Origin of the sequence: Microbacterium oxydans (assembly GCF_006540085.1) — a bacterium.
In the GTDB taxonomy this organism is placed as follows: Bacteria; Actinomycetota; Actinomycetes; order Actinomycetales; family Microbacteriaceae; genus Microbacterium; species Microbacterium oxydans.
Map to the genome: position 1 here is coordinate 1 of NZ_BJOG01000005.1, position 54,210 is coordinate 54,210.

A 54,210-nucleotide genomic window follows, 5' to 3' on the forward strand; every position below is an offset into this window, starting at 1 on the left:
TCGTCTTCGGACTCGTCTTCGGACTCGTCTTCGGACTCGTCTTCGGACTCGTCTTCGGACTCGTCTTCGGACTCGTCTTCGGACTCGTCTTCGTCGCCTGCCGGCGCCTCAGACTCTCCCGATGCGGTGAGCGTGTGCTCGCCGAGCTGCGGGAGTGCCCACTTCGGAGGGGTCGACCCTGCTTCGAGCAGCAGGGCCTCCCCCTCCTCGGTGAGGACGTACACGTTGCACGCCATGGAGGTCATGGTCAGGCAGCGACCGTCGCGACGAACAGGCGCTTCGCGTCCGAGAGGACGGGGAACGCGACCGCGTCCACGAACGTGAACTCGCGGTACGGCGGTCCGACCTTCTCGACGACACCGGCGATGCCGGGTGCCTCCTGGAACGACATCTCCGCGAGGTTGCTGTTGACCAGCTCGAGCGCGGTCGCCGTGACGCCCCACTCGGTGCGTCCCAGGTCCCCGAGCTCTGCCGGGGTGAACAGGACGCGGTTCGCGGGGATCACGCGGGCGAGCTGGTCGGTGGTGACCGACTCGACCTGGGTGTCGTACGGAGCGACGAACGGCGGGAGACCGTACGAGGCGAGGAGCGTGTTGACGTCCTCGAAGCTCGCGTAGGTGCGACCAGCGGATGCACCGTAGATCGCGTCGATGACCTCCTTGTTCCGCTGTGCGAGACGGAGGACCGTCTGCGACGTGCGGATCGCTCCGGCGGGGGCACCGTTGGTCGCGACGTAGACGTCGTGCCAGGTGATCAGGTCGGTGAGGACCTTCGCCGTTGCGAGGTTGCTCCACAGGATGCCCGCGGTGACCAGGTGCGAACCGGGGACACCGAAGTCGGCCTCGAAGCCGCCGTTGATCTCGGACACGGTGAGCTTGCCGTCCGTGAGGACGTCACCCCACGCGAGCTCGAGGCGTCGGAAGATGTTCCCGACGAGGTCCTCGGCGTCGTTGTAGATCGCGTCGGCGAGGGCGGCGGTGTTGGTGCCGTTCACGCGAGCGAACTCCAGCTGCAGCCGCTCGTACTCGCCCTTGTTGCGCGAGTCCGAGAGGGGGATCATGCCGACCGAGCCGGTGGAGCCGGTGTCGCGGTCGGACACGTGGATGCGTCCGTCGTAGGTGCGGTACCGGGCCGTGCGGTTGCGCTTCACGATCTCCGCGAAGTTGACCGTGTTGGTCAGGTTGTTCCGCGTCGGGAACGCGTTGAGCAGGGCCAGGTCACTGGGGACCGGAACTGCGCGGACGAACGCCGAGAGGGCGTCGGGGCTGACGGGGGCGTCGAAGACGATAGCCATCTAGCTCACGCTCCTTCCGAGAAGTTGACGAGCTTGAGGTCCGTGCGGGCGTCGGCGTCGAGAGCGCCCTTACCCGTCTGGAACGGAAGCTTGGACGGGATGACCTCGCCCTTGTGGAGTCCGGCACCGCCGACGCGGGTTGCGCCGTTGACAGTCACGGACGAGAACAGGATCTCCGCGGCCGTCTCGGCGCCGTTGGTGGCAGCCGGATCGTACGGTGCGTACAGCCCCGAGGCGATGATCTTGCCGAGCACCGTTCCGGACGGGATGAACCCGTTCGGGTAGTGGGTGCCGGCAGTGAATGCACTCACGTCCAGGACGATGCTCGGGTTGTCACCCGGCAGCGTTCCGTCGGGGCCACGAAGCCACGAACGGTTCTCCGACTGGAACGAGGAGCGGCGAACAGTGATGTCAGACATCGGTGTTTCCTCTCTACTTCTTGGGACCGAAGCGGCGTTCCGCCTCGGCTTCGCCGGTTGCCCGGCCTGTGGTTTCGATCTGCTCGTGCTGGCCCTGGAACCGGGCGAGGTTCGCCCCGCCGGGCTTCGGCTTCTCCTTGGTGTTCTCGGTCACCCAGGCGGTGATCTTGGCCGTGTCGGCCTTGTCTCCGTCGATGAACTGAGAACGGTCCAGGGTGAGGAGCTTCGCCGCGTCGACGTCGCGGCCCTGGAGGGCCCGCTCGATCGCCGTGGTGACGCGCTCGTTCGCAAGGATGCTGAGCACCTCGCTGCGACCGGCCTGCTTCGCCTCGTCGATCGCCTTCTCCTCGGCGGTCTGGGATGCGGCGCGGGCAGCGTCGAGATCGGCCTGAAGCTGCGCGATCTCTTCCGGGGTCTTGCCCCCGAACGCCTTCACACGGTCTTCGTGCTTGCGGGCCTTGTCCTGCCAGTAGGCCACCTGCTGTTCCGGCGTCATGTCCTTGACAGGAGTGTTGGCCGGGAAGCCGGGGTCGACCGGGTCGTTGCCCTCGTTGTCCGTGAGGAAGCGGAGCCCGAGAAGGTCGAACCGGGACGGTCCGATCTGCGCGAGGCCGTCGCATCCACGGCGAACGAAAGCGGGCTTGCTGATGAGCATGATCTATCTCCCATGTCGGGTGTGGTGGTGGCCCCATGTCGGGGTGACCGTGCGTGCGCACGGGGTCTAGGAGGCGTCGATCTCGCGCTTCGTCGTGAAGTGTTGGTCGCGCCAGGTGAGCACGGGACCGAGCTCGCCGTGCTCGCGCACAGCGATCAGGTCGAGGTAGTCGGAGATCTCGTTACGGCCGTCGAGGTATCGGGCGCCGCGGTCGGTGGAACCGAACTCGCTTTCGACGGCGGTGTGGATCGCGTCGAGGCGATCGGGGTGGATGATCTGCACTGCCGGGTCGCTGTTCAGCGGCCGACTTTGGCAGTCACACCCTGGGTGAATCGGTGCGAGGTCTTCCACCCAGTAGCGCTGAGTGGATGCGATCACGCACAGGGCGCAGTTTTCGCGCCCTGTGAGTACGCGCTCGAACGCTCGCACTCCCCCGGATCGCATCGCGCGGCGGCTCGAGTGGGTCTTCGCGAGCTGCAGGTTCGTCGTGACGATCGACTGCAACCGACCCTTGCCAGCGGCGACGGCCGCAGTGACTGATTGCCCTTTCGAGAGGGAGTCGTGCATCGTTGCGAACGGTCGGGCGTAGAGGGTCTCATCGGAGATCCCGCGCAGGTTCCTCGTGGTGGCTTCGAAGGTGCGCCCGGAGACGGTGAAGCCCTGCTCCGCAGCGACGCGAGCCATGTACGCGTCGGTGATGTCCGAGATCCGCTGCTGGCCTGCCTGCACCCTGGGGGCGACCGCGGCGAGAAGACGCTTGATATCGTCGTCCCGCCACGACCCCATGCTGTTCCAGTACCTCATCGCGAAGTTCTGAATAGTCAGACGCAGTTGGTGGACCTGCACGTCGTATGCCCTGTCCAGCCGAGTGACCATCAGCGATCCTCCACAACCTGCGCATCCTGTTCAGGGAGGCGCAACGACACGGGCACCGCGCCGGTGAACTCGATACCTTCGAGACCGACCCGGATGGCAGCGTCCTTCGGATTGACACCCGCTCGGATGAGAACGCCGAGAGCATCAGCGCGCGACTTCGCTTCCTCGGGGGAAAGCGGAGCCCGGGTCTGCTGCCCGTCGGCCGCTGGTTCGGGGGCCATCGACGCGAGCATGAGTGCCTGGTCTGCTTGTTCGGCCATGACCTGGTTGATCTCGTCCGGTGTCATCTGCCAGACCTTCCGCAGAATGGTCTTCAGCGGCATGGTGGTCGAAACCTGCGAGGTGGCCGAGCCCATGTCGGCGAGCGAGAACCGTTCGGTGGGCTTCCACCCGACGGTGATTTTCGACTTCACCGCCCGCGCTTCGTCACCCGCCGTGAGGAAGATCAGGTTGTAGAGGTCGACGATCCCCTGCGTGGCGCGGGTGATCTTGTCCTCCACGGCGAAGGTCAGGCCTTCGCGGGTGAACTTCGCACCCTCGGCCGCCTGGTTGTCGGGCGCGAAGATCGACATCGGCCGGCGCGTCACGGCTGCGAGGCGCATGACCTCGTCCTTGATCGCGTTGAGGATGCCGCTGATGTCCGCCTGAGTGGACTCCCAAACCTTCGCGCCGGAAGGCAAGAGGAACCACTGTCCAGGGTCGGACGTGAGGATGTCGTCGAGGTCATCGACGCCGATTGACGTCTTGAACTCGTTCTGGACGTCGACCTCTTCCTCTTCGGCGTTCATCTGAATCGCGCGCTGCCGGAACGCCTGGTACATGACGATGACGGTCATCTGGAAGACGAGGCGATCGATGCGGCGCAGCAGCCGCAGGTGAGGTTCGAACTCGCCCTTGCCGTTCCGGTTCCTGAATCGGACGACCGGCACGAGGTGGTGCTCGAGTTCCATCCCGTCCTTGCCGCCCTGGGTGTTGTCCCAGGACCACGACTTCGGGTCGAACCCGCCCTCACCACTCACCGGGCGCTTCGCGACGAAGGAGCGTGCGCGTGTGCCCGCGGCGACAGAGCCCGGGAGCATGACTACTGCGTAGTCGAACCCGTCGAACTGATCTCGAAGGAACTTCACCGCGCACACGATCCGGGACTGACGTGCCGGATCGTGGAACGTGACCACATCGCGCGGATCTTCGGCGGTGACCGTGATCTCGTTGGTGTCCGCATCGGTACCGACGATCCCGAATGAGTCCCCTGCCCAGAGCATCGTCTCAATGATCGACGCGAGCTCCACATCGAGGTTGTTGTCTCGCCAGTGCTCCCAGGCCTTCTCGTCAAGCACATCACCGGACACGGCGGTGCGGATGTCGCGAACCGACATCCGCTCCCGCAGCGACCCCGTGATCAGCTCGGCGAAGTTCGTCGTGGACTCTTCCTCGAACTCCTTGAATGCTTCGCGCGCGTTCTTCACCGCAGTCGGCGCCGGCGGGTTCCCGTCGTGCCATGCCGCAAGCTCGATCAGGCGCGGACGTTGTGCGTCACGCTTCTCGAACGCTCGCTCGAGCCACCAGCCCGGCGTGTAGGGAGTCTTCGTAGCGACAGCCATGCGACCCCCTCATGTGTCATCGAGACCCGATACGCCGGATCACTGCTCGCTTCTTCTGGACTGGTTTCGCACCGCCCTTGAGGGCATCGAGGCGCGCCTTCCACGACAGGACGGCCGCCATACCGGCGTCGAACTTGAGGCCCATCTGACCGTCCTGCTTCTGCATGACGTACAGCGGCTCTCCGTGGTCGTCGCGGAGCCGGAGTTCCTTCTTCCCGGCGTTGCCGAGATGTCGGATCAGGTCGTCGTGGGGTGACAGCACCCGCCCGATGACGAAGTCGGGATTGACGCGACCACCGAATCGAATAGACCCGGCGTCGATCGCTTCCTGATATTCGCGAAGCGCATAAGCCATCTGACTGTGGCGCTTCGTGTACCACTCCTCGACCTGCCCGGGGTACTTCGCGTACCAAGATCCGATCGTTTCGGTCCAGTGAGGCGGGTCCGCGTACAGCTTGAACACGCGGTACCGCTGCATGGCGTCCTCGAACGCGTCCGTAACCTCGTCCTCTGGGACTTCCCACTCGTCAGCATCGTCCGGGCGCTCCCAGAGCCCGATGAGCTCCTGCAGACCCGTCTTGATATCCGTGGCGACGATGGCCGTCGCGTCACGGAACCGTGCACCGTCGAAGCCGAGCGCCACGAACGCACCGCGGGGGATCTGCTCCCCCGGGCTCAGCAAGTCATCGATCTGTTTGCGGTCGAAGAACGTCGAACCGGACTGGCGCCAACGGTTCAGCCACACGCGCTCGAGGTAGGCCTTGTCCGCCTTGGGTCGTTCCCAGTTCTTGGCGATGTTCTCGAACTGGCCAGGGCCGAACTCGCCGACTGGGCCGGTCGCCTCGGAGATCGCGGCTACACGCTTCTCGCGCGTGCTCAGATCCGAGTGCTTGGACTCATCCGCCCACCGGGCGAAGAAGAACAGCGCCGGATCGTCGATCTCACCACGGTCGATCGCTTCGGCCTCGGCCCGCAGGTCCTCCTCCACCGAGTTCTCACCCGGCGCACCGGCCGTCGACGTGTGAAGCGCCCAGGGATCTTCGAGCGGACGCTTCGACAGGTTCGCCATCATCGTCTCATACGCGGCCTTGTGTGTCGGCAGCTTGAGCCGATGAGGCTCATCGAAGTGCATGCACGTCGTCAGGGCGCCATCACGCGAACCAGGTGCACCGGCGACAGGCACTGCCTTGCCGTCGTCCTGCCCGAACCTTCCGAGACGCATCACACGCTCGTCGGTGATGTCGAACAGGTCAGCGTCGGGACCCTCACCAATCACGTACTTCAGCACACCGAATGCGAGCTCTTCGACCTGCTCCTTGGACGCCGCCATCATCGGGATGTACGGAAACTCGACGGGTTTGCCCTTGAGGACGTCGCCGTCGAAGTACCCACGCACTGGTGCGTCCGGGTGCAGTTCGCATCCCATGACCCAAGCGGCCATCTCGGTCTTCGCCATGCCCTTGCGCCACTCGATGCCGCCGCGTTGAAAGCGTCGACGCCCCTCGAACGGGTGACCCTTCGGATACACCTCGTACAAGCGGCACAGCGCAGCGAACTTCTCATCGTCGAGCACGGCGGGACGGCCGGACAGCGAACCGGGGCCGAACACAAACCGCTCCTCGATGAATTCCTTGAGTGCGGGGCCGAGGGTTGGGAAGGAAAGATCGAGGGGCGGAACGATCAGGACCGCCACGGCGCCCCCTAGTTCACGAGCGTCAGCCGCGGGTCATCGCCGGGCTTCGGCTGCGTCGAAGTTCCACCAGTGCGTCGTCGCTGCTGACCTCGATCCTTCGCGGCCTCGGCGCCTTCGATCGTCCACTCGAGGGAGCGACGAGACAGCGGGTCGAGGCCGAGCATCTTGCGCTGCAGCCGCAGCTCTCCCGCCGCGTCCTTGCGGCCAGTAGCTGACTCAGCGGTCACGAAGTCGTTGTACAGCGATGCACAGATACGGACGTTCTCGTAATCCGAGTCTAGCCACTCCTCCGACATCTCGGAGATCCACATGCGCTCCCAGTACTCGACCGTCTCCAAAGCCCACTCGACACCAGCCGGCGGGTTCGGGATGTGGCGCTCTTCCCCGTCAGCGAGGACACGGAGCGTTGTCGCTCCCGCGGCCTTGTTGCGACGAGCTCGGGCTGAGGCGTGCTTCTTCGGAGCGGGCATGATGGCCTCCCATGTCGGGAATGATGAGCGCCCATGACGGGCTGAGGCGGCGCCGCGCGCGACCCTGGGGAACCGTATGGACTTAAAGTCACAGCATCTCCCCGGCGGTCAGGAGAGGGGTGGGGAGGGGGTGGGGGCCTACCCTCGTCGTCGTGAGCGGCCTCGTGCTGCTTCTTGTTGCGTCTTGGTCTTGTGGCATGGTGTGCATGCTGCTTGGCCGTTGTCGGGGTCGTAGCGTGCGCCGCCTTCGGCTACGGGGACTCGGTGGTCTGCCTCTGTGGCGCGGTGTGTGCAGCCTGGGCCGCGGATCTCGCACATGCCCTTGGCTCGGGAGAGGACGGTCTTCCGCCATTGGGTGTGTCCGGCTCCTGTTGCGTGTGAGCGTCCTGTCCAGTGGTGAACGGTGTGCTCGTCGCAGTAGCGGGTGGTGGTGATGCGGTGGTCGCACCCAGGGGTCGGGCATTGGCGAGGAGCCCTGGGCATCGTGTGCACACCCCCTGGGGTTTGTGGTCTACCCCTGGGGTAGGAACTCGGCCTTGAACTCGAAGCAGTGGCGCCATGGGTCAGCGAGGATGAACTCGGCGTTGAGTTCGGGGAGCATGAAGCCGCGGTGCCCGTGCTGGGCGGTGAGTGCCTTGAGCTGGTCGATCGCGAACTGTGCGGCTTCTTCGAGGTTGTCGGCCGTCACTGTGAACGTGATGTCCGGATCCTGGTCGGGCATCAGTCGTCTTCCCAGACGGCGGCGGGTCGCATGACCGCGCGGACTGGCCGGCGGGCGTCCTTCTCTTCGGCGAGGCACCTGTCTTCGCAGAGGATGGCGGCACGGGCGGAGGGGTATTCGTCGCCGCAGATCTCGCAGGCGTATGACGGGACGCTCATGGTTCGTCTCCGTACGCGTGGTCGATGCGTTCGGTGAGGTGTCCGATCCCAGTCTCGAGCTGTCGGATGATGTCGATGAGCTCGGGCTTGGTCTTCCCGGCGAGTTCGCGGCGGCGCTGCAGGTCGGTCTTCACTGCGGCGGTCGCATCCTGGTGGGCGCGGTTGACTTCTCTGACGTCGCTCACGCCTGGGCCTCACCTTCGTTGAATACGGGAACGCCGCACCAGATGAGCGACGTGAGGTTGCCGATCATCACGGCGAGCTCTTCGGGGTGCTCTCGCGCCCACTTACGCGCCCCGATGCGCCCATCGATCTGGCGTCCGTGGTGGAACAGGGCGATGTGTGCAGCTTCGTGAGCGATGATGCTGACCCACAGTTCGGTCTTCACCAGAAAGACGAGGGCGCCGACATTGTCGGCATCCGGCTCGTTGAAGGTCTGGGACCATCCATTCGCGTCCGGGTGTCCGCACGCTGCCGACAACTGCGCGTGAGTGTGGAAGATGAACACCTGTGTGCGGAAGGGGACTCCATGCCCAGCATCGACGATCCCGTGCCACGCGACGTCGGACTCTGACCAGTGAAGGGTCCGAGCGCTCATGAGTCTCCCCTGCTGAGCGCCCATCCGAGGGCGGGCTTCCAGATGATGTGGGCGACGATCGAGAGGGTGATGCCGGCTGCGATGCCGAGACAGATCTTCATGCCCGCTCCCTGCATATCCGTGAGCTATAGCCGTATTGGCTATTCGTGTACGCCGATCAGCGTTCCCCGTTGGGGTGGAGTCGAAGGAAAGGAAGGGTGGTGGAGTAGGCGTGTAGCGACGCCTCGTTCTTAATTTCCAAGCAAGCGAACGTCTGTCCGGGGATGCCTCCCTGACCGGTGACCATTCGACGTACCTAGTCGCGCAACAGGACATGCCCTTGTACCGACTCGGAACCTCCACGCTCGCTCCGGGGGCAGGATTCGAACCTGCGGCCGATCGATTAACAGTCGATTGCTCTGCCGCTGAGCTACCCCGGAATGCGCGAGATGTGGATGCGGGCGCGCCTCTACACTCCAACATCTCGCGACTCCGCCCGGAGCTGCCCGGGTCTTCTGCGGTCGCGACCCGCATTGCGCCTCCGAGGAGTTTCGAAATCCCGGCCTCCCGCTCGACAGGCGGGCGCTCTTCCTCTGAGCTACGAAGGCATTGACCGTATGCGGCTCCGGTCTACGAGCACGTGTCCAGTTGGTGAGCTCCCGTCATGAGGTGCTCTATGTGCCGCGTGTCATTGCGGCGTCCTGCGACCGAGCTAACCGCGACGCTGGGTCAACGATCTGCCGGGAGGAACAAGAAAGCCGCCCTGGGAAGAGATCCCGAGCGGCTTGCGGCTGGTCGAACATAGTTCTTGAGCCTCGCGGCTACTGTAGCAGGTTTTGCAGATTACTTTCGTGGGCGTCCCGGTGTTTTCTTGGATGCGTTTCTGAGGTCTCGGATGTTGTACCAGATCACGTCACCCGGTCTGACGGTTCGGACGGTTCCTTCTCTGGCCCACCGGTAGATGGTGTGCGTCGATCTGCCGGTGATCTTGGTGGCTTCGTCAAGCTGCACCCAGTCGTCTAGTGCCCCCAATGGCTTTCTCCGTTCGTGTGATCTCGGCGGTCACGAGAGTGACCAGTGTCTTGAATTCGTCTTCCGTGTAGGCGTGGGCGCATTCGGTGCACGCGATGCGCACGGTGTCGCCGTCGAACTGGGGTGGTGTGTACCGGATGGTTTCGCCGGCGCACACCTGGCATCGGATGTGACGCACCTTGTGGGGCTTGTCTTCGATGGGCCACCGGGCGAGGGCTGTCTCGACTTCGCGGGTGAACAGGCGGGCGGTGTCGGCGCCGTACGGGTCATTGGCGACGTCTTCGAGGTCTGGCCAGTAGCGCAGCTCTTGCGACAGGCGGGTGATCTCTTCGGCGGCCAGCCATGTCGGTGGGAGCCCAAGCGGGTGGTTCGACGAGGGCGCGCGCACTTCTTCGACCCCGCCCTTGATGTACCCAGCGACTTGGAACCACGGGACGACCTGGACGGACTTGTGCACGGCCCTGCGGAACCGGTCGAACTCTTCCCACGTCAGGTAGCCGACGTCCTGGTGGTCAGACATGTTTGATCCCTTCGTGAGTGCGGTAGTTGTGCATGGCTTTGGCGTCGCCCGTACAGGCGGCGCACTTTCCGTCCCTGCAGTCGAGGCTGAGGATGTCGTAGATCAGCGTTCCGTTTGGCCCGCCCTTGAACGCTGGACCGATGGGTTGCTCAACTGGCATGCGTCGCTCCTTCCTGCTTCACCGGCACCCACGGACCAGCCTCGCGGCGCCGGTACATCGGGTAGAGCCACGCCTGCGACTTGGCCGTGAGCTCGTCGCCGGCGGCAACGATGGTGGTCCCGGTGTGGAGTGGCATCTCGAGGCCGTACTCCCATTCCGGTTCCTCGGCTACGACACCAGACAGAGCCGGAATGATGCCGGGATACGCATCCACGATGAGCTGCGCAGCCTTCGCATACGTCCCGGTCACATCGGGACGGTACTGGTGCAGGAGGACGCCGAGAGTGAACGCTGCGGTTTGCTCCGGGGTGTCACCCGTCCTCGACACATCCGGTCGCGTTGTCGCTTCATATCGCAGTTCGAGCTTCACGGCCTCGATGATCTGGTGCTTCATGTAGCTCATCGCGACGTCGGGTGACCCGTGGTGACCTTGACAGCGGGGTTTGTGGCATTCCGGCCACTCGCCCTCAACAGCGGCACGACTCACGCCGGCCTCGTCGACGGCCGCGATGATCCGATCCATCAGCGCTTCATCGACCTTGCGCTCGCTCATCGCACACCCCCAGCAGCACGCAGAGCGGCGAGAACCGCATCCGCCGCCTGCTCGATCACACCCATGTCGGTCCCGGCGAAGTCGCTTAGGCGCGTCATCACGAGAGCATCGATGACCTTCGCACGCGCGTCAGACGGTTCGCCCTGTGGCTCCGCGGTGCGCAGAGCAGCGGTCGGATCAACCCAGATGAGCAAAGCGCACCCGAACGGCGGCCTGTCGCCCTTTGGCCCGATGACCGCATTGGGTCGGATGAATCTCATGCGACCGGGTAGGAACTCGACCGTGAGCGGTGAGCCGGGGCGGTCGCGGATCGGCTCGATGCCCTCCTGCCACCACTTCTGTTCGACGCGGTTCGCGGGGACCAGCATCACGATGCCACGAGTGGTCTCGTACTCATCCCACGCCTTCTGGACCCATCGTCCGAGGTCGCTATACGGCGGATTGCACCATACGCGTTCACCTGCCCAGGACTGAGTGAGACCGTCATCCTCGCGGGTGAAGTACCGCTCGCATTTGGTGTTGTGTGGCGACGCTGCCACGTCGAGCGTGAAACCGCCGAAGCGCTCGTTCCACGGATCGAAGTAGTCGGGGTGCGTGCCCCGGTCATCCACCTCATCCAGCGCACCGCGTGCGCCGGTCTGCTGCGGGTGATTCTGCGCTTTGAACCCTGTGAGTGTCATGCGCTGATTCCTTCCTGTGGGGCGATGGCGTGGACCGCGGCCCTCGCTTGCTTGCGGAACGCCTCGCGGTCTTCGTAGGCCATTGCGGGGTAGTTGTCGGGGTGCGCTTCTCGTTCCCACGCCTCCGCCCCCTCCCATGCCGCAATCTCGTCCGTCCAGTAGTCGGCGTCTGCGGCCTGCGCAATTGCGGCGGCGACCGCATCGACCTGTTGGGGGAGGTCGACGGTGACGACCTCCGAGCGGCCGATCCCGCATGAGCACTCGAAGGCCAGCACGGCACCGGTCTGCACGAATGCATGGTCCACGTGCACCTGCGCGTCGGACGGTTCGCCCTGCGGCTCATGGGAGAGCCGCGAAGTGACGATCGACGCGAGGTGCGTTCCCCAGTCCTCGCGGCCCTTCACGAACACGCGGTCGAGGCACTGGCACCCGGCGATCGACCCATCCGCCATTGAGAGCACCGGCTGATGCCGGAACATCTCCTGCTCCCAGTTCTCAAACTCGGCATATCCCTCGGCGCTCGGCTCCGGTACCTCGGAACGACGGAAACCAGCAGCGCTATCCCAGAGCTCGTTGAGTGCGTCGAGCGTCTTGTCCGGGTTCCATGTCTCGTCGTCCTGGCCCGTCACGGCATTGTACGCCCGGCTGACCGCCGTCTCCCGCTCGTCGTCGGTAGGGGTGAGAGCCTTCTCGAACACGGCCAGCAATCGTCGGATCATTTCCCAGGGCAGTCCGTATGCAGCATCCACCGGCCCGCCGTTGCCCCAGTATTCGTCGAACGCGGCCAGACCAGTCTTGGCTTCCTCGATCAGCTTCTTGTTATCGGTCTGCTCGGTCACTGTTCGTCCTCCTGGTCTTCTTCGTGGATGCCGAACCGGGTGACCTTGGCAAACTCGGACGGGGTGAGGTGGGGCGCGTCGCCCTTCTCGTAGTAGATGCCGGCCTCTTTCGCAGCCTGCGCGATCAGGCCGAACGGGCGGTCCTCGAATCCCTCGCGCGCACCTGCGGATGGGGTGACGCTGATCGTGATGCCCAAGTCCTTGAGCTTCTGAATGTGCTTGTTCAGCTCGGTGCTCATGTGAGTCTTTCCTTCGTGAGTAGGTCGACCCTTTCGGGCCGGTGGGTGATGTCGGTGACGATCAGTTCGAAGTGGGCTGCGCCGGTGTCGCGTTTCTCGATACGGGGTGCGATCTTCACGCACCATTCGGGGCTGTCATCCGGGACAAGATGTGCGGACACTCCCCTGTCGGATGCGAGACCATCAGCGGCGGCTTTCAGGAGTGGGAACACGTTGTCGGCGTCCCGTTTCCGGTTGTCCGTGACCACCCACACCAGTTCGACCTGCATGCGGCCCATGGTCGGGATGCGTGCGTTACGGACGAGGGCGACAACCAGCGCACGCACCTCCGCCGTCGACTTCGCTTTCGGCGCCCAGTGACCCCGGTAGTTCGCTGACAGCCCCTTCGGTGGGCGCTCGAACGGAAGCTCCAGCGCCCAGCTCATGCCGCCACTCCCAATGCTTCTGCCACGTCGTCGCCGATCCAGTGCGCGACGTTCACCGCGACCGCGTTACCCGCGCCCTGCGTCGTCTCGCTCTTGTTCGCCGCCGACGTGTCATAGTCCTCCCAGAAGCGCTGCGCGCGCAGGTGCTCGACCGGTCCGAGCATCCGGAACCTGACGTCGTCGAGGTCGAACGGCAGATCGCCCTCGAACATCTCCTTCGGCCGTGTGCGCTCCGGTACGACAAGCGACACGTTCGGGCGTGCGACCATCGCTGGCAGCGGCTCGCCGAGCCCCTTGTTCATGTGCTCGATCCGCGTGTAGTCGAGTCCGCCGTGATGCTTCGACAGGAACGCCCCGGGCGGGATGGTCAGGCCGTGGTGACTTCCTCCGGCGGTGATGGCTGACAGGGCCGTGTCTTCTACGCCACGGACTGTACCCGTGCCATAGAGCTCCGCAATGTACGGCGGTACGACCAGATTGTGGTGCGCGCCGCCCGCGGTGATCGCGCCCAGCGGAGCGACAGCGGGGTCGCTGTTGCGCCGCTCAGATCCGGCCTGCTCGCCGTACTGGTGCGACAGGATCGGCGCGAACACGAGACCGTCGCCGATCTTCGTGGAACGCGTCGGCAGCGGACCCGATCGGAGTTCGCGTGCGCGGGCGTCGCCCTCGTGGTTGACGGCGATCATGTAAGGCGGGACCGCGATTCCGTCGCCCGTCCCGCCGGCCTGGCGCGCCATCAGCGGGGCGAGCGTGTCCCACGCGCGGTAGTACGAATCCGGATCGCCGAAGCGCGGATGCCGCGGGTTCGCCGCGTCCCACGTCTGCCCCGACTTCGCGACAACGGTCGGTCGAGCGAACATCCGAAGGCCCACCTCGATGCGGCGCAATGTCGCCTTGGACAGATCGCGCATCCCGAGCGAGGTTCGGTCCCCGATCCGGATGCCGAGATCCGACCAGTCGATCACCGACGCCGCAGGCAGCACGAACGGTTCAACGATCTGCTGCGCGTGCACACCGGCATCGCAGACGTACACGTACTGGGTGCCGTACTTCCCGAATCGTGGGGCACCCTCCGGCGCTGGCTTCTTCCAGTGCTGCCGCGTCGAGACGACCGTGTCGCACTGCGCGCACCACGCGGGCGGTGACGGCTCAAGTCGTGGCTGCGGGACACCCTTCCGGGTCAGCGCAATGTAGATCCGGTCGCGCCACTGTCCAGCGGGGGCGTTGGTGTCGCTGTAGATGTGCGCAGCGTTGACGTTGACGATCTTCCACCGGTAGTCGAGCGCTTCCCACATGCGCAGCCACGGTTCGAACAGCGGCCAGGATGCGACCTCGACGACGTTCTCGATCAGGATCACGTCGAAGCCGCGCGCCTCAGCGGCGCGGATCGGGTCGTACATGGTCGCCCGCGAGCGCTCGCCCGCTTCCGGCGGCAACGGGTCGTCACCGAACAAGGTCGGCGCGGTCGCCTTCACCCTCTTGCGACCGCCGGCCGGCGAGTGCCAGGTGCACTCTGGTGACGCCCACAGCATCGGAGCGTGAGGAAGTCGGCGCATGTCGTAGCCGCTCAGGTCCCCCTGCACGTGATCAGCCTCACGATGATTCGCCGAGTGCACCTGGATCGCCTTGTCCCAGTGGTTATATGCCGAGACGAGGGTGAAACCGGCCTCCACGAGTCCACTGCTGGCACCGCCGAATCCGGCGAAGAAGTCAAGAAATGGCAGACTCACGCTGCGCTCCCTTCGATGTCGAGCAGATCGAAGAGCGACGGAGTCGCCTGCTCTCGATCAAGCTCCTGCTGATACATGACGGCGTCGCGGAACGACGTCGGGTTGAGTTCGGACGACCGCCCTTCCCGGCCGAGCTTCCGCGCGCGCAGTGGGACGGTGCCGAGTCCCCCGAACGGGTCGTAGACCAGGTCGCCCTTGTTCGAGTAGCGCTCGATGAGGCGGTCGACGATGTCGAACTGCAGCGGGCAGATGTGGAACTCGAGCGCTCTTCGTGACTGCTCACCGTTCAGGGTGAGCATGCGGTTCACGTCGTCCCACACGTCCGGACGCCACGACCCGGGGTCGAGGCTCTTGAACGTCGACGGCAGCGCGTTCTTCGCCGCGAGGGCCTCCCCCGTGGCGACGTGGGCGTGGAAGTCGTAGACGCTCGATCGAGACTGTCCCTTGAACAGCCGAGACCGATGCTTCGGTTCGACGGCCGCGAGCTCCTCAGGTGTGAGAAGGCGGTCGCCGGACGATCGCCAGTCCGCGGCGGCGTCGATCTGCCAGCGTGCGAGCGAGTAGTCGGGGATCTCCTTCGCCACCCGGTCGTCGGCGTACCCCTTGGAGCGGTCGGACTGCGGCTTGTGGAAGATCAGGATGTACTCCGGCGAGCCGACGCCCATCTTCGTGCCGTCCTTCCGCATCTCCGTGTAGCCGAGGCGATACGTCTGGTTGTTCTCCCTGACGACGTCGGTCGTGACGGTGATCATGCCCATGTAGTCGAAGCCGTGCTTGAGCCCGTGGGCGAGCGCTTCGGCGTGGAACGGCGAGACGGTCGGGATGCCGGCGCCTGTGACGTTTCCGAACTGGATGCGGTCCTTCACGTGGCAGGCGTAGATCCGTCCTGGGCGAAGCACGCGCAGGAGTTCCGGGGTGAGGTAGTCCATCTGCTGCCAGAAGTGCAGGTTGTCGTCCGTGTGCCCGAAGTCGTTGTAGCTCGGCGTGTACTCGTAGTGGTTCGAGAACGGGATCGACGTGACGATCAGGTCGACGGAGTTGTCGTCCATGTGGTCGCGTGTCTCGACGATGCAGTCGTTCAGCGCGAGCGTCCATCCGGGCCCGGACTTCTCGACGCGCTCAACGCCCATGGCTCTGGTGAGCTCGGCGGAGATCGCGGCCGGGTTCAGGCCGAACTCGCGGATCACGTCCGACATGGTGTCGGTGAGTCGGTCGTGTTCCTCCCATTTGGTGAGCAGGCTGTCGCGCACTTCCGATTCGGTCTCCGCGTATATCAGCGTCACCGAGCATGCGCGCTTTTGCCCGAACCGCTGGATGCGGTGCACCGACTGGATGGTGTCGTTGAACTTGTGCGTGACGCCGACGTAGATCGCCCGGTTCGACTGCTGCAGGTTCATCCCCTGCCCCAGCTGCACGGGCTTTCCGATCAACGCGAACGTCTCCCGGTTGCGCCATGCGTCGAGACGACGCTCGCCCTCTTCATCGTCAAGGCCACCGTGGACCGATGAGAACGTGAGACCCTCAGCGGTGAGCATCTTCTCGATGAGCTCCTGCTCCGCGTTGAGGTCACACCAGAGGATGATCTGGTCGCCGACGCCGTGGTTCTGCACGTGCTCCCGCACGAGAGTCAGCATCCGCGCCACTCGAGGCGCGATCGTCTCGCGCTTCTCCCGCGCGGTGTCGATCAGCGACTTCGCGCCGGCCCGGACGAGAACGCCCTGACCATCACGGTCGATCTGATCCGAGCGGATCTCCACCTCCACCGAGTCCCACTCAACGGAAAGCGCCGGAAGGTCATACCCAGCGTCGGAGTGGCCGAGGTCGGACGGCCGCTGCACGAAGCACGCCCAGGTGTTCAGCCACAGCCAGAACTCGCGCTCCTTGTGCGGATACAGCTTGAGGTTGCCGGCCTTCGCGCTGTCGCGCTGGAAGAACCGCGTCAGCGCCTGCCCGGTGTCCATGATGCCGAGGAACCCGGCGTAGTGGATCAGCTCCTTGTGCCGGTTCGGCGACGGAGTGGCGGTCGCGACGAACCGGTACGGGATCGCATCGAACAGCCCCAGGAACTCCTGATACGTCTTCGATCCGAACGAGCGCAGCACGGATGCCTCGTCGAGGCTGACAGCGTCGAACCCATCGACCGAGAGACGGCCGTCACGCACGCTCTCGTAGTTCGTGACGTAGATCCCCGACCATGCCGGATCGATCTCTTCCGTGCGGCGGATGAAGCGGACCTCGAGCCCGAGCAAGTCACGGCCGTCACGGATGAACTCGCCGCGCACACCGAGCGGTGCAATAATCAGCGCCCGGCCGTCGACGACGGGCGATGCCGGGTGGGTGAGGATCTGCCGCAGTGTCTCCATCTGCATGATCGACTTGCCCAGACCGAACTTGGCGAAGATCGCACGCCGGCCGCCGAGGATCGCCCATCGGACGATGTCGCGCTGGTGCGGGAGCAGGACCTGGTGGAGATCGTCGCTGTGAACGGGGAAGCCGAACGAGCGATCGAATGCGACCTTCTCGCGCAGGAACTCTTCGTGGGACACCTTCGGCATGCGGAAGAAATCGGGGGTCAGCACTGCAGAAGTCATGTGGTCTCCTGGAACGAAGAAGCCCCCGCAGTTGCGGGGGCTGGGTTGGGGTTGAGTCCGAGGCGTTTGCGTACACCCCAGATGGTGCGCCGGTTGATCTTCCTGACCCGGGTCTGGTTGATGCGGTCGGCGATCTGCCGGTCCGTTAGTCCATCCGTGTGGAGGCGGAGCACATGGTCGGGGTCGACGCCGTGGTGTGGTGCGAGGCCGAGGTTGTCGCGGATGTTGGTGACGGTTCGGCGGCCGATGCCGATCTGCTCGGCGATCTCCTTGTCCAACATGCCCTTGCCATGGAGCTCACGAACCTGGGCGGCATGGGCGGATCCGCTCGCGCGCTGTGACGCCTTCGGTTTCCGGGTGGGGGTCTTGGGTGCCGGGGCGGGCTTGCGGACGCGTGCGGGCGGTTCAGGCGTCTCAGCGGCGACGATCTGTGCGGGGGTCATCCCTGCGTTGATCTGTCTCCTGAACGCCCAGTCGCCGTTGAACCTCGTGTGGACGTCACGGCAGGCCATCGGTGCGGGGCAGTGTGACCCGTGGCATCCCTTCGTGAAACCCTCCGTTGTGCCGTGTGGATAGGTGGGGTCATGGATGATGTTGGCGTTCATGCGACGCTCTTCTCTCGTTCGCCGGCGAGGTATCGCCGCAGCTGTTCGGTCTTGTCGGTGAATGCGCGGGCTTCTTGCTCGGGGACGGGGATCGATACCTTCTCTCGCGATAGCCGGATCGTTCTCGGCTGTGACTTCTGAAGGCGCTCGATGTAGTCGGCGAACCAGTAGTCCGCGCTCGTCCAGTCAGGGAGCGCCGTCATCGACTGTTCATGCATGGTCGATTCCTTCCTCCGTCAATGGGAAAGGCCACTACCCGAGTGGGGTGGTGGCCTTGTGAATAGGTCAGCGGTCAGACGAGCGCTGATTCGTGGATGTACTGCTGCACCTCTGCGGGTGACTTGTCGATCGACCCGATGATGTACCGGGTGGGTGCTCGCGGTGGTTGCGGAATCTTGTTCAGAATCCACATCGACACGTTGACCACGTCGGGAGGCTCGAGCATCAGTCCGAGCTTGTCGTCCAGATGTCTTCGGACCTTCTCGACGTCGATCCCGTGCTGAGAGGCGAGGACGCTCTTGTATGGCTCAACAGATTGCTCGTCAGTCGAATCGCTCGCACGGGTATCTAGTGACTGACTCTCTGAAACGTAAGTAGTAGTCATCTGACTCTGACTCTGACTCTGCTTTGCTCCGGGTTCGGCTGGGTTACCCCTGGGTTCTTTCGAAACCTGGCTGGGTTTCTGCTGGGTTTCGCTCTTTCGAGGTCTGCCACCCTTCGCACCGTTCGTTCTGCTCACCTCTGCGAGCCTCGCCCGTTCTGCGTTCGTGAGCTGGTGCTCGTCGAAGTCGCGGATCACGTAGAAGTCACCGTCGCGGACGATGAGCGGTCTGGAAGGGTGGCTGCTGAGGAGCGCGTCGAGGTGTTCGACGGGCCACATGAACTCGGCGTCTGCCGATGCGAACCGCCCATCGTTGCGGGCGAGGCACGCCTCCCCATTCATCTCAAAGAACGTCCACCGCACGTCAACAGGCAGTCTCATCACCTTGGGGTGACGGTGCATGTCGATCGGGAACGTCATGAATGATCGTGGATCACGGGGCATTCCCCATCACCTCCTCGGTGGGTCTCAGTCGAGGCATCGGCATGGCCTAATGCAGAAGCAGTCCGGGCAGACGACCTCACGGGGTCCGATATCGAACTTCGACGGCTTCGGCGTGCACGCATCGTGACGCAGCTGGTCGTCATCGTCGTACCTCACCGCGTCGCCGGGATGGATGCGAGATCCGCACTCCGCGGCACAGGTGCCGTCGTAGCGGGCTGGGAACACATGACCGGGAGTCATGACTTCGCCACCAGTCGAGTGACCGGCTCGTACCCGCAGAGGTCTTCATGCGGCTCTCCCCATCCGCCGCCTGCACAGTTGTGCTTGTCGGTGAGTTCGGCGAGCCAGTCTCCGATGATCTCGAAGTTCGTCCGTCGGAGGCCGAGCGCACCGCGGTACGAGATCGGCTCCCCGAGTGCGCGCGGGTTCTCCAACACGAGGTGCTGGAACCATCCATCGGGCGCCGGACCCTGTGCCCACGGTGAGCAGTGATCGCGGCATGTCCCGTGGTCGGGGCAGTCGTGGCGGATGTGCCCGCATCCGTCGAGGACGCTCGCGCTGTGCACGTCGACGAGATCGACGACGCCGATAATCGAGCCATAGACAAAGCGTGGGTCTTCCGGATCGACGTCGTCTGCGACCTCCCACAGCTGATCGTCGGTCGGCGTGTACCCCTCTTCCTCATTCCATATGGCGCGCTGCACCTCGACGTACGCGCCTCCCTCTTCCTCGAAGATGGCTTTGCCAGCGTGGATGAGCACAGGGCCGCGGTAGTCGCCGGCGATGTTGCGCACCCGGTTCTCGACGGTCTTCCCGCCGTGGATGATCGCCCAAGCCCAGGGCTGGCGAACGGTGAGGATTCTCATCGTTGCCCCTCTCTCCGAGCGTCAGCTCGGGTCTGTGCGAGTGCCCAGCACTCGGGTCTGTTACATCGCCCTGCGACGTAGCACATGGAGAACGAGCGGTGACGGAGTCGGTCTCCGGGGCAGGAGGTGTTCGTACACTCGCGGTCGCCGTTCGAGTGCTGCGTGACGTGCCCACCGCATGAAAGCCGAGGTTCGGTGTCGTTCTTCTTCGCGAGCGCCTCGTCGTACGCGATCGCGCCACCGACGCACGCCTGCCTCCCGTGGAAGACCACCGGCGGTCCCAGCGGCACGTAGAGGTTCTCGTCGAACCGGTGAGATTCCTGACGGTGCGTGACCGGCTTCTGGCACGACGGGCAGAAGCCCTCGACCTCGTAACGGGCGTTGCGCTCGGCGTCCGCCGTCGAGATCTTCTCCGTCCACACCTCGGAGCACGGAGGCAACTGCCCGCACAAGTGGCACAGAGCGTAGTGATCCGGGAGTCGATAGACCGACGCGTGTTTCCGGACCGTCGCGGGGCGGTTGTGCTCCGCGAGGTCGTATAGATCGCCCGGTGGGCGGAAGTAGATCCGGCGTCCGTCCTCACGTTCGCGGATCTCGTGGACCCTCCACGGGTGATGCCGCCAGTCGGAATGATCGACCGCCAGGATCATCCCGACCTCGATTCGGTCCACTGCAATGTAGCGGCCTTCGGTGGGCCGCCAGCGCGCGTCCATGCGGTCCCCCTTCTCCGGGGCAACCCCGGTTAGTCCTTCAGGTAGATGAGTCCCCAGTGGTGCAGGAACAGTTCTTCGGCGGGGTCGTCCCACGAGTGGACGGCCCAGCCCTGTGGTGGTTCGGCGGAGTGAGCGATCGCGTGGCACCAGAGACACAGGTGCACGAGGTTCGCGGGCGTGTCTTTCCCGCCCCGTGAACGAAACTGCCGGTGGTGCATCTGTGTGGCTGCGCGTTCTCCGCAGCCTTCACAGCGCCCACCGGCACGCTCCGCAACAGCCTCATAGGCTCTACGTGACGCCGCGTTCACGCTTCGACGCTCCCCTCTTGCGACGCTGGAGCTCCTTGTAGTGCTTCAAGCAGATCGTCCGCTCGAGGCACTGTGCCGCATTGGTGCATCCGTCCTGCCCACACCGCGGATAGCTCGAAAGCGGTTGCCGCTTCGGGCGCCGAGAGAGCGCACGATGCATCCATTCGGGATCAGCAGCGTGGAGCTTCTGGTGTTCAGATGCGGTCAGCACGACGAGGTTCTCGCGACGGTTGTCGAGCTTGTCGCCGTTGACGTGGTGTACGTGCATGTGACGCGGCGGAAAACCCATGACCAAGCGGTGCTCGTAAGCCTCCGCGTAGGTCTGGGGTCCGATGAGCCATCGAAGACGCACGTAGCCGCGGTGGTTCAGGTATCGTCGCGGCTCACCGACAGGCACATCAGCCATCGATCTGATGGCTACCGTCCTGGCGCTCACGTCCGGAACCTGATGAGCTCGGCCAGGTGGTCGGCTTCGCTGAGCCGCACCGGGCGTTCGCCCTTCTCGATCTGGGAGACGGTGGCCTGCGACCATTTGAACCCTCGATCGGTCATCGATGCCGCCAACTCCTTCTGGGACAGCCCTGCACGTTCGCGTGCGGTGACGAGGTCGGCCCCGATCTGCTCCTCGGTCTGAGGTTCACGGATCTTGGCCGGCTTGGCGCCGTCGAGGATGCCGAGGTTGCGGAGTGCCCGTGACCGGGCGATGGTGTCAGCGGATTCGAGGGGTGACCCGGCGATGACCGGGCTCTCCGAGTTCGTGGAGCCTTGCGCCCAGGCGTCAGCGTCGGCACCCTCCGCGACGGGGATGCCCTTCGGGCGCTCCCTGTAGGCGAATCCGATCATGACGTAGGTCACGTTCCCGTCCGGGTGCTTGATGGTGTCGTGAATCCTCGAACCCACATACCCGTCCGGGTGCAGCTCGCGGAATGCCGCGAACCGTTCCGCTGCGGTCACAAACTCTTCATCCATGACCTGGGTGTGAGGTTTCGGAAGACGGGATCTCCTCGTGTCCTCAGGGATGGCAATGTCGTCAGTCATCGTCGATGCCAATCGCTTCGTCGAGCTTCTTCTGGATCGCGTCGATTCGCTTCTGCCAGCCGTCCGCATCCGCGCGAAGCCGGGCCTCTCGCTCTCGGCATGCACGAATGGTGGAGGCGCTCGGCACACAGTTGCCCAGGTCGTTGTCCTGCTTTCGGATCAGCACATAGCAGTGGTTCCGCTTCTCGGTGTACTCGCGCTGCAGGTCCCGCAGTTCCGCAATCTCGCTCATGCTGCTGCCTCGACGTCTTCCTCGATCGCCTCGGCGATAGCGCGGAGTAGGACGGCGAGCGAGCGCGGATTCCCGAGCGTCTTCGCTGCGAAGTTTCCCGAACTGTCGATCATCACGCCCGCGTGCTCATCGAGGAGATATACACCGCCACGGAGTACGTACAGCGGCTCGGTCATTTCGCGCACTAGAGGCTCGACCATAGGCTCAGTCATGCTGTTGCTCCTTCGAATTCGTCGATGTAGGCGTTGACGTTCCAGACGGGTGCCTGGAGGATGCCGATCGGCCCACCACTGCGGGTCTTGTACCCGGGCCACTCCCCCGTCTCAATCGCCCGGGCGTACCGTTCCCGGGCCTCACGGGCGCGTCTCCTCGCCATGAGGAGTTCGTCGTTGCCGAGCATGTGCACGGCTGTGAGGTAGGGCGCGTGTGCTTCCACGACGACGAACAGGTACGGGAGGTTGTCCCCGGTGATGAGGTTGTACGTGTGCTCGTACATGGCTTGCTGGATGTCGTACCCGAACCGGAACGCGTGGATCGCGAACTCCGATTCGGACGCGTCCCCTGCCGTGGTTTTCAGGTCCACGATCCGCGGCCCCAGCCAATCCAGGCGACCCCGCAGCGCCACCCCTGCGTCCGGGTCCGTGGCGAACATCGACACCTCCGGGTCACCTGATGCGAGCAGCGCTTTCGCGGTCGGATTCGACAGCACTGATTCGGCCATGATGTCCACCACCCGTGCAGTGACTCGCTTCACGGGGATCAGTCCACGGTCGCGGGCGTCCACCTCGAACGCCTTCGCTGCCTTGGTGGAGATCGCCCCGTTGGAGGCGAGCACGTTGTCGAGCTCCTTGCCGTCGTGCTCGAACCGTTCGGGGCCGTTCCCGTCCGGGTAGACCGCGATCTGCGCCCCCACACCGAGCACCTTCGAGTGGACTGCAGAGCCAAGGTCGAACTCGGCCTTCGACTCCTGCGGCTTCTCGAGGTAGTGCTTCAGGTGGGCGGGCGACTGGAGGATCTTCTTCGCCCCTGTCGAACTCAGACCCGGCTGGCGGTGATAGACCTGCTCGTCGAGTCCGTAGACCAAGCCGTTGTAGTCCGTCACGATGCGTCCTCCGGCCAGATACGACGACCAGCGGTGATGTGCAGAGAAGCCATTCGGACACCTGATGTGTTGCGGAGGTGCCCCAGCGAGTCGACGGTGAAAGCCCGCGTCTGCCGCGGCTCCCCCAGTTGCTCGTACTGCAGTTCCCAGACCTCGCCGGGTTCCGCGTCTTCCCAGGGCTTCCGCTCGGGGTGAGATTCGAAGTAGGCGGAGGCGGCGTTGTAGATCGTGCCATGCCCACTGTCTGAGAACCCATCCGCACGATGCGCCCGTAGCGTGTCGCCGGTCAGTTCGTTCAGGACGAGGATCGGACGGCGACTCGCGTACACCACGTACTCGCGATGCTCGGGCCAGCGCCACCGTCCGAGTTCTTCGTCACGCTCATGCTGGAAGAACTCACGAAGAGCGACGATGCCTTCCGGTCCGCCTGTGGCGTGAGTGTCGAGATACTGTCCCTCGTCTCCGCGTGCTCGTCGGCCGACGAGATAGACCTTGCCTTCGCGGTCAGGATCCACCGTGACCTCGATCCCGTTGCTCGCGGTGAATGTGTCGGTCATGTCTGGTCCTTCCAGTACGTGTGGGGGCAGTCCATCCACACGGTCGGGTTGTGAGTGATGACCACCTCGTCGCGGTCAAGGCAGAGCGGGCACGTCATGAGTCGCTGCCCTTCGAAACGCGGTGATCGAACGTCCAGACCGCGCCGGGAACACCGAGAAGCGGCGGGACGTGACGACGCCACACGAACCGAAACCAGCGCCACCCGCGGTCACGCGTCCACACCGGATGCCATGCGAACCACCGGAACCACCCGTTGCGGCTCATGAGCAGATCTCGAGACTGACGATGCTGAGGCTGTCGTAGACGGCTTCCTGGCGGGCGTACTGGACGGCTCGACGCCACGACGAGAACACGGTGATGAGTTCCTCACCCCGGTACACACGCCACGACCCGTAGGAGCCGTGCTTGACTCTCCAACGGTCGGCGATCATGGCTTCTCCTTCACCTCGAAGGAGAGCGATCCGGCTGACGCTTCACCGAAAGCACCTGCGTCGGTAATGAGCGCGACATCCTCGCCGCGCCGATAGAGGACGACCTCGGCGAAAAGCGGATGATCGCCGACCTGTTCGCGGTTGAACTTCTCGACGACGGTGGCGAGGCCCGCGATGTCGACGAGCTCACGGGGTCGGAATGTGTCAATGGTCATGTCTGGTTCCTTTCACCCAAAGCAGGCCGTGCAGGCGCAATGGGGGACGATGATGGGCCGACGTGTGCACGCCGGCAAGGGGTCGTGTGGTGGCTGCCCTGGTGTCGGGTCAGCACACTTCGGGCAGTCGGTCATTTCGCGAGCCGCGCGTACTTCGTGGCGTCGTGGAACTCAAACCCGGCATGGACGAGGCAGGCGGTGACGGTGACGACCAGCGCACCGGACCAGAACCCGTGTCCGAGGGTGAAAAGCAGAACGGCGATCGCAATCGCGACCGCCGCACCGGTGAGGAACCCGAGACCTACGAGGCGTCTCCTCGCCGCCCACCTACACCACATGCCGGTCATGATGTGGCCCTCAAGCTGAACTTGCCTTCTGAGCAGTAGACGCGCGGTGGGTGAGTGATCCGCTGGAACCGTGCCACCCACTCAACGGCGCCGAAACAGATGGTGCATAGCCAGCGGTCGCGCCGGTTGATAGTGATGGTCTTGAAGCCAGGCGGCTTCTCGTCTGGGCGAACAGTCGCCGTAGCCCCGCACCCGTCACATGTGTAGACGGTCATGTCACGCTTGCCCATCGTCGCTCTCCTTCGCTCGAATTCCTGAACCCGAGCATTCGAGGCATTCGATTTCGTCCTGGTAGTCGGTCCCTTTGCGGACCGTGGTGCTGCCCCACCCGAAACAGGGACGGCAGTAGTCATGGATGGCCGGGTTTGGTCTGCGATTCACGTCCGCGGCCCCAGCTCGGGGTAGCCCGCCATCGTTGCCCCGACATAGCAAGTCCCGTCGTCGTCGTGGCAGTAGAATGCTTCGCCCCGACTCGATGTCCAAACGGACGCGTACAGGTCGGTCAGCGTCTTTCCGCATCGAGCGCACTGCTTCTTCTTCGGCATGTTCGATCTCCTTCGTCGTCGAATGGGTGAGGGCCGGGCTGATCCCCAGATCGCCCGGCCCTGCACTGGTCCGGCATCCCACATGCCGGGTTCCCACACCCCCAGGAGTGGGAAGAGAAAGGGGCTGGTGTGTGATGCACCAGCCCCTGGGGGTCTCTCGGGAGTCGCACACGGATTCCAGCCCGCGTGACCACTCAGAACCGATCCCCCGAGTGCCCTGCCCGACCATGACGCCGGCACCGCCTCGCGCGGCCACAGGGCAGAAGGGTCAGATCACGGCGTCCCAGCTGTTGAAGGCGGCGACCTGCGTCGACCCCGACAGGAACTTGAGCACGCCTTCGTCCAGCGTGAACCGATCAGCCTTGACGCTGAACTCGGCCTCACGCAGAAAGACCGTGAACTCCTTCTCAGCGTCCGCCTTCACGCGCCGACCCCCTTGAACGTGCGGCCGAGAATGACGGACGCCATGTGCGCCGCTGCCTTCCCGCCACGGTCGAGCACGGATCGGCGCCATGCGATCTTCTCGCCGGCTTCCTGCGTGTCGATCCCGTGCTTGCGTGCGACTCTCGTCAACCGCACCGGGTCAACGTCGAGTGCGGCGCGGGCTTCTTCGATGACAGACATGAGCATCTCCTTCTTTTCGGTGTGATGTGCTCGTGCCCCCGTCCGGTTTTTCGCCGGTCAACCGATCTCAGGCTCGGGGACGGCACCGATAACGCTCGACGCCAGCGATGTACTCACGCTCTGACGACGGGCCACCCAAACAGCGGGCACCACTTACACGTCCTCGGCGCTACGTCGTTGTCTTTTCCTTCGACTCCACCCGGTTGCGTTCCTGAGGGGCCTGGGCTGCCTGCCCTACGGTCCATTCGTCCTCGTGCACCACAGGTTCACCGGTCCCCCACACGTCTTGTCGTGGGTTCTCCCTGATCCCGTAGCCCCCATCTGGGGGTGTCCGACCCCGTTGGCGTGGGGCCGGCATATCTTCACCGGTTGTGTTTGTTGAGTTGTCAGCGCGCACCTGTTTCCGGGTACGACGAGTAGCGCTACCCCCAGCGACGGGAGTAGAGCCGGATCAGATGACGGGGATCAGCCGGAGAAAGCCGCCAGACGAGTCAGCACACGACGCGCATGATGACGCTGTGAAGTCGATGCGGACTCAACGACGAACAGACTTCGCCAGTTGACGAGAAACGCATTTGCCACGACGCCGACAGGAAGCATCCGAGCTTCGTAGTAGTCGCGCATGTCCAGGAGGATCGGGTTCGTCGGGTTGGTCTGTGGGTACAGGGAGGAAGAGAACTGAGCCATCACTGCACCTCCACGCTCTTGCATGCGTACGGACGACTATCGCGACGACGACCAGAACCAGTCACCACGACCGGATCGGCCGCGTCATGTTCATCCCAGTACCGGGCAGACGCACGGAACTCGAGGACGAGCCAGCCGAACAGTGCGAACACGGCGCCACCGATCGCGAACCAGAGAGGCAGGGTGTCGTTCACGACGCACCCCCTACGATCGGGTTATGGACACCCTCAGAGCGCGAATCCTCGCCATCTACAACGCCAACGTCGACGTTCGCAACGCTGACCCCTCCCTCGAGTTCGTCCAGATGGTCAGAGACGAAATGGATGCCGTCTGGGACGCCATCACCGCCATCGCCGACCACATCGATGCGTCGTCCGCGAAAGACTGACGACTGAGAGGCAGAGGCCGCCGCGATCTCTTCACGCACGATCTCCCGGATCCTGTCCTCAGAGGCGCTCATGACGCCACCGTCTCAGCTACATCGACGCCAGCCTTCGCGAGAACCTTCGTCAGCGCATCAGGAAGAACGCTCGGCGTATACGAGATGTGATTGCCGTGGTTGGTCTCGATCGGATGCGTTGTGACGCGGAACCAGTGCATGTACTTCTGATACGGGCGCTGAGAGCCAGCCTGGATCACACCGGCCTGGCGCAAGCGCTTGTACAAGGTGCTGCGGCCGATCTGTCCGATATTCGCCACCGCCCCCATCGGGTACGTACCGTCCGAGTCCATCAGAGCGTCGTAGGCGGCGACCTTCGGGGCATCCGCGATTGCCTTCGCCTCGAGCACCTCGATCTCACGCACCTTCGACGCCGCGAGCTCGAGCGCGTCCGCGAACGACGCTGGCAGCTGCGAACCGAACTGACCTGTGCGGCGGATCGACGGGATGACCTCGTGGGTGAGCCAGCGCTGAAAGTCACGAACCTGCGGCGACCGGCTGATGAGCATTAGGGCGTAGATGCCAGGCTCGTTGACGATGGTCATCGTCTGCGACCCACCAAGGGTGTCCACGGCGGCGGACGCCCTTTCGTCGGCATCCAGCTGCGCGACGGCATCCCGGTACTTGCTGATGCCGAGGACGTCGCACGCGTCCTTCGCGACGAACCACGGTTCGCCGTTGACGATGACCGTGCGGACCTGCTGGCCGGCGTACCGGAAGATGTCAAGTGCAGTCATGATGCCCTCCTTGCCCGAGAGCGGGAAGGCTGAGCCCATGCGTCCTGCTGAGGCGGAGAAACTCTCGACGCCTCGGGGTCATGTGTGCTGTCCGCGAATCTGTCGCCGAGTTCAGCGGAGCTCATGAGGTTGTATGTGGTGATGCCGAGGAACTGGGCAACCTGCCCCAGCTCCTTGGTGGTGAACGGAGTGTCTCCGCGGAGTCTGCTGTACGCGGTCGGACGGCTGACGCCGATCACTGCGGCGAGGGCCGTCTTGGGCTTATCCTGGCGGCTGAACTCCGCTCTCACCGCGGATGCGACACTCATGGTCGTCGGGTCGTTGCCCGTATTCGTGGTCATGTCTCCAGTATGGCCATATTTATGGTCATGTCAAGGCTGGTGACCATATTTGTGGAGATCAGCGCTACCCTGGACGCATGGGAAAGAAGCCAATCGGCAACGATCCGGACCCGTTCGCGTCCGATCTGAACGCCTACTTCCAGCACGTCGTTTCGCAGCACACGAAGGCGCGCGACGGTAGGTGGCTTGCGACGGTCACGGGCGGAACTCGGGGCAAGGGGTACTGGGCCGGCCTGCTTAGCGGAACGCGCGCGATGAACACGAACGACATCGACGTGATCGCTCGCACGTTCAATGTCTCGCCTTTCGACTTCGTCCGGTATGCCCAGATGCACGCAGCCGGCGAACAGACGCCGGATCTGAATGTCGGCGACGACATGGATGATATGCCTGTGCTCTCTCGCGAGGAGGAGCAGGCGCTCCGCAAGAGCGACCACGACATCGCCGCGTACCGCGGCCGCAACGAAGCGGACGTACCGCACGCCGAGTAGGAGAACGATGTTCCGAGATCTCATCCATCATGCGGCGACACTCGGAGCAGAAGTTCACTTCGCTCATATCGACGACGATCCCAACCTTCTCGGATACTTCCTGCCGAAGTACAAGAGAATCGGCGTGCGTCTCGGGATGACCTACGTGCAATCTCGATGGGTGCTCGGCCACGAGTGCGGCCATGCCTATTACAACCACAGGTGCAGCGGACCTTACGTTCGCGATGCTGCTGAGCGCCAGGCGGACGCATACGCCGCACGCTTGCTCATCGATCCCATCGAATACGCGAGGCTTGAGCGCATCAACCCCGACCAGCACTGGTTGGCTGAGGAGTTCTCCGTCTCGGTCGACGGCATCTTCGCGTACGAGGAGTACTGCCTCACTCGCCTACGTGGCATCACCTACAGTCGCGCCCGTGAGGGTGCCGGGCAGTGGGCTTTCCGAGGGATACCCGCGTAGGCGTGCCTACATTCGCGGGTCAAAACCGTTGATTCTGCGGTAACCTATATTTACGGGCACACCGCACGGTGGGCTCAAGAAATCCGCGTGATTCTGCGGCAAAACAGGCATTCGGTGGGTGTGGGCGTATCAGGTTCGAGTCCCGTTACTCACCCTCCAGAAGAAGGCCCGAATCGCAAGGTTCGGGCCTTCTTCGCATCTGTGCCTCAAATGACGCGCCCCCGCGAAGCCCTAGACTGACGACGTGTCGCTCGCGGTCTGGTTCTCGTTGCTGACCGCTTCCGTCGTCATCAGCTTCACGCCGGGGGCCGGCGCGATCAACACGATGTCGAATGCGATGAATCAGGGATGGCGTCGTTCCATCTGGGGCATCGTCGGGCAGCAGATCGCCCTGATCGTCCATGTGGCGGTCGTCGCCGCGGGAGTCGGGCTCCTCGTGTCCCGTTCGGAGCTTCTCTTCAACGGGATCCGCTACGCCGGAGCGGCCTACCTCGTGTTTCTCGGCGTCCGGCTGATCCTGACGAAGCCGACCGTGGCGGTCGAGGACGCACCCGTTCCGGTCGACTCCCGTGAGAGCCCGTGGTCGATGATCCGCCGCGGCTTCTGGGTGAACCTGCTCAATCCCAAAGCGATCGTGTTCTTCCTGGCGTTCATCCCCCAATTCGTCAGACTGGATCAGCCCCCGCTCCCCCAGTACCTCACGCTCATCGCGACCGTGATCGTGGTGGACGTGATCGTGATGTGGGGGTTCTTCGCAGCAGCCGCGCGTCCGTTCCGTCGCCTCACGCGAACCGCGCGCGGACAGCGAGTGCTCAACACGGTCTTCGGCACGCTCTTCATAGCGGTCGCCGCGATTCTCGTTCTCCTCCACTGAGGGCTGTCGCCCCTAGGCTGGAGGGGATGGACATGGATGCGGCCGCCTTCGAAGAGCTCGTGATCGACGAGCTCGATCTGCTCCCCGACGACATGGTCGAAGGGCTCGACAACGTGGTGTTCGTGGTGGAGGACCGCCCGGAGGACGGCAGCCTCGATCTGCTCGGTCTCTATGACGGACTGGCGCTGACGGAGCGGACGCAGTACGGGATGGGCGAACTCCCCGATCGCATCGTCGTCTACCGCGAACCGCATCTTGCGCAGTGCGAGACGGAGCAAGAACTCCGCGACGAGATCCACACGACGTTGGTGCATGAGATCGCGCACTTCTACGGGATCGATGATGCGCAGCTGCACGAGTTGGGCTGGGCATGACGATGCCCACGGCAGTCCCCGATCTCGAGGAGACGATCGAACTCAGTGCCGCACCTCTGGAGCCGTGGCAGGTCGTCGTCTGGAATGATCCGGTGAACCTCATGAGCTACGTCGTCCGCGTCTTCCGGAAGTACTTCGGCTACTCGCTCGACCACGCGACAGCGCTCATGCTCGCGGTGCACAACGACGGGCACGCGATCGTGGCCACGGGTCCCCGGGAGACCATGGAGGTCCACGCGCAGGCGATGCACGACTACGGCCTCTGGGCGACGGTCAGAAGGGCCTCCCCATGACCTCAGACCGCATCACCGTCACGATCAGCGCCATCGAGGAGCATCACCTGGCGATGCTGCTCGACGACTTCATCGAGCTCATCGGTGAATCGCGGAACGGCGAGGACCCGGCCGTCGACCGCCTGACGCCCAACCCGTATCCCGATGACCCCGACGCCGCTGCCGATTTCGCCGGGAGCACGCGGAAGGATCTGCTCGATCGGCGCCTCGCGGACGCGCGTCGCATGCGTGCTGCGCTTGAAGAGGTCTCTGCCCCCACTGCGGGCCTCACGGATGCAGAAGCGGTTCGCACTCGTGACCTCTCCATCACCCTGGGCGATCTGGAATCGTGGCTCCGCACCGTGACGGCCCTGCGCCTCGTGATCGCTGATCGTCTGGGGATCACGACGGACCAGCACGCGATGTCGGAGAGACGTCACGACGTGTACGACTGGCTGGGCTATCGCCTGGAGCTTCTCATCCAGGCAGCAGACGAAGCCGAGTCGGGCGCGTAGTCAGGGAACCTCGACGATACGCGTCGCCAGGGAGCGAGGATCATCCCGCTCGATGTGACGGCGTTCCTGCGCGGCCCAGCGGTCCCAGTGCGGGCGATAGGTGTCCCCGTCGCGAGCGAGGGCGCGCGCCTTCCGCGAGGCTTCGCCCGACTCCACCCAGACTCTGACATCGGCGAGACCCGCCGTGGAGGGGCGAAGGATGCCGCTCCCCTCGATGATCATTCCGAGGGAGGGGTCGACGGCATGACTCTCCGCCTCGGACTGCTCTTCCCAATCCCAGCGGCGCCAGATGCCGATGTAGCCGCGTCCGTGCGGACCGAGGATCCACTCGCGGGCGCGCTCCGCGCCGCCGTCGAGTCCGTCCCACCCCGGATAGAGGGAATCCAGGGCGATGAGCTGCACGTGCCCGACCACGGGCCAACGTCTCACCAGCAATGCCGCGAGAGAGGACTTGCCGGCCCCGCTGCCGCCGTCGATGAGGACGACCGGGTTCGCCGCGGCCACGGCACGGACGTCCTGCTCGATCAGTGCCGCGGCGTGCTCCAGTGCAGCCGCGACCGGATCGTCACTTCTTGAGGGCACGGATGATGCGAGTGAGCGCCCGTCCGGCGACCCAGACGAAGGGGACAGCGACCACGAGCAGCGTGATGATGTTGGGCTCGAAGCGCAGACCCTCCTCGCGACGCACGTACACGCCGACCGGAACGGAGACGCCACCGCCGCCGCCACCCTCGCCGCCGTCGCCGCTGCCGCCACCGAAACCGGAGTACGTGAACGCCACCGGGGTGATACTCACTCCACCGACGTCCTGTGGTTCTCCGTATGCGCTCTTCACGCCGAAGGACGCAGCCTGCTTTCCGAGTTCCAGTGCAATGTTCGGCATACCCCCACGCTAGTCCAGGAACCGCGCCGGTGCGGGATCAATTCACGCCATGGGCCTTCGGATGCTGAGCGGCTCCCCGACCGTCTCCGCGACCTATGTGCCGCGCGCGACTGATCGTCGCCGTGCCGAACCGAGCGACGGCCTCGTCGACGGCCCCCTCGACTTTGCGCCAGTCCTCGTCTTCGTCCCAGAGAGCCAGGCCCCCGCCGCCGGCAGGACGCAGGTTCTCGGCGCGAACACCGACGAGCCGGACGGGGTCTCGCCGATCGATCAGCTCGAACAGCGACTGCGCGGCCTCGCCGATGCGTTGCCCCACCGCGGTGGGTTCGCTCAAGGTCTGGGAGCGGTTCACCGTGCGGAAGTCGTCGAAGCGGATCTTGACGGCGACGGTCGTGGTCTCCCACTCCGCGCGCCGGAGCCGAGCCGCGACCCGGTCGGCCAGCCGCAGCAGTTCGGCTCGCAGGAACGGACGGTCGAGGATGTCGTGGTCGAACGTCTCCTCGTGGCCGATGCTCTTCTCCACCCGCTCCGTGTGCACCGCTCGCGGGTCTTCCCCCCTCGCGAGTTCTCCGAGACGCATGCTGAGGGCCGTGCCCACGGCGCGTTCGACCATACCGGGGCGCGCATCGCGGACGTCCTGCACCGTGCGGATACCACGCGCCTCCAGAGCCTCCGCGGCTTTCGGACCGACGCCCCACATGGCCCGGACCGATCTCGGCGCCAGGAAGTCGAGGGTGTCCCTCGCTGCGACCACGAGCATCCCGTCGGGCTTGGCGATCGTCGAGGCCATCTTCGCGACGTGCTTGGTCGCCGCCACTCCCACGCTGCAGGTGATTCCCACCTCGTCGAGGACTCGTTGTCGGATGAGCTCGGCGATGCGTGCAGGGCTCCCCCAGAGTCGACGCACACCCTGCACATCGAGGAACGCCTCATCGACGGACAGCGGCTCGACCAGCGGGGTGAACGACTCGAAGATCGCCATGACCTGCCGGGAGACCTCCTGGTAGCGGTGGAAGTGCGGCGGGACGATGCGCGCGGTCGGGCACAGTCGAAGGGCCTGCGACACCGGCATCGCCGCCCGGACGCCGTAGCGTCTCGCCTCGTACGATGCGCTCGACACCACGGAACGCCCATCGGGAGCTCCGATGATCAGAGGCAGTCCGCGGAGGGAAGGATCGTCGAGCACCTCCACGGCGGCGTAGAACGCGTCCATGTCGACATGGAGAATCCGCGTGCCGGAGTCGTCGGCGTCGGGGGCGGATACGATCCGCCCCCGCCCGTCACCGTGTCCCATACGACCATTCTCCCCCGGGCCTCCGACACGAGGCCCGGGACGGCGCGCTACTGCGCAGCGCGCTCGAGAATGAGCTCACGGACACGGGCGGCGTCCGCCTGGCCCTTCATCGCCTTCATGACGGCCCCGATCACGGCGCCGGCGGCCTGCACCTTACCGTCCTTGATCTTGGCCATCACATCGGGCTGCGCTGCGAGGGCCTCATCGATGGCGGCGATCAGCGCTCCGTCGTCGGAGACGACCGCGAGCCCACGCGAGTCGACCACTTCCTGCGGCGAACCCTCCCCGGCGATGACGCCCTCGAGCACCTGACGCGCGAGCTTGTCGGTCAGGGTTCCCGCATCGACGAGCTGCTGCAGAGCAGCCACGCTCTCCGGGCTGATCAGCTCGGTCGCGTCCTTCTCCTGGGAGTTCGCGATACGGGTGATCTCACCGGTCCACCACTTGCGCGCGGTCGCGGGGGTCGCCCCGGCGGCGATGGTCGCCTCGACGACCTCGAGCAGACCGCCGTTGCGGACGTCCTGGAACTCCAGGTCGGTGAATCCCCATTCGGTCATGAGGCGGCGGCGGCGAGCCACCGGCTGCTCCGGAAGCGCCTCGCGCAGTTCCTCGACCAGCTCGGCTGCCGGCTCCACGGGCAGCAGATCCGGTTCGGGGAAGTAGCGGTAATCGTCGGCATCCGACTTGGGCCGTCCCGGCGAGGTCGTGCCGGTGTCCTCGTGCCAGTGCCGGGTCTCCTGCGTGATGGTGCCGCCGTCCGCGAGGATCTGCGCCTGACGCTGGATCTCGTATCGCACGGCACGCTCGACGGAGCGCATCGAGTTGACGTTCTTCGTCTCGGTGCGGGTGCCGAGCTTCTCCTGTCCGCGCGGACGGAGCGAGACGTTGGCGTCGCAGCGCAGGTTGCCGCGCTCCAGACGAGCTTCGGAGATGCCGAGTCCCCGCACGATGTCGCGGATGGCCTGCACATAGGCCTTCGCGACCTCCGGCGCACGGTGGTCGGTGCCGAAGATCGTCTTCGTCACGATCTCGACCAGGGGCACGCCGGCGCGGTTGTAGTCGACGAGCGAGTACTCGGCGCCCTGGATGCGCCCGGTCGCACCGCCCATGTGGGTCAGCTTCCCGGCGTCCTCTTCCATGTGCGCGCGCTCGATGGGGATCGTGATGAGCGTCCCGTCCTCGAGCTCGACCTCCACCGAACCCTCGTACGCGATCGGCTCGTCGTACTGCGAGATCTGGTAGTTCTTGCCCAGGTCGGGGTAGAAGTAGTTCTTCCGCGCGAACCGGCTCGATTCGGCGATCGAGCAGCCGAGAGCCAGACCGAGACTGATCGAGGAGCGGATTGCCGTCTCGTTCACGACCGGAAGCGAGCCCGGGAGCCCGAGGTCGACCGGCGCGATGAGCGTGTTCGGCTCGGCGGCATGGAAGGCCTCGTTCGCCGGGTTCGGCGCATCAGAGAACATCTTGGTTTTGGTGTTCAGCTCGACGTGCACCTCGAATCCGAGGACCGGCTCGAACAGCTCGAGCGCCTTGTCGAAGTCCATGAGCTTGGCGGCGGCCATCAGCGCTTCCCTCCTGCGAGCTGCGGTGCACGGGTGAGCAACGGCGCACCCCACGAATCGACGAGGAGCGTCTCGAGCGCTGCGCCGACCTTGTAGAGACGAGCATCCTCGCGCGCCGGAGCGATGAACTGGATGCCCACGGGGAGGCCGTCTTCGTCCGACAGCCCACTGGGGATGGAGATCCCCGGGACACCGGCCAGGTTCACCGGGATGGTGGTGATGTCGTTGAGGTACATCTGCAGCGGGTCGTCGATCTTCTCGCCGAGCTTGAACGCCGTGGTCGGCGCGGAGGGCGTCGCGATCACGTCGACCTCGGCGAACGCGTTCGCGAAGTCCTGCTGGATGAGCGTGCGAACCTTCTGGGCGCTGCCGTAGTAGGCATCGTAGTAACCCGCCGAGAGCGCGTACGTGCCGAGGATGATCCGGCGCTTGACCTCGTCGCCGAATCCGGCATCGCGCGTCGCGGACATGACGTCCTCGACCGTCGGGTTGCCGTCGGGGGTCACCCGCAGGCCGAAACGGACCGAGTCGAACTTCGCGAGGTTGCTCGACGCCTCCGCCGGGAGGATCAGGTAGTAGGCGGCGACGCCGTACTCGAAGTGCGGCGCGCCGATCTCGACGATCTCCGCGCCCTGGGCCTCCATCAGCGCGAGAGCGCTGCGGAAGGACGCGGCGACGCCGGGCTGGAAGCCGCTGTCGGGAAGCTCGCGGATCACGCCGACCTTGAGCCCCTTGAGCACGTCACCGCGCGCGCCCTCACGGGCAGCCTCGGCGAACGAGGGCCACGCATCGCGCAGGGAGGTCGAGTCCTTGGGATCGTGGCCGCCGATCGCGTCGTGCAGCAGTCCGGAGTCGAGCACGGTGCGGGAGACCGGGCCGACCTGGTCGAGGCTCGAGGCGAGGGCGATCGCGCCGTAGCGGCTCACACCGCCGTAGGTGGGCTTGACGCCGACTGTGCCGGTCACGTGCGCGGGCTGACGGATCGAGCCGCCCGTGTCGGAACCGAGCGCGAGCGGCGCTTCGAACGCGGCGACGGCCGCAGCCGAGCCACCACCGGAACCGCCCGGGATGCGATCGAGGTCCCAGGGGTTGTGCGTGGGGCCGTATGCCGAGTGCTCGGTGGACGACCCCATCGCGAACTCGTCCATGTTGGTCTTGCCGAGCGGGATCAGTCCCGCGGCGCGAGAGCGTGCGACCACCGTCGCGTCATACGGCGAACGGTAGCCCTCCAGGATGCGCGAGCCACTCGTGGTGGGCTGGTCCGTCGTGACGAGGACGTCCTTGATCGCGAGAGGGACTCCCGCGAGCGGGCCCAGCTCTTCACCCGCCGCACGACGGGCATCGATGGCTGCAGCCGCCTCGATCGCCCCTTCGTTGACGTGCAGGAACGCGTGGACGTCGCCGTCCACCGCGGCGATGCGGTCGAGATGAGCGCGGGTGGCCTCGACACTGGAGACCTCGCCGGAAGCGAGCTTCGCGGCGAGATCCGCCGCGTCCAGACGGATGATGTCGGTCACTGCTCTTCTCCCAGGATCGCGGTCACACGGAATCGGCCGTCGGCGGCATCCGGGGCGTTCTGAAGCACCTGCTCGTGCGTGAGCGTCTGCCCGACCACGTCGGGGCGGAAGACGTTGCTCAACGGGATGGGGTGACTCGTCGCTGCCACGTCGGCGGTCGCGACCTCCGACACCTTGGCGATGTTGTCGACGATCGCGTCGAGCTGGCCCGTGAGCCGCGACACCTCGTCGTCGTTCAGCTGGATGCGTGCGAGCACACCGAGGTGGCGCACGAGTTCAGGGGTGATTTCAGACACTCCTCCAGTCTAGTTGGAGCACCCGTCACTCCTCTTCCCTGCACGGCCGTCGACATATGCTGGGCGGGTGAGCACGTTCCAGCCCCCGCGCCCGTGGACCGCCAGCTACGCCGCAGGCGTCCCGGAAGACCTGCCTCCCGTCGACGGATCGCTCGTCGACATCGTCGCCGCCTCGGCACGCGACTATCCGGATGCCCCCGCCCTGCAGTTCTTCGGCCGCGAGACGACGTACGCCGAGCTGCAGGCCGCCATCGACCGGGCGGCGACGGGCTTGCGAGACCTGGGCGTCCGCGCCGGCGACCCGGTGGCCATCGTGCTCCCCAACTGTCCGCAGCACATCGTGGCGTTCTACGCCGTGCTCCGACTCGGCGCGGTCGTGGTCGAGCACAACCCGCTGTACACGCCGCGCGAGCTCCGCAAGCAGTTCGAGGACCACGGCGCGAAGCATGCGATCGTGTGGAACAAGGTCGTCTCCACGGTGCAGGAGTTCCCCGCCGACCTGGCGGTGACGAACCTCGTCTCCGTCGACGTGACCCGCGCGATGCCCTTCCTCACCCGCTTCGCCCTGCGTCTGCCCGTCGCCAAGGCCAGGGAGTCCCGCGCAGCGCTCACCGAGAAGGTCCGCGGCACGGTGCTCTGGGACTCGCTGATCGCCGCTGACCCGATTCCGTCGTCGCACCCGACGCCCGCAGCAGACGACCTGGCGATCATCCAGTACACCTCAGGCACCACCGGGACGCCGAAGGGTGCCGCGCTCACACACCGCAACCTCCTCGCCAATGCTGCGCAGTCGCAGGCCTGGGTGCCGTCGATCCAGCGCGGCAAGGGATGCGTCGTGTACGCGGTGCTGCCGATGTTCCACGCATACGGCCTCACGCTCTGTCTGACGTTCGCGATGTCGATGGGCGCGCGACTCGTGCTCTTCCCGAAGTTCGATCCCGATCTGGTTCTCGACGTCGTGAAGAAGCATCCCGCGACGTTCCTCCCGCTCGTGCCACCGATCGCCGACCGCCTTCTGAGCACTGCCAAGGCCAAGGGTGTGTCGCTCGACGGCATCGAGGTCGCGATCTCCGGGGCCATGGCACTGCCCCACGAGCTGGTGGTGCCCTTCGAGGAGGCGACCAACGGCTACCTCGTCGAGGGCTACGGCCTGAGCGAGTGCTCGCCCGTACTCATGGCGAACCCCGTCGCCGACAACCGCGTGCCCGGCACCGTCGGACTTCCGCTGCCCGGAACCGAATGCCGGGTGGTCGACCCGGAGAACCCCACGGAGGACGTGCCTGCAGGAGCGGCGGGAGAACTCGTGGTTCGCGGACCGCAGGTCTTCTCCGGGTACTACGGCAAGCCGGAGGAGACGGAGGCCGTGTTCGTCGACGGGTGGTACCGCACGGGCGACATCGTCACGATCGACGAGGCCGGCTTCGTGCGCATCGTCGACCGCATCAAGGAGCTCATCATCACCGGCGGCTTCAACGTCGCCCCCACCGAGGTCGAGAATGCGCTGCGCCAGCACCCGCAGGTGGTCGACGCTGCGGTCATCGGACTTCCGAGCGAGCACTCGGGCGAGGAGGTCGTGGCCGCGATCGTCGTCGATCCGGAGACCGAGGTCGACGTGGAGGCCGTCCGCGAGTTCGCGCGCAGCATCCTGACGCCCTACAAGGTCCCCAGGAGGATCTTCGTGGTCGACGAACTCCCGAAGTCGCTCATCGGCAAGGTGCTCCGTCGGCAGGTCAAGGAGAAGCTGGTCGCCCTGAACACCGGCTCCTGAGGACGCCCTCACAGGCGGCGAGACGTTCGGCGCGCTACCCTTGGGAAGTGACCCCTGAAGATGCAGTGCTGACCGACGCCCCCGAGGACTCCCCCGCGACCCCCGGATTCGAGGAACTCGGAATCACCGGGCCCGTCCTCAAAGCCATCAAGGACCTCGGCTACGAGACCCCGTCGCCCATCCAGGCGGCCACTATCCCTACCCTCCTCGCCGGGCGCGACGTCGTCGGCATGGCGCAGACCGGAACCGGCAAGACCGCGGCATTCGCGCTGCCCGTGCTCGAGCGTCTCGATGTCGCGCAGAAGACGCCGCAGGCGCTCGTGCTGGCTCCGACCCGTGAGCTCGCCCTCCAGGTGTGCGAGGCGTTCGAGTCGTACGCGTCCAAGATGAAGGGTGTTCACGTCCTCCCCGTCTACGGCGGACAGGGCTACGGCGTGCAGCTCTCGGCTCTGCGCCGCGGGGTGCATGTCATCGTCGGGACACCGGGCCGCATCATGGATCACCTCGCCAAGGGCACACTCGACCTGTCGCAGCTGCAGTACCTCGTGCTCGACGAGGCCGACGAGATGCTGAAGATGGGCTTCGCCGAGGATGTGGAGCAGATCCTCGCGCAGACACCCGAGGAGAAGCAGGTCGCGCTGTTCTCCGCCACGATGCCGCCGCAGATCCGCCGCCTCGCGCAGAAGTACCTGCGTGAGCCGGAAGAGATCAGCATCAAGTCGAAGACCGCGACGGGCACGAACATCACTCAGCGGTACCTCGTGGTCTCGTACGCGCAGAAGGTCGACGCGCTGACCCGCATCCTCGAAGTCGAGAACTTCGACGGCATGATCGTCTTCGTCCGCACCAAGAACGAGACCGAGACGCTCGCCGAGAAGCTCCGCGCCCGCGGCTACTCAGCCGCAGCCATCAACGGCGACGTGCCTCAGGTGCAGCGCGAGCGCAGCGTCAACCAGCTCAAGGACGGAAAGCTCGACATCCTCGTCGCGACCGACGTGGCCGCGCGCGGGCTCGACGTCGAGCGCATCAGCCACGTCGTGAACTTCGACATCCCCACGGACACCGAGTCCTACGTGCACCGCATCGGTCGCACCGGGCGCGCGGGACGAACGGGCGACGCGATCAGCTTCATCACCCCGCGCGAGCGCTACCTGCTCAAGCACATCGAGAAGGCGACCCGACAGCAGCCCACTCAGATGCAGCTGCCGAGCACGGAGGACGTGAACACCACCCGGTTGACCCGGTTCGACGATGCCATCACCACCGCTCTCTCGGAGACCGGGCGCATCGACGCGTTCCGCGACATCATCGCGCACTACGTCCGTCATCATGATGTGCCGGAGAGCGACGTCGCCGCGGCGCTGGCCGTGGTCGCGCAGGGAGACAAGCCTCTGCTCCTCGATCCCGCCAACGATGCGCTCACCAGGGCCGTCGAGGCGGACAACCGGCCGCAGCGGGAGCGCCCCGCTCGTGACGCGCGCGAGCCTCGGGGCGAACGCCGCAGCCGTGGCGACTACACCGCCTATCGCATCGAGGTCGGCAGGCGTCACCGTGTCGAGCCGCGCCAGATCGTCGGCGCCCTCGCCAACGAGGGCGGCCTGGGCCGTGACGACTTCGGGGCGATCAACATCCGCCCCGACTTCTCGACCGTCGAGCTCCCGTCGAACATGGATCCCGCCGTGCTCGACAAGCTCCGCGACACCCGCATCTCGGGTCGCCTCATCGAGATCAAGCCCGACCGCGGTCCTGGCGCTCGACGTAGCGGCCCTCGCGAGGATCGTCCCTCCGGCGGTCGCGGTGACCGTTTCGATCGTCGTGACCGTGACGAGCGCCCTGCGCGCGAAAGCCGGGACGAGAAGCCCTTCCGCAAGCCGCGCCACAAGAGCTGACGGCGGGTCGCGCGCGGCGGTGTCTAGTCGCTTCCGCGCGCGAGCCGTGCGGCGACGGCGATCAGCGGCTCTGGATGTGCCAGAAGGGCCCGTTGCTCCGGGTGCGAGATCAGGTGAGCGATCAGTCGGTGCGCTCCCGTGACGGTCGGGGTCCAGTAACCTCCGACGTGATGACGGCTCAGCGGGACGGTGCGCGTCTCTCCTTGAACGACGAGCTTCGCGGAACCGTCATCGGGATCGATCCCGGGATCGCTCAGCATCAGGGCGGTCAACGCGCCGAGCAGCACAGTGCCCGTGAGACCGGGGAGGCGGAAGTTCGTCGTCGGAACGTCGAGTTCGATCTGCTCGAGTCCCGTCCACGGCACTATTCCGCGATTGTCGACTCCGTCGCGGATGATCACGGCCTCGGGCATCAGCCGCAGGTGGTTCCGACCGGGATCACCGACAGCCAACGCCTCGGGGACGACGATCAGCGGACCGTAGCGTCTCACGCCCCTTCGCCCGCGGGAGGGAGCGCGTCCGGTCCCTCCGTCACCAGGATGTGGAACTGCGCCGCATCGAGGATCCGGAGACCGAGCTCCTCCGCCTTGGCGAGCTTGGACCCCGCGCCGGGGCCGGCGGCCACGAAGTCCGTCTTCTTCGACACGCTCGACGCCGCCTTTCCTCCCGCGTTGATGATGGCTTCCTGCGCACCCTCACGCGTGTATCCGTCGAGCGAGCCGGTGGCGACCACCGTCAGCCCTTCGAGCACTCCCCCTGCGGCGACGGCAGCGCCGGGACCGGGGTGACCTGGTGTCTTCCACTGCACCCCCGCATCCGCCCACTGCTCCACGATCTCTTTGTGCCAGTCGACCTCGAACCAGGACAGGAGCGAGTCGGCGATGATGCCGCCCACGCCCTCCACGGCAGCCAACTCGTCGCGCGTAGCCGTGCGGATCGCGTCGAGTGAGCCGAACCACTGCGCGAGCGCCCTCGCAGCGACAGGTCCGACGTGGCGGATGTTCAAGGACACGAGCAGACGCCACAGGTCCTTATTCTTCGCCTTCTCGAGCTCGGCGAGGAGAGTGAGCGCCTGGGACGAGGGCTGCGGACCCTCGAGGCCGGACTTCTTCTCGGCCGCAGTCGGGTTCCGTCGGAACGGGGCGCGCGTCTTGACGATCCTGTCCTCGTCCTCCTTGGGAAGCCCCGTCTCCGCGTCGCGGACCACCAGCTCGATGGGGACGAGCTGGTCGAGCGTGAGGGCGAAGAGGCCGGCCTCGGTCTCGAGCGGCGGCACCGCGGGAGACGTCGGCTGTGTCAGAGCGGCGGCGGTGACCTCGCCGAGGGCCTCGACATCGAGGGCACCGCGGGAGCCGATGTGCTCGACACGTCCGCGCACCTGCGCCGGACACGAACGCGCGTTCGGACACCGCAGATCGATGTCGCCCTCCTTCATCGCCCGAAGCGGAGTGCCGCACTCCGGGCACTCCAGGGGCATCACGAACTCGCGTTCCGTGCCGTCGCGCTTCTCGACGACCGGACCGAGGACCTCGGGGATGACGTCGCCGGCTTTGCGCAGCACGACGGTGTCTCCGATCAGCACGCCCTTCGCCTTCACGACGTCCTTGTTGTGCAGAGTCGCCTGCCGGACGACGGATCCCGCGACCTGCGCAGGAGCCATCACCGCGAAGGGCGTCGCGCGGCCGGTGCGGCCGACCGACACCACGATGTCGAGGAGCTTCGTCTGCACCTCTTCCGGCGGGTACTTGTATGCGATCGCCCAGCGCGGTGCCCGGCTGGTCGCGCCGAGCTCGTCATGAAGCTCGAGCTCGTCGACCTTCACCACGATGCCGTCGAGCTCGTGCTCGATGTCGTGGCGGTGTTCACCGAAGTACTCCACGAACGTGACAACCTCATCGATCGTGTGGCACACCCTGGTGTGCGGGCTCGTCGGCAGCCCCCACTCGGCCAGCAGATCGTAGACCTCGCTCTGCGCCGCGACGGGAGGGTTCGACCATGCGCCGACGCCGTGCACGTAGAGCGCGAGCGACTCGATGCGCAGCAGGCCGGCTTCGAGTTCGAGGCCGTTCTTCTTGTCGATCTGCTGACGCAGGCCGCCGCTCGCCGCGTTGCGGGGATTGGCGAACGCGGGGAATCGGCGCGCGGCGGCGGTGCGAGCCTTCTCCTCGTCGAAGGGCTTCTTCGCTCCGCCCCGCGCCTCCCAGCGCTCGAGCGCATCGGCGTAGGCGCGGTCGCGGAACGCCGCCTGGGCCGCGTTGAGCCGTTCGAACGCGGCGACGGGGATGAAGACCTCCCCGCGCACCTCCACGATGGCCGGGTGGCCCTCACCGCTCAGTCGATACGGGATCTCGGGCAGCCGAAGCGCGTTCTCCGTGACGATCTCCCCCACGCGTCCGTCGCCCCTGGTCGCAGCAGAAGTGAGCACGCCGTTCTCATAGCGGAGATTGATGGCGAGGCCGTCGATCTTCAGCTCGGTGAGCCAGGCGACATCGCGTCCGGCGGCGGCCTTCGTCTTCGCGGCCCATTCCCGCAGCTCGTCGATGGAGAAGACGTTGTCGAGGCTGAGCATGCGCTCCGCGTGCTCGATGGTCGCGAGGCCCGTCGCCTCAGCCGCACCCACCATCTGTGTAGGCGAGTCCTGCCCCTGCAACTCGGGATGCAGACGCTCGAGCTCTTCGAGTCGGTGCATCCAGCCGTCGTAGGTGGAATCGTCGACGATCGAGGTGTCGCGGCCGTAGTAGGCCTCCTTCGCATCGAGGATGCGCGTGGTCAGCTCCTCGGCTTCGGTTCGGGCGTCTTCCAACGAGATGTTCTCCGGCACCCCGTCAGTCTACGAGCGGGTGCGGACACCGGAGGAGGCTACGCGCCGACAGGGACCGCGGACACCGTGGTGTCGATCGTGAACTGTCCGAGCACCCGCGTCCCGATGTAGAGCACGGCGGTCTGTCCCGGCGCGACGCCGTCCAACGCGACCTCGGGCGTCACGCGCACGCCGCCTTCGGAGATCTCGGCCCTCGCAGGGACCGGCTCGGCGTGCGCTCGGATCTGCACGTGGCACTCGAACGAGGACTCCGTGGGTGCGGCACCGGCCCAGCTGAACCGCTCTCCGGCGATCTCGGCGATCGCGAGGGCCTCCTTGGGGCCGACGACCACCGTGTTCGAGACCGGTCGCACCTCGAGGACGAAGCGCGGCTTGCCGTCTGCCGCGGGAACGCCGAGCTTGAGCCCGCGTCGCTGTCCGACGGTGAAGGCATGCGCGCCCTCGTGCGATCCGACGACCTCACCCGCACGATCGACGATCTCGCCGGTGGCCGTGCCGACCTTCTCGGCGAGCCAGCCGCGCGTGTCCCCATCGGGAATGAAGCAGATGTCGTGGCTGTCCGGCTTCTGCGCGACGCTCAGGCCGCGTGCTTCGGCCTCTGCGCGGACGACGGCCTTCGTGGGCGTCGTGCCGAGCGGGAAGTAGGTGTGCGCCAGCTGTTCGGCCGTGAGGACGCCGAGCACATAGGACTGGTCCTTGGCGTTGTCCGACGCCCGGTGCAGCTCGAGGCCGTCCTCGCCGTCGACCAGAGTGGCGTAATGCCCCGTGCACACCGCGTCGAAGCCCAACTCGATCGCACGCTCCAGAAGGGCGGCGAACTTGATCTTCTCGTTGCAGCGCATGCAGGGATTCGGGGTGCGGCCTGCCTGGTACTCCGAGATGAAGTCCTCGATCACATCGTCTCGGAACCGCTCGGAGAAATCCCAGACGTAGAACGGGATGCCGAGCACGTCGGCTGCACGACGCGCGTCGAGGGCATCCTCGATCGTGCAGCATCCTCGACTGCCGGTGCGCAGTGTTCCGCCCGCCCGGGAGAGCGCGAGATGCACGCCGACCACGTCGTGCCCCGCCTCCACGGCCCTGGCTGCCGCGACGGCGGAGTCGACTCCACCGCTCATCGCCGCAAGGATCCGCATACGACCAGTCTACGAGCGTGCGGCTGTGCCGGCGCCGGATGCGCGCGTGTACGCCTCGGCGATCGCACCGAGCACGGCATCGACGTCGCTCTCGGTCGATGTCCGCCCGAGCGAGAAGCGCAGCACGCTGCGGGCGTCGCGCTCCGGGCGTCCCATCGCCATCACGACATGCGAAGGTTCGGCCACGCCCGCCTGGCAGGCTGATCCGGTCGACGCCGCCACCCCTGCGACGTCGAGCAGGAACAGCAGGCTCTCCCCCACCGCACCCGGGAACAGCATGTGCGCGTTGCCGGGAAGACGGTCGGTCGGGTCGCCCAGGAGCTCGGCCGTCGGCACCGCGGCAACGATCCCGGCCACGAGGCGGTCGCGCAGCGCACTGAGACGCGCAGCCTCGTCCTGTCGTTCGTGCTCCGCGAGTTCGAGAGCCACGGCGAGGGCGGCGGCTCCGGCGACATCCTGTGTGCCGGCGCGCAGGCCTCGTTGCTGGGCTCCCCCGCGTAGCAACGCCGTGAGCCGGGCGGAGCGGGCGGTGACGAGCACCCCGACCCCCACCGGTGCGCCGATCTTGTGACCGGCGAGGCTCATCGCGACGAGCCCGACCCCGCTGTCCGCCTCTCCTCGAAGGCCTCGGAACGACAAGGGCAGGTGGCCGAGCGCAGCGACCGCGTCGAGGTGGAGGGGAACTCCGGCACCGGCGGACCCTGCCGCAAGCGACCGTGCGTCGTTGATCGTCCCGGCCTCGTTGTTCGCCACCAGCGCCGTGGCGAGGGCAGCTCCGGGAAGAGCCTCGGCGAAGCGCTCCGGGACGATGCGCGCCGAGGGCGAGACCGGCACCTGTCGCACCTCCGCCCCCTCATCGAGGAGCGCTGCGACGGTGTCCGTGGTCGCGTGGTGCTCGGCGTCAGGCATCACGATCGCCGACGTCCCCGTGGGCCGGGCGCGCCACAAACCCTGCAACGCCAGGTTGATCGATTCGGTGCCGCCTGAGGTGAACACGATCTCGATCGGGTCGGCCTCCAGCACCGCCGCCACGCGCTCACGGGACTCTTCGAGAAGCCGTCGTGCGTCCTGGCCGGCGCCATGAGTCGAGGAGGCGTTGCCCACCGTCTCCGACGCTGCCAGCCACGCCTCACGCGCTTCGGGGCGCAGGGGCGTGGTCGCCGCGTGGTCGAGATAGTGCCGCATCCTTCGATTCTCTCGCGAAACCGTCGGGAGAGGGCCTTCGCGCCTGGGACCGGGTCCTCCTTGTCATGAGACGGCAACACATCACGCCTAATGTGTACTCATGCCCGCGTCCCGAGACCTCACCGCGCCCGGCGGCCCCGTCCTCGACAACCTCGGCGTCCGTCTGCACGACGGTGTCGGCACACTGCGTGTCTGGTCGCAGAACGCCTCATCCGTCGAACTGGTCGTCTTCGACGCGACCGATCTCGACTGGGCGACCGATCAAGTGGCGCTCGAGCGGCTGCCAGGGGGGATCTGGGAAGTCACGACGGAGATGCTCCAGCCGGGAGTTCGCTACGCGATCCGCGTCAGCGGCCCACACGGCCCGGGCAACACCTTCAACCCGGAGACCCTGCTGCTGGACCCCTACGCTCGCGGCCTCGCGCAAGGAGACGGGTACGAGGAATGGCGCTCGGTCGTCATCGTCGACGGTTTCGACTGGGGCGACTCGCAGAAGCCGCGCGTGCCCCTGGACCGCACCGTGATCTACGAAGGTCACGTCAAGGGGCTCACGAAGCGTCACCCGGACGTCCCACCCGCGCTGCACGGCACCTACGCCGGTCTCGCGCACCCCGCGATGATCGAGTACTTCCACGAGCTGGGCATCACTTCGATCGAGCTGCTGCCTGTGCACGCCTTCGTGCCGGAACCACGACTCCTCGAACGCGGACTCACGAACTACTGGGGCTACAACACCCTGAACTTCTTCACTCCGCACACCGCCTACGCGACGGAGGAGGCTCGGAAGGCGGGCCCCGAAGCCGTACTGGCCGAGTTCAAGGGCATGGTGCGGCTGCTGCACGAGGCGGGGCTCGAAGTGATCCTCGACGTCGTGTACAACCACACCTCGGAGGAGGGTATCGGCGGCCCCAGATCGAGCCTGCGGGGCATCGACAACGCGAGCTACTACCGTCAGGACGAGTCCGGAATCTACATCGACACCACGGGCTGCGGCAACACCCTCAACACATCGACCGCTGCGGGCGCGAGACTCGTGCTGGACTCGCTGCGCTACTGGGCGCAGGAGATGCAGATCGACGGGTTCCGCTTCGACCTCGCCACCGCCATCGCGCGAGACGAGACGCACGCCTACTCGCCGGAGCACCCGCTCCTCGCCGCCATCGCGGATGATCCCGTCCTCGCAGACGCCAAGCTCATCGCCGAACCCTGGGATGTGGGCCTCGGTGGCTGGCAGACGGGGAACTTCCCCGCCGGCTGGCATGAATGGAACGACCGCTATCGCGACAGAGTGCGCAACTTCTGGTTGAGTGACATCGACTACGCGCGCCGCGCGTCCGCACCGGTCGGCATCGGCGGGTTCGCGACCCGCCTCGCCGGATCCTCCAACACGTTCAGCGAAGACCGCGGCCCGCTCGCCAGCGTGAACTTCGTGACCGCCCACGATGGATTCACCCTGCATGATCTCGTCTCCTACGACGTGAAGCACAACGAGGCGAACGGCGAGCACAACCGCGACGGCGCCGATATGAACCGCGCCTTCAACCACGGCGTCGAGGGCCCCACCGACGACCCGGCGATCCTCGCCGCCCGCCGCAAGGCGATGCGGAACCTCTTGGGGACCCTTCTGCTCTCTGCAGGTATCCCGATGCTCACTGCCGGCGATGAAGTGGGCCGCACCCAGCGAGGCAACAACAACGCCTACGCTCAGGACTCCGTGCTCACCTGGCTCGGCTGGGAGTTCGAGCCGTGGCAAGAGGACCTGCGCGCCCACGTCTCGCGCCTGATCCGCCTTCGTCAGGAGAACCCCGCACTGCGCCCCAGCCGCTATGCGCGACTCGGCGAGCACATTCCCAATGCCTCGGTGATGGACTGGTACGACCAGAACGGCGAGACGATGGAACAGGAGCAATGGGCCGACCCCGGCAACAGAACGCTGCAGTACGTCGCCGCCTCCACGCCTGATACCGAGGCGCACAACCGCATCCTGCTCATCGTGCACGGAACCGAGTCCCCCGTGGATGTCCGTCTCCCCGAGGAGATCGATGGAGCGACGCGCTTCGTCTCGCTGTGGTCGAGCGCGCAGGAACGTCCCTCTGACGACGCCGAGGTCTTCGCACCCGGCGATGTCCTTCCGGTGTCCGGCACGTCGATGAGGCTTTTCCGCGTGGAATGAGTCCGGCGGCCGACGCACCATCCTGCGCGCTACCCGCCACCACGTCCGCGCGGTACATTCGGGAGGTGGCTGCTCGTGCTGGTACTCGGTCCTCGGCTCTTCGGAGCCCCGCTCAGATCCCGGCGCGCGCCGCGGACGGAGCAGATGCTCCCGGCTCGTTGCGGACGACGCGTATCCCGCTCCTCGAGCCTGCGCCCACCGTCCCTGGCGGGTTCACTCCGAAGGCCTTCGTCGGCGAGGTCGTCCCGTTCCGGGTGGTCGCGTTCCGAGAGGGGCACGACATCATCGGCGTGCATGTCCGCCTCACATCGCCCTCCGGCGAAGAGAGCCTGCATCGCCTCACGCCGCGCGATGACGGCACCGACGCGTGGGTGGCGGAGATCGCGCTCGACGAGCAGGGCTCCTGGAGCTACCGGTTCGAAGCCTTCTCCGACGACTTCGCGACCTGGGCCCACGCCGCCGCGCTGAAGGTGGCGGCCGGCGTCGACGTCCCGGTCATGGCGGCGCTCGGCGCCGATCTCCTCACCACCGCCGCCGCTGAGAAGGACCGTCCTGCAGCGCAGCGGAGACGACTGGCCGCTGATGCCCTCTCGCTCCGCAACGGAGATGCCGCGACGACCATCGCCCTTTCGACGGATGCAGAGCTCGCACAGATCTTCCGAGAGCGTCCTGTCACGTCGCTGCGCTCCGTCACACTCCCCCAGATGCTGGACGTCGACCGGCGCGCCGCGGGTGTCGGCGCCTGGTACGAGTTCTTCCCGCGCTCCGAGGGCGCCAGACGCCTCAAGGACGGTACGGTCAGGAGCGGTACGTTCCGTACGGCGACACGACGGCTGCCCGAGGTCGCAGCCATGGGGTTCGACGTCGTCTACCTGGTCCCCATCCATCCGATCGGCACGACCAACCGCAAGGGCCGCAACAACACCCTCACGGCCGAACCGGGAGACCCGGGCTCCCCGTACGCGATCGGCGCAGCGGAGGGCGGACACGACGCCATCCATCCGGACCTCGGCTCGGCCCAGGATTTCCGCGCCTTCGTGCGTGCAGCCCGGAAGGAGGGCCTGGAAGTCGCTCTCGATCTCGCGCTGCAAGCCTCTCCCGACCACCCGTGGGTGCAGGAGCATCCTGAGTGGTTCACGACCCTCCCCGACGGGACGATCGCCTACGCCGAGAACCCGCCGAAGAAGTACCAGGACATCTACCCGCTCAACTTCGACAATGATCCCGCGGGCATCTACGCCGAGATGCTGCGCATCGTGCAGCACTGGGTTGCGCAGGGCGTGAAGATCTTCCGCGTCGACAACCCGCACACCAAGCCGCTCCAGTTCTGGGAGTGGCTCATCGCCGAGGTGAATGCGGCCGACCCCGACGTCATCTTCCTGGCTGAGGCGTTCACACGCCCGGCGGTCATGCGCGCGCTCGCCGCCGTGGGCTTCCAGCAGAGCTACAGCTACTTCACGTGGCGCAACACGAAGGCGGAGCTCGAGGAGTTCCTGACGTCGGTGTCGCAGGAGACCTCCGACTACATGCGTCCGAACCTGTTCGTGAACACGCATGACATCCTCACCGAGTACCTGCAGTTCGGCGGCAGGGCGGCCTACCGTATCCGGGCCTGCATCGCGGCGACGGCCGGCCCCGTCTACGGCGTGTACGCCGGATACGAGCTGTTCGAGAACGTCGCCAGGCCCGGCTCGGAAGAGAACATCGACAACGAGAAGTACGAGTTCAAGTTCCGCGACTGGGCGGGAGCCGAAGCCAGAGGCGAATCGCTCGCTCCCCTCCTGCGCAGACTCAACGCTATCCGGGAGGCACACCCGGCGCTGCAGCAGCTTCGCAACTTCCGGGTGCACTGGAGCGACGACGACGCCGTCCTCGTCTACAGCAAGCACCTTGCTGCCGAGTTCACCGGTACCGGACGCCCGGACACCATCATCGTGGTCGCCAACGTCGATCCGCACTCGGTTCGCGAGACGACCGTGCACCTCGACACGACGCAATGGGGAACCCCGCTGGGGGAAGCCTTCGAGGTGGAGGATCTCCTCACCGGAGCGATCTGGACCTGGAGCGACCACAACTACGTACGACTCGACGCGTTCGCCGAGCCGGTGCACATCCTGAAGGTGAGGGAGCGATCATGAGCTACACCGAAGACGTCGCGGCATCCACCGAGTGGGAGGCGATCTCAGCGGCCACGCATCACGATCCGCACGCGGTTCTCGGAGCGCACGCGCACAAAGATGCCGCTGATCGTACCGTCACCGTCATCCGGGCGAGACGCCCCCTCGCAGGTACGGTCGCTGCCGTGTTCGCCGACGGGAGCAGGCTCGAACTCTCCCATGTGGCGCACGGCATCTGGGAAGCTCAGCACGACGGCCCTCCACTCCCGTATCGGATCGCGACGCGGTACGGCGATCACGAGGAGACGGTCGTCGGCGACCCCTACCGCCATCCCCCGACTCTGGGCGACCTCGACCTCCACCTCATCGCCGAGGGGCGTCACGAACGTCTCTGGGAGGTGCTGGGAGCACACGTGCGCACCTTCGACGGAGAGATCGGCGTCTCATTCGCCGTCTGGGCCCCGAATGCCTCAGCCGTGCGCGTGGTCGGTGACCACAACGGCTGGAACGGCGAGTCGCACGCCATGCGCTCGATGGGAGTCAGCGGCGTCTGGGAGCTCTTCGTCCCCGGGATCCCGATCGGCACCAGGTACAAGTATCAGATCCGCACCCGCGACGGCGCGTGGATCCTCAAGGCCGATCCGATGGCGCTCGCGGCGGAGGTGCCGCCGGACACAGCGTCCGTCGTGACCACCTCCTCCCACTCCTGGTCCGATGGCGCCTGGATGACCAGGAGGGCGGCCACCCATGCCGTCGCGCAACCGCTGTCGGTCTACGAGGTCCACGTCGGATCGTGGCGAGGTGGACTTGGCTATCGCGAGATCGCGGATCCGCTCATCCAGCACGTGACGGACGCGGGATTCACCCATGTCGAGTTCATGCCGCTCGCGGAGCACCCCTTCGGCGGATCCTGGGGATACCAGGTGAGCGGGTACTACGCCCCGACCAGTCGTTTCGGCAGCCCCGACGACCTCCGCTACCTCATCGACCGGCTGCACCAGGCAGGCATCGGCGTCATCATGGACTGGGTGCCGGGTCACTTCCCCAAGGACGCCTTCGCCCTCGCCCGCTTCGACGGACAGCCGCTCTACGAGCACCCCGATCCGCGACGGGGAGAGCACCAGGACTGGGGGACGCTGATCTTCGACTACGGCAGGCCGGAAGTACGGGGATTCCTCGTCGCCAACGCGCTCTACTGGCTCGAGGAGTTCCACGTCGACGGCCTTCGCGTTGACGCGGTCGCCTCCATGCTCTATCTCGACTACTCGCGCGAACCCGGCCAATGGGAGCCGAACATCCACGGCGGACGCGAGAACCTCGAGGCGATCCGCTTCCTGCAGGAGGTCAACGCCACCTCGTACCGGCTGCACCCGGGAATCCTGATGATCGCGGAGGAGTCGACCAGCTTCCCCGGGGTCACTGCTCCGACCGATCACGCGGGTCTGGGGTTCGGCTTCAAATGGAACATGGGGTGGATGAACGACTCGCTCCAGTACATCGCCCGCGACCCGATGTACCGCGGTCACCATGAAGGCGAGATGACCTTCTCCTTCGTGTACGCCTTCGGAGAGAACTACCTGCTTCCCATCAGTCACGACGAAGTCGTGCACGGCAAGGGCAGTCTGCTCGCCAAGATGCCGGGCGATCACTGGCACAAGCTCGCGAACGTCCGCGCGTATCTCGCCTACATGTGGGGTCATCCCGGCAAGAAGCTGCTCTTCATGGGGCAGGAATTCGGTCAGCTCGCCGAGTGGTCGGAGGGTCGGGAGCTGGACTGGTGGCTTCTCGACCAGCCCTCACACGCGCAGCTGCAGGACTTCGTCGGGGCGATGAACCGCTCCTACCGGGCGCAGGCGCCGCTGTGGGAGCGCGACAACGACGGCTCGTCGTTCAGCCGTCTCGGAGCGCCGAGCTGGGATCCCACGGTGATCGCCTTCGAACGACGTGACGCCCACGGGGGGCGCCTGGTCGTCGTCAGCAACTTCGCCGGCGTGGAACGCACGGGCTACCAGCTCAACCTGCCCCGCGAGGGCGTGTGGCAGGAGGTGCTCAACACGGATGCCGCCGACTACGGGGGCCGCGGATCGGGGAACCTCGGCCTGGTGTACGCGAAGCCGCTAGAAGGCGGCGCTCCTGTCGCGAGCCTGACGCTGCCTGCGCTGTCCACTCTGTGGCTGCGGTACCAGTCCGACCCACACGTGCCGACCGTCAACCACGGCTGAGACGCCCTGGCGCGTACGCGCGCCAGGGCCGAGAACGGTACCGGAGAACGTCGCCCTAGAAGAGCAGCGACGACAGTCGGTTGCGCGCCGACACCACTCGCGGATCCTCCGCGCCGATGAGTCCGAAGAGCTCGACAAGACGCTCCCTCACCGGAGTGCGCTGATCCGCCGGGAGCTGCGCGAACAGGTCGAGCAGCCTGCCGAAGGCGTCTTCCACGTGTCCCCCGGCGAGATCGAGGTCGGCCACGTCGAACTGCGCCTGGACATCGAGCGGGCCATCCGCTGCCGCAGCGCGCGCCGCCTGCAGATCGAGGCCCTGCACGCGGTCGAGGAGGCGCACCTGGCCGAGCCCCGCGATCGCGTCCGCGTCACGGGGGTTCTCCGCGAGCGCCTTCTCATAGGCCGTGATGGCCGCCGCGTAGTCCCCGAGCTCGATCGCTGCGAACGCCTCAGCGTGCAGCGGTGGAAGCTCCGGCTCTGCAGGGGGCGCCGGCTCTGCACCCTCCTCGGACACCGAGAGCGACCCGGTGACACCGTTCTGGGCCGCCACCTGGAGCAGCTGGGCGAACACATCGCGCACCTGCTGCTCGGGCACGGCACCCGTGAACATGGGCACGGGCTGCCCGGCGATCAGCGCGACCACCATCGGGATCGACTGCGCGCGGAAGCTCTGGGCGAGCTGGGGATTCGCATCGACGTCGACCTTGGCGAGCAGCACTCGTCCCCCGAGTTCGCGCGTCACCTTCTCGATGATCGGGCTCAGCTGCTTGCACGGACCACACCACTCCGCCCAGAGGTCGACGACCACGGGGACGGTCCGCGAGAGCTCGAGGATCTGTCCGAACGTCTCGTCGGTCGCATCGACGACGACATCGGCGACAGGCGGTGCGGAGGCCGCCTCGGTCGGAGTTGCCGGCCGGTTGCGGAGGCTCGACAGGTCCACGGCACCACGCAGGGCGGCGGGAGAGATCTCACTCATTTGATCACCTTCACGGACAGGAGGTCCTGGTGGGCTGCCAGGAGCCGGATCTGCTCCGTCGATCCCTTGGCAGGGACCGAGAAGAACAGCTGGAACTCGTAGGTCGTCTCGACGCCCTTCGCCGACTCGGTCGCGTCGGTGAGCGCCTTCGCCTGCGCGTTGTCACCGAAGCGGATGGAGACGTCCTCGCCGGTCGGCGTCACTGTTTCCGTATCGGTGAGGGTGACGGCGACGATGGCTCCGCTGTCGAGAGTCGTCATCGAGATGGGGGCATCCTGCGTCGCGGCCATATCGAAGGCCGCCTTCGAGGTTTCGGCGGCGCCCTTGTCCGCGAGCGCCTGGACCACGGCCTGACGGCTGTCGGTGATCGACTTCGCGTAGGTGAGGGCGAGATCGTCGAACTTCCCGTACGACGCGCTCTGTTCCCCCTGATCGACGACGTCGGCGAACGTCGTGGCCAGATCGGCAGGAGGGATAGTGAGGAAGGCCGAGTCGGACGGCACGAGAGACGTGCCGAGCCAGGATGCAGCGACTTCCGGGAAGGCGGCGTCCGCAGACATCTCCGCCATGTGCGAGACCTTGTAGTTCGACCACGGGTCGGCCTGCGTCATCGTGAGCACGACGGGCGGCACGGTGTCGTCTCCCGTCTTCGACAGCATCAGGACGGTGCGAGGCCACTGGTCGGTCGCCTCGGGAAGCACGACCTCCACGTCGTCGGTCGGGATGGCGGCGGGCGGCACCGTCTCCGGGATCTTCGTCCGCAACGCGTACTCCGTCGTCCTCGTCGCGAGTGCGGGTCCTTCGAAGCGCGTCGCGAGCAGATCGAGATCGAGGGCTGCGTCGGCCTCACTCACGGTGCCGGCGAGAGACTTGAGGATGCGCTTGGCCTGAGCTTCGGTGACCGCCGGCGGCTTCTGGTTCTCCGGTGCGACCACCGTGGGGCTCGGCGAGGGGGTCGGCGAGGCGTCGCCCAGCTGCGGCCAGGAGTCGGACGAGCAACCGGCTGCGAGTATGGCTGTGAGCCCGAGCGCGGGGATCACGAGAAGACGGCGCCGACGACGAACGGTCGCGGCTCGCATCGATGTCTTGGAGCCGGGGTCTTTACCCTCGTCCACGATCTCGGCCTCCTCCGCATCGTCGTCCTGCCGTGGACTCGACTCCGCGGGGGCCGTCGCCGTGGCGGACTCGCTGTCTTCGATCGCCGCGCGCTCCGCGGGCGGAAGCGTGGCGAGGTCGATGGGCTCGGTTATCGGTAGCGGACCGGGTCCCTTGCGACGCGGACCACGGCCCCGACGCTGATGCCGGATGGCCAGAAC

At 66.0% G+C, this 54,210-nt stretch carries 66 protein-coding genes and 2 tRNA genes (1 of these 68 only partly in view); 12 read left to right on the forward strand and 56 right to left on the reverse strand.

Annotation, left to right across the window (positions count from 1 at the left end; all coding sequences use genetic code 11):
* From MOX01_RS19275 to MOX01_RS11310, 42 genes are all read right to left on the reverse strand, one after another.
* The coding region (locus MOX01_RS19275) for a hypothetical protein (RefSeq protein ID WP_176589903.1) at positions 1-236 on the reverse strand (236 nt) is incomplete at its 3' end.
* Between the two features lie 11 nt (positions 237-247).
* Positions 248-1,294: a major capsid protein gene (locus MOX01_RS11135; RefSeq protein WP_141369706.1), complete on the reverse strand. Its 1,047-nt coding sequence runs from the start codon at positions 1,292-1,294 to the stop codon at positions 248-250.
* 5 nt (positions 1,295-1,299) lie between these two features.
* Positions 1,300-1,713: a head decoration protein gene (locus MOX01_RS11140; protein ID WP_141369708.1), complete on the reverse strand. Its 414-nt coding sequence runs from the start codon at positions 1,711-1,713 to the stop codon at positions 1,300-1,302.
* A gap of 13 nt (positions 1,714-1,726) precedes the next feature.
* Positions 1,727-2,368, reverse strand: a complete 642-nt coding sequence (locus MOX01_RS11145; RefSeq protein ID WP_141369710.1) for a hypothetical protein — start codon at positions 2,366-2,368, stop codon at positions 1,727-1,729.
* 66 nt (positions 2,369-2,434) lie between these two features.
* Positions 2,435-3,244, reverse strand: coding sequence for a hypothetical protein (locus MOX01_RS11150; RefSeq protein WP_141369712.1), 810 nt, complete (start codon positions 3,242-3,244; stop codon positions 2,435-2,437).
* Positions 3,244-4,845, reverse strand: coding sequence for a phage portal protein (locus MOX01_RS11155; RefSeq protein WP_141369714.1), 1,602 nt, complete (start codon positions 4,843-4,845; stop codon positions 3,244-3,246). Before MOX01_RS11155 ends, MOX01_RS11150 begins: the two co-directional genes overlap by 1 nt.
* 16 nt (positions 4,846-4,861) lie before the next feature.
* Positions 4,862-6,454 (reverse strand): terminase large subunit domain-containing protein, encoded by a 1,593-nt coding sequence (locus MOX01_RS11160; protein WP_211368739.1) that lies wholly within the window; start codon positions 6,452-6,454, stop codon positions 4,862-4,864.
* 92 nt (positions 6,455-6,546) lie between these two features.
* Positions 6,547-7,008 carry a phage terminase small subunit gene (locus MOX01_RS11165; protein ID WP_141369718.1) on the reverse strand — a complete coding sequence of 154 codons (462 nt, stop codon included), beginning with the start codon at positions 7,006-7,008 and terminating at the stop codon, positions 6,547-6,549.
* Between the two features lie 138 nt (positions 7,009-7,146).
* Entirely contained in the window at positions 7,147-7,491 is a 345-nt protein-coding gene (locus tag MOX01_RS19570) for an HNH endonuclease (RefSeq protein ID WP_141369720.1), read from the reverse strand.
* Positions 7,492-7,519: 28 nt separating this feature from the next.
* Positions 7,520-7,729: a hypothetical protein gene (locus MOX01_RS11175; RefSeq protein ID WP_141369722.1), complete on the reverse strand. Its 210-nt coding sequence runs from the start codon at positions 7,727-7,729 to the stop codon at positions 7,520-7,522.
* Positions 7,729-7,887 (reverse strand): hypothetical protein, encoded by a 159-nt coding sequence (locus MOX01_RS19170; RefSeq protein WP_170224212.1) that lies wholly within the window; start codon positions 7,885-7,887, stop codon positions 7,729-7,731. Before MOX01_RS19170 ends, MOX01_RS11175 begins: the two co-directional genes overlap by 1 nt.
* Complete coding sequence (locus tag MOX01_RS11180) at positions 7,884-8,072, reverse strand: hypothetical protein (RefSeq protein WP_141369724.1); 189 nt, start codon at positions 8,070-8,072, stop codon at positions 7,884-7,886. Before MOX01_RS11180 ends, MOX01_RS19170 begins: the two co-directional genes overlap by 4 nt.
* Entirely contained in the window at positions 8,069-8,485 is a 417-nt protein-coding gene (locus MOX01_RS11185; protein ID WP_141369726.1) for a hypothetical protein, read from the reverse strand. The genes MOX01_RS11180 and MOX01_RS11185 overlap by 4 nt, the downstream gene beginning before the upstream one ends.
* Before the next feature lie 347 nt (positions 8,486-8,832).
* Positions 8,833-8,904: transfer RNA gene (locus tag MOX01_RS11190), tRNA-Asn, on the reverse strand.
* 96 nt (positions 8,905-9,000) lie between these two features.
* A tRNA-Asp gene (locus tag MOX01_RS11195) sits at positions 9,001-9,072 on the reverse strand.
* Positions 9,073-9,464: 392 nt separating this feature from the next.
* Positions 9,465-10,016: a hypothetical protein gene (locus MOX01_RS11200; protein ID WP_141369728.1), complete on the reverse strand. Its 552-nt coding sequence runs from the start codon at positions 10,014-10,016 to the stop codon at positions 9,465-9,467.
* Positions 10,009-10,176: a hypothetical protein gene (locus MOX01_RS19175; protein WP_170224214.1), complete on the reverse strand. Its 168-nt coding sequence runs from the start codon at positions 10,174-10,176 to the stop codon at positions 10,009-10,011. Before MOX01_RS19175 ends, MOX01_RS11200 begins: the two co-directional genes overlap by 8 nt.
* Complete coding sequence (locus MOX01_RS11205) at positions 10,166-10,729, reverse strand: hypothetical protein (RefSeq protein WP_141369730.1); 564 nt, start codon at positions 10,727-10,729, stop codon at positions 10,166-10,168. The genes MOX01_RS19175 and MOX01_RS11205 overlap by 11 nt, the downstream gene beginning before the upstream one ends.
* On the reverse strand, positions 10,726-11,409 hold the full coding sequence (locus MOX01_RS11210) for a DNA N-6-adenine-methyltransferase (protein ID WP_141369732.1): 684 nt from the start codon (positions 11,407-11,409) through the stop codon (positions 10,726-10,728). The genes MOX01_RS11205 and MOX01_RS11210 overlap by 4 nt, the downstream gene beginning before the upstream one ends.
* Positions 11,406-12,248 carry a hypothetical protein gene (locus MOX01_RS11215; RefSeq protein WP_141369734.1) on the reverse strand — a complete coding sequence of 281 codons (843 nt, stop codon included), beginning with the start codon at positions 12,246-12,248 and terminating at the stop codon, positions 11,406-11,408. The genes MOX01_RS11210 and MOX01_RS11215 overlap by 4 nt, the downstream gene beginning before the upstream one ends.
* Complete coding sequence (locus MOX01_RS11220; RefSeq protein ID WP_141369736.1) at positions 12,245-12,487, reverse strand: hypothetical protein; 243 nt, start codon at positions 12,485-12,487, stop codon at positions 12,245-12,247. The genes MOX01_RS11215 and MOX01_RS11220 overlap by 4 nt, the downstream gene beginning before the upstream one ends.
* The gene (locus tag MOX01_RS11225) at positions 12,484-12,912 is read right to left on the reverse strand and encodes a RusA family crossover junction endodeoxyribonuclease (protein WP_141369738.1); all 429 of its coding nucleotides are present in this window, start codon (positions 12,910-12,912) and stop codon (positions 12,484-12,486) included. The genes MOX01_RS11220 and MOX01_RS11225 overlap by 4 nt, the downstream gene beginning before the upstream one ends.
* Positions 12,909-14,642 (reverse strand): DNA cytosine methyltransferase, encoded by a 1,734-nt coding sequence (locus MOX01_RS11230; protein ID WP_141369740.1) that lies wholly within the window; start codon positions 14,640-14,642, stop codon positions 12,909-12,911. Before MOX01_RS11230 ends, MOX01_RS11225 begins: the two co-directional genes overlap by 4 nt.
* Positions 14,639-17,233 carry a DNA methyltransferase gene (locus MOX01_RS11235; protein ID WP_141369742.1) on the reverse strand — a complete coding sequence of 865 codons (2,595 nt, stop codon included), beginning with the start codon at positions 17,231-17,233 and terminating at the stop codon, positions 14,639-14,641. The genes MOX01_RS11230 and MOX01_RS11235 overlap by 4 nt, the downstream gene beginning before the upstream one ends.
* Positions 17,230-17,676: a hypothetical protein gene (locus MOX01_RS11240; RefSeq protein ID WP_141369744.1), complete on the reverse strand. Its 447-nt coding sequence runs from the start codon at positions 17,674-17,676 to the stop codon at positions 17,230-17,232. The genes MOX01_RS11235 and MOX01_RS11240 overlap by 4 nt, the downstream gene beginning before the upstream one ends.
* Before the next feature lie 158 nt (positions 17,677-17,834).
* Positions 17,835-18,056, reverse strand: a complete 222-nt coding sequence (locus MOX01_RS11245) for a hypothetical protein (protein ID WP_141369746.1) — start codon at positions 18,054-18,056, stop codon at positions 17,835-17,837.
* Between the two features lie 74 nt (positions 18,057-18,130).
* Positions 18,131-18,859, reverse strand: a complete 729-nt coding sequence (locus MOX01_RS11250) for a hypothetical protein (RefSeq protein WP_141369748.1) — start codon at positions 18,857-18,859, stop codon at positions 18,131-18,133.
* Between the two features lie 260 nt (positions 18,860-19,119).
* Positions 19,120-19,749, reverse strand: a complete 630-nt coding sequence (locus MOX01_RS11255) for an ASCH domain-containing protein (protein ID WP_174799780.1) — start codon at positions 19,747-19,749, stop codon at positions 19,120-19,122.
* A 742-nt stretch (positions 19,750-20,491) separates the two neighbouring features.
* Positions 20,492-20,770 (reverse strand): HNH endonuclease, encoded by a 279-nt coding sequence (locus MOX01_RS19575; RefSeq protein WP_141369750.1) that lies wholly within the window; start codon positions 20,768-20,770, stop codon positions 20,492-20,494.
* The gene (locus MOX01_RS11265) at positions 20,751-21,176 is read right to left on the reverse strand and encodes an HNH endonuclease (RefSeq protein WP_211368737.1); all 426 of its coding nucleotides are present in this window, start codon (positions 21,174-21,176) and stop codon (positions 20,751-20,753) included. Before MOX01_RS11265 ends, MOX01_RS19575 begins: the two co-directional genes overlap by 20 nt.
* A 26-nt stretch (positions 21,177-21,202) precedes the next feature.
* On the reverse strand, positions 21,203-21,739 hold the full coding sequence (locus MOX01_RS11270; RefSeq protein ID WP_170224216.1) for a helix-turn-helix domain-containing protein: 537 nt from the start codon (positions 21,737-21,739) through the stop codon (positions 21,203-21,205).
* A gap of 61 nt (positions 21,740-21,800) precedes the next feature.
* Positions 21,801-22,040, reverse strand: a complete 240-nt coding sequence (locus MOX01_RS11275; RefSeq protein ID WP_141369765.1) for a hypothetical protein — start codon at positions 22,038-22,040, stop codon at positions 21,801-21,803.
* Entirely contained in the window at positions 22,037-22,252 is a 216-nt protein-coding gene (locus MOX01_RS11280; RefSeq protein ID WP_141369767.1) for a hypothetical protein, read from the reverse strand. The genes MOX01_RS11275 and MOX01_RS11280 overlap by 4 nt, the downstream gene beginning before the upstream one ends.
* Entirely contained in the window at positions 22,249-23,142 is an 894-nt protein-coding gene (locus MOX01_RS11285) for a PD-(D/E)XK nuclease-like domain-containing protein (RefSeq protein ID WP_170224218.1), read from the reverse strand. The genes MOX01_RS11280 and MOX01_RS11285 overlap by 4 nt, the downstream gene beginning before the upstream one ends.
* Entirely contained in the window at positions 23,139-23,699 is a 561-nt protein-coding gene (locus MOX01_RS19180; protein ID WP_170224219.1) for a hypothetical protein, read from the reverse strand. The genes MOX01_RS11285 and MOX01_RS19180 overlap by 4 nt, the downstream gene beginning before the upstream one ends.
* A gap of 261 nt (positions 23,700-23,960) precedes the next feature.
* Positions 23,961-24,131, reverse strand: coding sequence for a hypothetical protein (locus tag MOX01_RS19185; protein ID WP_170224224.1), 171 nt, complete (start codon positions 24,129-24,131; stop codon positions 23,961-23,963).
* Positions 24,128-24,346 (reverse strand): hypothetical protein, encoded by a 219-nt coding sequence (locus MOX01_RS11290; protein WP_141369771.1) that lies wholly within the window; start codon positions 24,344-24,346, stop codon positions 24,128-24,130. The genes MOX01_RS19185 and MOX01_RS11290 overlap by 4 nt, the downstream gene beginning before the upstream one ends.
* Before the next feature lie 131 nt (positions 24,347-24,477).
* Positions 24,478-24,693 carry a hypothetical protein gene (locus tag MOX01_RS11295; protein WP_141369773.1) on the reverse strand — a complete coding sequence of 72 codons (216 nt, stop codon included), beginning with the start codon at positions 24,691-24,693 and terminating at the stop codon, positions 24,478-24,480.
* Between the two features lie 813 nt (positions 24,694-25,506).
* The gene (locus tag MOX01_RS19190) at positions 25,507-25,662 is read right to left on the reverse strand and encodes a hypothetical protein (protein WP_170224225.1); all 156 of its coding nucleotides are present in this window, start codon (positions 25,660-25,662) and stop codon (positions 25,507-25,509) included.
* Entirely contained in the window at positions 25,659-25,862 is a 204-nt protein-coding gene (locus MOX01_RS11300; protein WP_141369775.1) for a hypothetical protein, read from the reverse strand. Before MOX01_RS11300 ends, MOX01_RS19190 begins: the two co-directional genes overlap by 4 nt.
* Positions 25,863-26,327: 465 nt before the next feature.
* Positions 26,328-26,549, reverse strand: coding sequence for a hypothetical protein (locus tag MOX01_RS11305; protein WP_141369777.1), 222 nt, complete (start codon positions 26,547-26,549; stop codon positions 26,328-26,330).
* Positions 26,549-26,743, reverse strand: coding sequence for a hypothetical protein (locus MOX01_RS11310; RefSeq protein WP_141369779.1), 195 nt, complete (start codon positions 26,741-26,743; stop codon positions 26,549-26,551). Before MOX01_RS11310 ends, MOX01_RS11305 begins: the two co-directional genes overlap by 1 nt.
* A gap of 23 nt (positions 26,744-26,766) precedes the next feature.
* Here MOX01_RS11310 and MOX01_RS19195 point away from each other — a divergent pair, with 23 nt between their 5' ends.
* Positions 26,767-26,937 carry a hypothetical protein gene (locus MOX01_RS19195; protein WP_170224227.1) on the forward strand — a complete coding sequence of 57 codons (171 nt, stop codon included), beginning with the start codon at positions 26,767-26,769 and terminating at the stop codon, positions 26,935-26,937.
* A gap of 68 nt (positions 26,938-27,005) precedes the next feature.
* Here MOX01_RS19195 and MOX01_RS11315 read toward each other — a convergent pair whose 3' ends face one another.
* Both MOX01_RS11315 and MOX01_RS11320 read right to left on the reverse strand, forming a co-directional pair.
* Positions 27,006-27,725: a BRO family protein gene (locus MOX01_RS11315; protein ID WP_141369781.1), complete on the reverse strand. Its 720-nt coding sequence runs from the start codon at positions 27,723-27,725 to the stop codon at positions 27,006-27,008.
* Positions 27,722-28,066: a hypothetical protein gene (locus MOX01_RS11320; RefSeq protein WP_141369783.1), complete on the reverse strand. Its 345-nt coding sequence runs from the start codon at positions 28,064-28,066 to the stop codon at positions 27,722-27,724. The genes MOX01_RS11315 and MOX01_RS11320 overlap by 4 nt, the downstream gene beginning before the upstream one ends.
* A gap of 77 nt (positions 28,067-28,143) precedes the next feature.
* On the opposite strand from MOX01_RS11320, the gene MOX01_RS19200 reads away from it, so the two are divergent.
* The 6 genes from MOX01_RS19200 to MOX01_RS11345 all read left to right on the forward strand — a co-directional run bounded on the left by MOX01_RS19200 (position 28,144) and on the right by MOX01_RS11345 (position 31,052).
* Positions 28,144-28,557, forward strand: coding sequence for a hypothetical protein (locus MOX01_RS19200; protein ID WP_170224229.1), 414 nt, complete (start codon positions 28,144-28,146; stop codon positions 28,555-28,557).
* 7 nt (positions 28,558-28,564) lie between these two features.
* Entirely contained in the window at positions 28,565-29,017 is a 453-nt protein-coding gene (locus MOX01_RS11325) for an ImmA/IrrE family metallo-endopeptidase (RefSeq protein WP_170224238.1), read from the forward strand.
* Positions 29,018-29,261: 244 nt separating this feature from the next.
* Positions 29,262-29,891 (forward strand): LysE family transporter, encoded by a 630-nt coding sequence (locus MOX01_RS11330; protein WP_046747042.1) that lies wholly within the window; start codon positions 29,262-29,264, stop codon positions 29,889-29,891.
* A gap of 26 nt (positions 29,892-29,917) precedes the next feature.
* Entirely contained in the window at positions 29,918-30,265 is a 348-nt protein-coding gene (locus MOX01_RS11335; RefSeq protein ID WP_046747043.1) for a metallopeptidase family protein, read from the forward strand.
* Positions 30,262-30,558: an ATP-dependent Clp protease adapter ClpS gene (gene clpS, locus MOX01_RS11340; protein ID WP_046747044.1), complete on the forward strand. Its 297-nt coding sequence runs from the start codon at positions 30,262-30,264 to the stop codon at positions 30,556-30,558. The genes MOX01_RS11335 and clpS overlap by 4 nt, the downstream gene beginning before the upstream one ends.
* A complete protein-coding gene (locus MOX01_RS11345) occupies positions 30,555-31,052 on the forward strand; it encodes a DUF2017 family protein (protein WP_058630631.1) in 498 nt (165 codons plus the stop codon). Before clpS ends, MOX01_RS11345 begins: the two co-directional genes overlap by 4 nt.
* Here the strand turns inward: MOX01_RS11345 and MOX01_RS11350 are convergent, their stop codons facing one another.
* From MOX01_RS11350 to gatC, 6 genes are read right to left on the reverse strand one after another with little or no spacing between them, the layout of a single operon-like run.
* On the reverse strand, positions 31,053-31,634 hold the full coding sequence (locus MOX01_RS11350) for a nucleoside/nucleotide kinase family protein (protein ID WP_082738362.1): 582 nt from the start codon (positions 31,632-31,634) through the stop codon (positions 31,053-31,055).
* Positions 31,618-31,935, reverse strand: a complete 318-nt coding sequence (locus tag MOX01_RS11355; RefSeq protein ID WP_046747046.1) for a hypothetical protein — start codon at positions 31,933-31,935, stop codon at positions 31,618-31,620. The genes MOX01_RS11350 and MOX01_RS11355 overlap by 17 nt, the downstream gene beginning before the upstream one ends.
* A 37-nt stretch (positions 31,936-31,972) precedes the next feature.
* Positions 31,973-33,229, reverse strand: a complete 1,257-nt coding sequence (gene dinB, locus MOX01_RS11360) for a DNA polymerase IV (protein ID WP_141369787.1) — start codon at positions 33,227-33,229, stop codon at positions 31,973-31,975.
* A gap of 47 nt (positions 33,230-33,276) precedes the next feature.
* Positions 33,277-34,791, reverse strand: a complete 1,515-nt coding sequence (gene gatB, locus MOX01_RS11365; RefSeq protein WP_141369789.1) for an Asp-tRNA(Asn)/Glu-tRNA(Gln) amidotransferase subunit GatB — start codon at positions 34,789-34,791, stop codon at positions 33,277-33,279.
* Entirely contained in the window at positions 34,791-36,308 is a 1,518-nt protein-coding gene (gatA, locus tag MOX01_RS11370; protein WP_141369791.1) for an Asp-tRNA(Asn)/Glu-tRNA(Gln) amidotransferase subunit GatA, read from the reverse strand. Before gatA ends, gatB begins: the two co-directional genes overlap by 1 nt.
* Positions 36,305-36,604, reverse strand: coding sequence for an Asp-tRNA(Asn)/Glu-tRNA(Gln) amidotransferase subunit GatC (gene gatC / locus MOX01_RS11375; protein ID WP_026049703.1), 300 nt, complete (start codon positions 36,602-36,604; stop codon positions 36,305-36,307). Before gatC ends, gatA begins: the two co-directional genes overlap by 4 nt.
* Positions 36,605-36,671: 67 nt before the next feature.
* Here gatC and MOX01_RS11380 point away from each other — a divergent pair, with 67 nt between their 5' ends.
* Together MOX01_RS11380 and MOX01_RS11385 are read left to right on the forward strand one after the other, a co-directional pair.
* A complete protein-coding gene (locus MOX01_RS11380; RefSeq protein ID WP_058630627.1) occupies positions 36,672-38,372 on the forward strand; it encodes a long-chain-fatty-acid--CoA ligase in 1,701 nt (566 codons plus the stop codon).
* 47 nt (positions 38,373-38,419) lie between these two features.
* Positions 38,420-40,261: a DEAD/DEAH box helicase gene (locus MOX01_RS11385; protein ID WP_371861858.1), complete on the forward strand. Its 1,842-nt coding sequence runs from the start codon at positions 38,420-38,422 to the stop codon at positions 40,259-40,261.
* Between the two features lie 23 nt (positions 40,262-40,284).
* On the opposite strand, the gene MOX01_RS11390 is transcribed toward MOX01_RS11385, so the two are convergent.
* The 4 genes from MOX01_RS11390 to MOX01_RS11405 are packed head-to-tail and all read right to left on the reverse strand — an operon-like array spanning position 40,285 to position 45,403.
* Positions 40,285-40,752: a hypothetical protein gene (locus MOX01_RS11390; protein ID WP_141369793.1), complete on the reverse strand. Its 468-nt coding sequence runs from the start codon at positions 40,750-40,752 to the stop codon at positions 40,285-40,287.
* Entirely contained in the window at positions 40,749-43,082 is a 2,334-nt protein-coding gene (gene ligA, locus MOX01_RS11395; protein ID WP_141369795.1) for an NAD-dependent DNA ligase LigA, read from the reverse strand. The genes MOX01_RS11390 and ligA overlap by 4 nt, the downstream gene beginning before the upstream one ends.
* Positions 43,083-43,120: 38 nt before the next feature.
* The gene (gene mnmA, locus MOX01_RS11400) at positions 43,121-44,218 is read right to left on the reverse strand and encodes a tRNA 2-thiouridine(34) synthase MnmA (protein WP_141369797.1); all 1,098 of its coding nucleotides are present in this window, start codon (positions 44,216-44,218) and stop codon (positions 43,121-43,123) included.
* 9 nt (positions 44,219-44,227) lie between these two features.
* Positions 44,228-45,403 (reverse strand): cysteine desulfurase family protein, encoded by a 1,176-nt coding sequence (locus MOX01_RS11405; protein ID WP_141369799.1) that lies wholly within the window; start codon positions 45,401-45,403, stop codon positions 44,228-44,230.
* 100 nt (positions 45,404-45,503) lie between these two features.
* On the opposite strand from MOX01_RS11405, the gene glgX reads away from it, so the two are divergent.
* The 3 genes from glgX (at position 45,504) to glgB (ending at position 51,915) form a co-directional block, all read left to right on the forward strand.
* The gene (gene glgX / locus MOX01_RS11410) at positions 45,504-47,576 is read left to right on the forward strand and encodes a glycogen debranching protein GlgX (RefSeq protein WP_127012217.1); all 2,073 of its coding nucleotides are present in this window, start codon (positions 45,504-45,506) and stop codon (positions 47,574-47,576) included.
* Positions 47,577-47,641: 65 nt separating this feature from the next.
* On the forward strand, positions 47,642-49,714 hold the full coding sequence (locus MOX01_RS11415; RefSeq protein ID WP_230977887.1) for an alpha-1,4-glucan--maltose-1-phosphate maltosyltransferase: 2,073 nt from the start codon (positions 47,642-47,644) through the stop codon (positions 49,712-49,714).
* Positions 49,711-51,915, forward strand: coding sequence for a 1,4-alpha-glucan branching protein GlgB (glgB, locus tag MOX01_RS11420; protein WP_141369801.1), 2,205 nt, complete (start codon positions 49,711-49,713; stop codon positions 51,913-51,915). The genes MOX01_RS11415 and glgB overlap by 4 nt, the downstream gene beginning before the upstream one ends.
* A gap of 55 nt (positions 51,916-51,970) precedes the next feature.
* Here glgB and MOX01_RS11425 read toward each other — a convergent pair whose 3' ends face one another.
* Both MOX01_RS11425 and MOX01_RS11430 read right to left on the reverse strand, forming a co-directional pair.
* A complete protein-coding gene (locus tag MOX01_RS11425) occupies positions 51,971-52,894 on the reverse strand; it encodes a tetratricopeptide repeat protein (protein ID WP_113681929.1) in 924 nt (307 codons plus the stop codon).
* Positions 52,891-54,210, reverse strand: the 3' portion of a protein-coding gene (locus MOX01_RS11430; protein WP_058630618.1) for a DUF8094 domain-containing protein. The gene runs 630 nt beyond the window's last position; only the last 1,320 of its 1,950 coding nucleotides appear in the window; its start codon lies off the right edge, out of view — the gene reads right to left on this strand; it ends in the stop codon at positions 52,891-52,893. Before MOX01_RS11430 ends, MOX01_RS11425 begins: the two co-directional genes overlap by 4 nt.

Excerpts from the sequence above, each read along its gene's own strand:
- MOX01_RS11295 (WP_141369773.1), bottom strand. The coding sequence starts at position 24,693 with ATGACCGGCATGTGGTGTAGGTGGGCGGCGAGGAGACGCCTCGTAGGT.
- gatB (WP_141369789.1), bottom strand. The coding sequence starts at position 34,791 with ATGGCCGCCGCCAAGCTCATGGACTTCGACAAGGCGCTCGAGCTGTTC.
- MOX01_RS19175 (WP_170224214.1), bottom strand. The coding sequence starts at position 10,176 with ATGCCAGTTGAGCAACCCATCGGTCCAGCGTTCAAGGGCGGGCCAAAC.
- MOX01_RS11240 (WP_141369744.1), bottom strand. The coding sequence starts at position 17,676 with ATGACCCCCGCACAGATCGTCGCCGCTGAGACGCCTGAACCGCCCGCA.
- MOX01_RS11250 (WP_141369748.1), bottom strand. The coding sequence starts at position 18,859 with ATGACGTTCCCGATCGACATGCACCGTCACCCCAAGGTGATGAGACTG.
- MOX01_RS11305 (WP_141369777.1), bottom strand. The coding sequence starts at position 26,549 with ATGGCTCAGTTCTCTTCCTCCCTGTACCCACAGACCAACCCGACGAAC.
- glgX (WP_127012217.1), top strand. The coding sequence starts at position 45,504 with ATGCCCGCGTCCCGAGACCTCACCGCGCCCGGCGGCCCCGTCCTCGAC.
- MOX01_RS11290 (WP_141369771.1), bottom strand. The coding sequence starts at position 24,346 with ATGACCATTGACACATTCCGACCCCGTGAGCTCGTCGACATCGCGGGC.
- dinB (WP_141369787.1), bottom strand. The coding sequence starts at position 33,229 with ATGGGACACGGTGACGGGCGGGGGCGGATCGTATCCGCCCCCGACGCC.
- MOX01_RS11185 (WP_141369726.1), bottom strand. The coding sequence starts at position 8,485 with ATGAGCGCTCGGACCCTTCACTGGTCAGAGTCCGACGTCGCGTGGCAC.
- MOX01_RS19195 (WP_170224227.1), top strand. The coding sequence starts at position 26,767 with ATGGACACCCTCAGAGCGCGAATCCTCGCCATCTACAACGCCAACGTC.
- MOX01_RS11280 (WP_141369767.1), bottom strand. The coding sequence starts at position 22,252 with ATGACTGAGCCTATGGTCGAGCCTCTAGTGCGCGAAATGACCGAGCCG.
- glgB (WP_141369801.1), top strand. The coding sequence starts at position 49,711 with ATGAGCTACACCGAAGACGTCGCGGCATCCACCGAGTGGGAGGCGATC.
- MOX01_RS11405 (WP_141369799.1), bottom strand. The coding sequence starts at position 45,403 with ATGCGGCACTATCTCGACCACGCGGCGACCACGCCCCTGCGCCCCGAA.
- MOX01_RS11235 (WP_141369742.1), bottom strand. The coding sequence starts at position 17,233 with ATGACTTCTGCAGTGCTGACCCCCGATTTCTTCCGCATGCCGAAGGTG.
- clpS (WP_046747044.1), top strand. The coding sequence starts at position 30,262 with ATGACGATGCCCACGGCAGTCCCCGATCTCGAGGAGACGATCGAACTC.
- MOX01_RS19170 (WP_170224212.1), bottom strand. The coding sequence starts at position 7,887 with ATGAGCGTCCCGTCATACGCCTGCGAGATCTGCGGCGACGAATACCCC.
- MOX01_RS11275 (WP_141369765.1), bottom strand. The coding sequence starts at position 22,040 with ATGAGCGAGATTGCGGAACTGCGGGACCTGCAGCGCGAGTACACCGAG.
- MOX01_RS11220 (WP_141369736.1), bottom strand. The coding sequence starts at position 12,487 with ATGAGCACCGAGCTGAACAAGCACATTCAGAAGCTCAAGGACTTGGGC.
- MOX01_RS11225 (WP_141369738.1), bottom strand. The coding sequence starts at position 12,912 with ATGAGCTGGGCGCTGGAGCTTCCGTTCGAGCGCCCACCGAAGGGGCTG.
- MOX01_RS11335 (WP_046747043.1), top strand. The coding sequence starts at position 29,918 with ATGGACATGGATGCGGCCGCCTTCGAAGAGCTCGTGATCGACGAGCTC.
- MOX01_RS11300 (WP_141369775.1), bottom strand. The coding sequence starts at position 25,862 with ATGTCTGTCATCGAAGAAGCCCGCGCCGCACTCGACGTTGACCCGGTG.
- MOX01_RS11135 (WP_141369706.1), bottom strand. The coding sequence starts at position 1,294 with ATGGCTATCGTCTTCGACGCCCCCGTCAGCCCCGACGCCCTCTCGGCG.
- MOX01_RS11265 (WP_211368737.1), bottom strand. The coding sequence starts at position 21,176 with ATGGCTGATGTGCCTGTCGGTGAGCCGCGACGATACCTGAACCACCGC.
- MOX01_RS11355 (WP_046747046.1), bottom strand. The coding sequence starts at position 31,935 with ATGCCGAACATTGCACTGGAACTCGGAAAGCAGGCTGCGTCCTTCGGC.
- MOX01_RS19200 (WP_170224229.1), top strand. The coding sequence starts at position 28,144 with ATGGGAAAGAAGCCAATCGGCAACGATCCGGACCCGTTCGCGTCCGAT.
- MOX01_RS11315 (WP_141369781.1), bottom strand. The coding sequence starts at position 27,725 with ATGACTGCACTTGACATCTTCCGGTACGCCGGCCAGCAGGTCCGCACG.
- MOX01_RS11255 (WP_174799780.1), bottom strand. The coding sequence starts at position 19,749 with ATGAGAATCCTCACCGTTCGCCAGCCCTGGGCTTGGGCGATCATCCAC.
- MOX01_RS11200 (WP_141369728.1), bottom strand. The coding sequence starts at position 10,016 with ATGTCTGACCACCAGGACGTCGGCTACCTGACGTGGGAAGAGTTCGAC.
- MOX01_RS19180 (WP_170224219.1), bottom strand. The coding sequence starts at position 23,699 with ATGACCGACACATTCACCGCGAGCAACGGGATCGAGGTCACGGTGGAT.
- MOX01_RS11165 (WP_141369718.1), bottom strand. The coding sequence starts at position 7,008 with ATGCCCGCTCCGAAGAAGCACGCCTCAGCCCGAGCTCGTCGCAACAAG.
- MOX01_RS11345 (WP_058630631.1), top strand. The coding sequence starts at position 30,555 with ATGACCTCAGACCGCATCACCGTCACGATCAGCGCCATCGAGGAGCAT.
- MOX01_RS11425 (WP_113681929.1), bottom strand. The coding sequence starts at position 52,894 with ATGAGTGAGATCTCTCCCGCCGCCCTGCGTGGTGCCGTGGACCTGTCG.
- MOX01_RS11245 (WP_141369746.1), bottom strand. The coding sequence starts at position 18,056 with ATGCATGAACAGTCGATGACGGCGCTCCCTGACTGGACGAGCGCGGAC.
- MOX01_RS11210 (WP_141369732.1), bottom strand. The coding sequence starts at position 11,409 with ATGACACTCACAGGGTTCAAAGCGCAGAATCACCCGCAGCAGACCGGC.
- MOX01_RS11150 (WP_141369712.1), bottom strand. The coding sequence starts at position 3,244 with ATGGTCACTCGGCTGGACAGGGCATACGACGTGCAGGTCCACCAACTG.
- MOX01_RS11205 (WP_141369730.1), bottom strand. The coding sequence starts at position 10,729 with ATGAGCGAGCGCAAGGTCGATGAAGCGCTGATGGATCGGATCATCGCG.
- MOX01_RS11175 (WP_141369722.1), bottom strand. The coding sequence starts at position 7,729 with ATGCCCGACCAGGATCCGGACATCACGTTCACAGTGACGGCCGACAAC.
- MOX01_RS11155 (WP_141369714.1), bottom strand. The coding sequence starts at position 4,845 with ATGGCTGTCGCTACGAAGACTCCCTACACGCCGGGCTGGTGGCTCGAG.
- MOX01_RS19570 (WP_141369720.1), bottom strand. The coding sequence starts at position 7,491 with ATGCCCAGGGCTCCTCGCCAATGCCCGACCCCTGGGTGCGACCACCGC.
- MOX01_RS11145 (WP_141369710.1), bottom strand. The coding sequence starts at position 2,368 with ATGCTCATCAGCAAGCCCGCTTTCGTTCGCCGTGGATGCGACGGCCTC.
- MOX01_RS11320 (WP_141369783.1), bottom strand. The coding sequence starts at position 28,066 with ATGACCACGAATACGGGCAACGACCCGACGACCATGAGTGTCGCATCC.
- mnmA (WP_141369797.1), bottom strand. The coding sequence starts at position 44,218 with ATGCGGATCCTTGCGGCGATGAGCGGTGGAGTCGACTCCGCCGTCGCG.
- MOX01_RS11270 (WP_170224216.1), bottom strand. The coding sequence starts at position 21,739 with ATGGATGAAGAGTTTGTGACCGCAGCGGAACGGTTCGCGGCATTCCGC.
- MOX01_RS11325 (WP_170224238.1), top strand. The coding sequence starts at position 28,565 with ATGTTCCGAGATCTCATCCATCATGCGGCGACACTCGGAGCAGAAGTT.
- MOX01_RS11140 (WP_141369708.1), bottom strand. The coding sequence starts at position 1,713 with ATGTCTGACATCACTGTTCGCCGCTCCTCGTTCCAGTCGGAGAACCGT.
- MOX01_RS19185 (WP_170224224.1), bottom strand. The coding sequence starts at position 24,131 with ATGATCGCCGACCGTTGGAGAGTCAAGCACGGCTCCTACGGGTCGTGG.